The organism is Stutzerimonas nitrititolerans, assembly GCF_003696285.1.
Classification (GTDB): Bacteria; Pseudomonadota; Gammaproteobacteria; order Pseudomonadales; family Pseudomonadaceae; genus Stutzerimonas; species Stutzerimonas nitrititolerans.
Genome location: NZ_RFFL01000012.1, coordinates 111,716 through 166,917, shown reverse-complemented (window position 1 = coordinate 166,917; position 55,202 = coordinate 111,716). Strand labels below are relative to the sequence as shown.

The window sequence follows — 55,202 nt, the reverse complement described above, 5'->3', positions numbered from 1 at the left end:
TCGACGAGGCGAAGAAGCCGATTGCGGCGGTCTGTCATGGTGCGCAGTTGCTGGCAGCCGCGGGTGTGCTGGAGGGGCAGGGGTGCAGTGCTTATCCCGCCTGCGCGCCGGAGGTGAAGCTGGCCGGTGGCGAATACGTGGATATTCCGGTCGATCAGGCGCATACCGAAGGCAATCTGGTGACGGCCCCGGCGTGGCCGGCTCATCCAGCCTGGCTGGCGGGCTTTCTCAAGCTGCTGGGCACCGAGATAAAACTGTAGGATGGCTGTCCTTTGCCGGCCCGGTGCCGGCGAGCCCACCATTGTTAAGGAGCGCGATCGGTTGCGCTCTTGCTCATGAGAGGACCCTTGTGACTGCTACCCCGAAGAACCCGCTGCACGGCATTACCCTCGAAGTCATGCTGGTCGAGCTGCAGGCTCGGTATGGATGGGAAGGGCTTGCCCAGCGAATCGATATCCGTTGCTTCAAGAGCGAGCCGAGCATCAAGTCGAGCCTGACCTTCTTGCGCCGCACGCCCTGGGCGCGGGAAAAGGTGGAAGCGCTATTCGTCAGGTCTCACGGTCGAGGCTGAACTCTGAAGCAGAAACAGAAAGCCCGGCACTTGGCCGGGCTTTCTTCTTTCAGCGCAAGCAGTGTTACTGCACTTCCACCGCGAGGTTCTCGGCAATCTTCTGCTGCCAGATTGCAGGACCGGTGATGTGCACCGACTCGCCGTTGGTGTCGACCGCGACGGTGACCGGCATGTCCTTCACCTCGAACTCGTAGATGGCTTCCATGCCCAGTTCGGCGAAGGCCAATACCTTGGACTTCTTGATCGCCTGGGCGACCAGGTAGGCGGCGCCGCCGACAGCCATCAGGTACACGGCCTTGTTGTCCTTGATCGCGTCGATGGCGATCGGACCGCGCTCGGATTTGCCGATCATGCCCAGCAGGCCCGTGCTTTCCAGGATCTGGCGGGTGAACTTGTCCATGCGCGTTGCGGTGGTCGGACCGGCTGGGCCCACCACTTCGTCACCGACTGGATCGACCGGGCCGACGTAGTAGATGAAGCGGCCCTTGAGGTCCACCGGCAGTTCTTCACCCTTGTTCAGCATGTCGACCATGCGCTTGTGCGCGGCGTCGCGGCCGGTAAGCATCTTGCCGTTGAGGAGGACGGTTTCGCCCGGCTTCCAGCTTTGCACTTCTTCGGGTGTGATGGTGTCGAGGTTGACGCGGCGGGCGCTCGGGCCGGCCTCCCAGACGATCTCCGGGTAGGCGTCCAGTGACGGCGCCTCCAGGCTGGCCGGGCCGGAGCCGTCGAGCACGAAGTGAGCGTGGCGGGTGGCAGCGCAGTTTGGGATCATGCACACCGGCAGGGAAGCGGCGTGGGTCGGGTAATCCATGATCTTCACGTCGAGCACCGTGGTCAGGCCGCCCAGGCCCTGGGCGCCGATGCCCAACTGGTTGACCTTGTCGAACAGCTCCAGGCGCAGTTCCTCGATGCGGTTCTGCGGGCCACGGGCCTTCAGCTCGTGAATGTCGATGGGCTCCATCAGTACTTCCTTGGCCATCACCGCGGCTTTCTCGGCGGTACCGCCGATGCCGATGCCGAGCATGCCTGGCGGGCACCAGCCGGCGCCCATGGTCGGCACGGTCTTCAGGACCCAGTCGACGATGGAATCGGACGGGTTGAGCATGGCCATCTTCGACTTGTTCTCGGAGCCGCCGCCCTTGGCCGCGACATCCACTTCCACCTTGTCGCCGGGGACGATGGAGTAGTGGATGACGGCCGGGGTGTTGTCTTTGGTGTTCTTCCGGGAACCTGCCGGGTCGGCGAGGATCGAAGCACGCAGGACGTTTTCCGGCAGGTTGTAAGCGCGACGCACGCCTTCGTTGATCATGTCGTCCAGGCTCATGGTGGCGCCATCCCAGCGCACGTCCATGCCGACGCGAACGAATACGGTGACGATGCCGGTGTCCTGGCAGATCGGACGGTGGCCGGTGGCACACATGCGGGAGTTGATCAGGATCTGCGCCATGGAATCGCGCGCAGCGGGCGACTCTTCTCGCAGGTAGGCCTCATGCATCGCCTGGATGAAGTCGACGGGGTGATAGTAGGAAATGAACTGCAAAGCGTCTGCAACGCTTTGAATCAGGTCGTCTTGCTTGATCACGGTCATGCAGCGCGTCCTCTTGGCGGGGCGGAGATGGGGCGTGTCTAGAGATACCTACACGCTGGATAAAAAAGGCGCGGCAGTATAACCCGCCAGCCAGGCGGGTACACAGACGGACCAAAGGTGAAGGGATGCATATCGGAAATGCTGCGCTACTCACGCTTCACAGGATCGTCGAGGCATTAATGCTTCGATGGCTGGTCCTGTCCTTGTTCCGCAGGCAAGCCGATGAAGAGCTCGCAGCGAAGCGGCCGGCGTGGGCGATAGCAGGGAGTTATGGGCTTTTATTCACGACGAGCGTAAAGTGCGTCAAATTGCCACATCGGGAAGGATTCCATGCGCGTAGATTGGGATGAAGCCGATCAACGGGCTTTACAGCAACTGGTAACCAAGCGGTTCGCAATGGCCGCAGGAACCTATGGATTGGCACTGTTGCTCACCTGGATCACGGTGGTGGGCGGCTTCTACCAGGCGCCGGTGGATACCGCGTTGCTCTGCGCGGGGCTGATCCTGGTAAGCCAGCTGGTGTTCTTCTGGATTTTCATCAGAGGCCACAACCTGCGCTTCCGTGATCCCAGCCTTACCGAGCCGCAAGTGCTGGTAGGCTTGGTCTGGCTGACCTATTTCCTCTTCAACCTCGGCAGTAACCGTGGCTCGCTACTGGTTCTCTACCTGCTGGTGCTGATGTTCGCGGTGTTCCTGCCGCCGAAGGTATTCGTCCGTTACGCCGCGCTGGCGCTTTTCAGCTTCATTGGGTTGAGCCTGGTGGACCTGCAGCTCGAACGCCTGGTCGAGCCTCAGGCTGCGATCCTGCAGGCCAGCGTCCTGCTGGTCACACTGGTTTGGATGTGCCTTTTCGTCGGTTATGTCAATCGCCTGCGCCAGCGGATGCGCCAGCGGCGCTTCGCATTGCAGGCCCATCAGGAGACGTTGCGAGGCATGATGCGGCAGCTGGAGGATCTGGCGGCCACCGATGAGCTGACCGGTCTCTATAATCGCCGGTATTTCCTCAAGCGGGCCGAAACCGAAGTGAACAGGTTGCGCAAGGGGCACCAGTCCGGGCTGGCCTTGATCGATTTGGATCATTTCAAACGGGTCAACGACCAGCACGGCCATGCAACCGGTGACCGCGTCCTGCAGTCCTTCGCGGCGGTCGCGCGCTCCTGTCTGCGCGACGGCGACATCCTGGCACGCTATGGTGGCGAAGAATTCGTCCTGTTGCTGCCGAGTACCGACGCCGAGCAGTTCAGCGCCTGTTGCGAACGGCTACGTGAAGCCTTCGCCAGTGCCGAACCGGCGAACACCAGCCTGCCGTGCGGTCAGCTGAGCCTCTCGGTGGGAATGACATTGCTCGATGCCGGCGACAATTTGGACGAGTCGCTGCAGCGTGCGGATGAAGCGCTTTATCGGGCCAAGCACGGTGGGCGCAATCGCTGCGAGGCGAGCTGGGTGGATGTGCTGGGCAGCGGCGCAGAACGGTCGGATGGTACTGCGGGCTGAAAAGCCGATGGGAGAAGCGGCTGCATGGGTTCCGCCTGCCTCCCATCGGATCGCATCGGGCATCAGATCAGCGAATCACCCACGCGCAGGATCTTCATGGTGTTGGTGCCGCCGGTTCCGTGATAGCTGTCGCCTTTGGTCAGAATGACCCAGTCGCCGATGCTGACGATGTCGCGCTTGAGCAGCTCGTCCACTGCGGCCTGGCTGACCTTGTCGGCCGGCAATGAGGCCGGGTCGAAGGGAACGGTCTGCACGCCACGGAACATCGCCACCCGAGCCTGGGTTTCCCGATAGGGCGAGAACGCGAAGATCGGTACCGAGGAACGGATGCGCGACATGATCAGCGGTGTATAGCCGCTTTCGGTCAGGCTGATGATCGCCTTGACGCCCGGAAAATGGTTCGCAGTGTACATCGCCGCCAGCGCGGTGCTCTCGTCGCTACGGGCGAAGTGCTGGCCGAGGCGATGGCCGGACTTGATGCTGGTGGGGTGCTTCTCGGCGCCAACGCAGACGCGCGCCATGGCCTTGATCGCCTCGACCGGGTACTCGCCGGCGGCGCTTTCGGCCGAAAGCATCACGGCATCGGTGTAGTCCAGCACGGCGTTGGCTACATCGGAAACCTCGGCCCGCGTCGGCATCGGGCTCTGGATCATCGACTCCATCATCTGGGTCGCGGTGATCACTACCTTGTTGTTGCGGCGAGCGTGCAGAATGATCTTCTTCTGGATGCCGACCAGCTCGGCGTCGCCGATTTCCACGCCGAGATCGCCGCGCGCGACCATTACGCCATCGCTCGCGCGGATCAGGCCGTCGAGTGCCTCGTCATCGGCCACCGCTTCGGCTCGTTCGATTTTCGCGATCAGCCACGCGCTGGAGCCGGCTTCGTCGCGCAGACGGCGGGCCAGCTCCATGTCCGCGGCATCCCGAGGGAAGGAGACGGCCAGGTAATCGAGATTCATCTCGGCGGCCAGCTTGATGTCGGCCTTGTCCTTGGCGGTCAGCGCCGGTGCGGTCAGGCCGCCGCCACGACGGTTGATGCCCTTGTTGTCCGACAGCGGGCCGCCGATCAGTACGGTGCAGTGCAGCTCGTCGGCGGTGGCGTTGTCGACGCGCATCACCACACGGCCATCGTCGAGCAGCAGCTCGTCGCCGACGCTGCAATCCTTGACCAGATCGGGGTAGTCGATGCCCACCACTTCCTGGGTGCCGGCATCGCGCGGGTGAGTTACCGAAAAGCGGAAGCTGTCGCCTTCGGCGAGCTCGATGCGCTTGTTGGTGAACTTGGCAATGCGGATCTTCGGGCCTTGCAGGTCGCCCAGCAAGGCGACGAAGCGACCGTGGCGCGCGGCGATATCCCGCACCAGTTGCGCACGGGTGCGGTGCTCATCCGGGGCGCCATGGGAAAAATTCAGGCGTGCGACATCCAGTCCGGCCAGGATCATCTTTTCCAGCACTTCCGGCGAGCTGCTGGCCGGGCCCAGCGTAGCGACGATTTTTGTACGGCGCGAAGTCATGCAATGCTCCTTTTTCAGATTGCCCGGGAGGCTACTACGCCGCTGGGCTGTAGTCATCGTCACCGGCTCACTACTCTTTCCGCCCTGGGATGATCGACTGAAGCTTTTGGCCTGGCGGTCGATAAGCCGGGATCGGAGGAATTACCATGCGCACACTTTTCATACTATTGGCGGCGGTCGTCAGCGTCGGTTGCAGCAGCCGCTCGGCGCTCGATCGTCATCTCGACGAGGCCTATCAGAACTATCGGGCCGGCGATTGCGAGCAGGTGATGCTCGCGCTGTCACAGGCCGAGCGTCGCAGCCGCCAGCGTGACAATCTGCAGCCGGAGATATCCCTGTTGCGCGGCCAGTGTCTGGAGCGGCAGGGCCTGTTTGTTGACGCCGCACAGACCTACCGGTTCATTCTGATGCGCTATCCGGCCAGCGAATATGCCTATCGTGGGCGCGCGAGGCTGGAGACCTTGCGCCAGTTGGGGCATTATCGGCCCGACGAGGAGGCGGTGGTCACCCACGCCACGAAACGCTGACGCAGGCCAGTCGCAACGACGGGTCGGGATGGAACCCATGCGCATACCCCTATTGCTGTTCATTTTCATGCCCTTGCTGGCATCGGCCGAGATCTACCGTTGGGTCGATGCACAGGGACAGGTGCATTTTGGCGCACGACCGGGGCCGGGAGCCGAACAGGTCGAGGTTCGGCCGCAGGTCATCGAGCGAGACGAAGCCACGCGAGCACGAGAGGCACGCACCGAACGCTTTTTCGAAGCGCGGCGCCAGGAGCAACAAGCGGCCGATCAGTTGGCCAGCGAAGGGCATGCCAGGCGAGAGCAGGAGTGTCGGCGGTTGCGCAACGAGCTGTCGAAGCTGGCACAAGGGGGACGCTACTTTCGCACCGATGCAAAGGGTGAGCGCGTCTACTACAGTGAGGAAGAGGTGAACGCGGCACGACGGCAGTTGGCTGGCCGCATCGAACAGCACTGCAACTGAACGGCCGGATTCATGGCCGTGCTAGGCCGGAACCGAGAACAATGCTCAAACAGCGACGCATTCAGCGACATCAGTTGCCCTATTACCTCAACGTGTTCAACCGTCTCACCGGCCGGCCGTTGGGTTTTATCGGCAATCTTTCCGAGAGTGGCCTGATGCTGATCAGCCCCTATCCGATTATGCTCGATGCGCGTTTCGAGATGCGTCTGAAAATTCCGGGTCAGGACGGCCTGATGCGCTTCATCGACTTCAGCGCGATCTGTCTCTGGTCGCGCGAGGACGTCACCCCCGGAAGCTTCGACTCGGGTTTCTCCCTGCTCAGCCCCTCGAGCGAGATCAAGGACATGATCGTGGCGCTGCGTCACTACTTCAGCTTCCGGCCGGCGATGCCCGCGGCCGGGCATCTTGCCCATTCGGGCTCATCCGCCAGTCGGGCCTCCGGTGAGGATTGCTGCCGGGACCATGAGCCTGGCTAGGGTCTGTTGCCGTTTCGTCGCGAGCCGCGTTGTTGGGAGGAGTGGCGCCAGGCGCTAAAGCGTGCCGGCTTTTTTCCAGGCCAGATAGCGACTGATCAGCTGCGGCCCCAGCTCATGCGGCGGTACATCGAGAACCGCGACGCCGTGGCTGAGCAGGCGCTGGTGCAACTGGCTGCGGGCGCCAAGGTAGTCCCGAGTGCCGAGGTAGGCCAGGGCATCATCGAAGCTGCCGATTTTCCGTTGGCACAGTCGATCGAGAATCCCTTCGCGCAGACTGACCACCAGCACCCGGTGCTGCCGCGACAGGCGTTGCACGGCTTCCAGCAATTCACCGTCGTCGTCGCGCAGGTTGCTCAGCAGCACTAGCAAGGCACGGCGTTTCTGGCGGGCCAGGACGTCGCTGGCCACCGCATGGAAATCGACCGGCTGCAGGGTCGTTTCCAGGTCATAGACATTGTTGAGCAGCCGCGGCAGCTGCTGCTGTCCCTTGGCGGGCGCGACGAAGCATGGCTGGGCAGCCGCGAAGCCGTAGACGCCCAGGGCATCACCCTGGCGCAGCGCCACGTAGGCGAGCAGCAGGCTGGCGTTGAGTGCATGATCGAAATGCGCCAGTTCGCCATCCTGGCTGCGCATGTGTCGTCCACAGTCGAGCATCAGCAGTATTTGTTGGTCGCGTTCGTCCTGATACTCCCGGGTGATCGGCATGCGCTTGCGCGCGGTGGCCTTCCAGTCGATCTGCCGCAGGACGTCGCCTTCGCGGTACTCGCGCAGCTGGTGAAACTCCATGCCGAGCCCACGGCGCGGCTGTTGGCGCACGCCGAGCCGGCTCAGCCAGTTGTCCACTGCCATCAGTGGAGCACCATGCAGGCGGGTGAAGTCCGGGTAGACGCGGGTTTGTGCATGTAGCGGGATAATCCGCCGGCTGCGCCATAACCCCAGCGGGCTGCTCAGGCGGACTTCGCAGTGGTTGAATTCATAACGCCCACGCCGGATCGCTTTGAGGCGATAGCCGACCTCGCCGTGTTCCGCCGGGGACAGCCGCAGGCGTTGTGGCAACTGCTCGAACGTCAGGCCGGCCGGTACCTGGTCGAACACTTCCAGTATCAACGGCTGGTGAAGGTCGTTCTGTACCCGCAGGCGCACATCGCTCCAGCGGCCCAGCGGCAGGTTGCCGGGGAGGGTGCGTTGCAAGCGGGGCGAAGGCGAACGGTGCAAGCGGATGGCGTCGAACAGGGCAAGCAGCGCCAGGCTCAGCAGCAGTCCCCACCAGAGATTGGCCAGCAGCGCCTGCGCCGGTAACGCGAGTGCCGACAGCACGCCGATGACCAGCGCCAGCGCGAAGAGCACAGCCAGGGCCGCCAGCAAATGGCGCGACGGATTCATCGGTGGTTATCCGCTGCCCGGCGAGTCACAGGCGTGGCGCCGGTACTTGGTCGAGCAGCCGTTGCAGCAACTGATCCACCGAGAGCCCCTCGATATCCAGTTCCGGCGACAGCCGTACCCGGTGGCGCAACACTGCCAGCGCACAGCCCTTGATGTCGTCCGGGATGACGAATTCGCCGCCGCGCAACAATGCCCGAGCGCGTCCGCAGCGTACCAGCGCGATCGAGGCGCGCGGGCCGGCACCCAGCGTCAGGCCGGGCCAGTTGCGCGTCTCGCGGGCCAGCCGTACGGCGTAGTCGAGCACCTGATCGTCTACCGGCAGTTCGCTGGCGATCTTCTGCAGTGCCTGCACGTCCTTCGCCTGCAGCAGGACGCGCAGCGCAGTGACGTCGAGGATGTCGGTCCGCACCGATCGCGTGACCTGGCGCACCATGTCCACTTCCTCGTCGGCCAGGGGATAGTCCATGCGCAGCATCAGCATGAAACGATCGAGTTCGGCTTCGGGCAGCGGATAAGTGCCCTCCTGCTCGATGGGGTTCTGGGTGGCCATCACCATGAACGGCTGGGGCACGACCAGCGCGCGCCCCTCGAGGGTGACCTGGCGCTCCTGCATGACTTCCAGCAGCGCGGCCTGGGTCTTGGCCGGCGCGCGGTTGATTTCGTCGGCCAGCAGCAGGTTGGTGAACACCGGGCCCTTGCGCAGCTTGAACTGCTCGCTGGCGATGTCGTACACCGCGTGGCCGGTGATGTCGCTGGGCATCAGGTCCGGGGTGAACTGGATTCGCGAGAACTCCCCGCCGAAGCAGCGTGCCAGGGCGCGTACCAGCAGTGTCTTGCCGAGACCGGGAACGCCCTCGACCAGCACATGCCCCCCGGCGATCAGCGCCGTCAGCAGCCCCTCGACCACCTCATGCTGGCCGATCACGGCCTTGTGCAATTCCTGGCGCAAGGCCTGCGCCAGCTGGCTGGCACGCTGGTTCCGACTGGCCGTCGCAACCGTATCGTTCGTTTGCGGAGTGGTTTCGCTCATAGGGCATTCCTGATGCGTTGCAGGTGGGCGACCTGACGGGTGAAGTCGCTGACGCCGATCTTGGCTGGGGCCGGGCGCAGGACCTGTTCGATAGTTGGCAAGGGAAGTCGGGACAGCGTGGCGAGCACGCGACATTGTTCGGCGACGGCCAGTTCCTCGAAACCGGGGTGCCTCTGGCGAGCACGGCGCTGGATATCCTGTTGCAGCATAGCCAGCGACTGTCGCGGGCCGGCATGGCGATAGAGAAAGCTGGCGCTGGCTCGCAGGTGTTCTTCCAGTTGTCGACGGCTGTGGTCGGGCGGCGGTAACAGCGGCCCCTGGCGTTGGGCGAAATGCCAGGTCGCGAAGAGCAGCATCAGCGCGAGGCTGGCCAGCGCCTCGGGGAAGTGGCGCAACAACTGGGTGAACAGACCGTCGTGCTCGCCGTGGTAGGCCAGCGTCACGGCGCGATCCTGGGTGAGATACCAGAGCAGCCAGGCGTGGTCGTACTCCTTGATCCGATCGTTCTGCCAGATCCAGCTGTCGGTCAGGGCGGTAACCAGACCCTCGCCATGCCGCAGTTGCAGCATGTGCGTGGCTCCGGCGCTGTTGGCCCAGGCATGTGCGCGCTGGCCGGCGTCATAAAGGTGGTAGTCGGTATCGAATGCGAGATAGACCGGTGCGTCCTCGTTCTCCAGGTACAGGCGCGTCAGCTGTGGCTGATCCTTGACGCCGATCGCCCGGGCTGCCTCGTCGGCGGGCAGGTGGTCGGTTGCCAGATGCTGTTGCAGATTCAAGGCATCGAGCAACAGGTCGCCGCTACGGGCGCTGTGCTCGTCCCATAGGCGTTCGGCAACGAATACCAGGTGGCCACCTTCGCTGACCCACTCCAGCACACGTTGCGTCTGTAGCGGAGTCATTGCGCTGCGCTCGCCGAGCAGCAACAGAACCTCATTCGTGGCCGGCATGCTGGCGAAGCTTTCGCTGCGTGTAACCCGGCGGTCCTGATCGAGCAGGAACAGGTGCGCCGCAAGATAAGGGTCCTGTCGAGCTTTGGGGGCGGGGCCATGCTCGATAGTGGTTTCGTAGGGTTGCAACTTGCCCGAGAAATAGACGCCCAGCCCACCCAGCAGCAGTAGTGCCAGGCCGGCGACTGCATACCCGTATCTGCGCGGATTCATGCCGCAGGCTCCACGGCGAAGAGTTCGCGCCACGCCGAGCACAACTCGCTTCGGGTGGTATCCGGCGGTGTTCGATGACCGTAGGCGAGGTTCTGCCAATGGTGGGTCAACGCGGACGCGAACCGGGTGAGAGCAGGTTGCTCCAGGGCGGCAATGAGCTGCAGTGCTTCGCTTTCGGTGTGGGCATTTCTCAGTGGCAATTGCCGCTCATGCAGCAGGCGGCTCAGCAATGCGCGATACAGCAGGCCGAGGGCCTGGCGCGGTTCGGTCGACCAGAGTCGCTCGACTTCACCGGCGACATCCGCAGGCAGGCTGTCGGGCTTCACCGACAGGCCGAAGAGTATTTCGGGTGGGGCCTGGGGTTTGCGTAATGGTCGGCCGAAGCGCCCGGCATAGAGCTGCAGCCACTCGCGATGGCGCCAGAGCACCACGGCAACGCCGGTGAACAGCGCCGCCCAGAGCAACACTTCGATGACCGTCATCAGGGTGTCCAGGCTGTGTTGCAGCCCCTCGGCCTGTAGCAGGCGCTCGAGCATACGTGCGAACCAGCCGGGCTCGTTGTCCGACGCTTCGTCGCCGAAGCGCCAGCGGGTCACCGTTTCCGAGTGCCGGAATGGCGGCTGGTCGAGGATATCGCTGATGCGCTGGCTGGCCGCCTGGCTGGTCAGCGACTGGTTGAGCAGGCGCTGGGCTTCCGGCCTTGCCTCGGTGGTGGCTTGCGTGGGCTCCGCCGCCAAAAGCGCCGCCGGTGGCTGCGCGAACAGCAGGCCGAGGCCGAGCAGCAGCGGCACCAGCATGGGCATCAAGCGGGTCCGAAGCCGGCGAAAGGCGAGTTCGATGTCCCAGCCCTCGAGTATCGTGCGGCGATTCAGGTAAAGGCTGAATCCGCTGGCCACGTAGATGGGTTCCCACACCACCAGCACCAGCGCGTAGAGCAGGTTGGTCAGGTGCTCCAGCCAGAGCGCTTCGCCGCCCAGACCGAGCAGTTCGTGCCAGCTCAGCTCGGTCAGCAATTGCGCGGGGATCACGAAATACAGCAGCGCCAGCAGGCCCAGCGACAAGGCCCCTTCCAGATGCATGCCGACGATGGTCAGCCAGGTCGCCGCGCTGCTGTTGCGGCGCCCCAGCACGATCAGGCGTTCGCGGCGGGCGGCGCCTGAGAGGCCTTCGAGCTGCAGCACCGGCAGATCGAAGCTGCGTGTCGGGCTGAAGCGTCGCCAGGTCACGCTTGCCAGCCACTGCGGCCGCAGCACGCCGGGCAAAGCTCTTAAGCTGCGTCCGAGCGTGGGTGTGTCGCCGAACAGCGTATGCGAGAGGATGAACAGCGGCAGCCGCTCGTACAGGGGTTTGAGCCACCAGAACAGCAGCAATGACAGAGTCGGATATTGCCATGTCAGGATGCTGAGCACGGCGAACAGCGGCAGCGTCAATGCGGCCCAGCTCAGCATCAGCAGGCCGGCATGGCGGCGTGCGAGCAGACAACCCAGGTCCAGTGCTTCCCAGGCGCTGCGTGGCCGAATTTCCATGCTGGCTTCATTCAGGCGCATGGCGATTCCTGCCCGAGCGCCACAGATAAAGGCCGACCAGCAGCCATAGGAACACTCCCACGGCGTATTTCACGGACGCATCGACATAGGTCATCGACGACCAGTAGGCCTCGACGAAGGCGGCGATCAGCAGTAGCAGCGTGGCGCCGGCGACCAGGCGTACCGCCTTTTGCGCGGCCAGCTTGAGCGCCTCGGTACGAGCGTGGCGCCCGGGCGCGATCAGCGTGCTGCCGAGCTTCAGCCCGGCAGCACCGGCGAGGGTGATGGCGGTCAGCTCGAACGCCCCGTGGCCGATGACGAATGACCAGAACGGCTGGTGATAGCCGATGCCGGTGAGATGGCCCGCCACCGCACCGATCGTCAGCCCGTTGAACAACAAGTAGAACAGGCTGCCCAGGCCGAACAGCAGGCCGCCGGCGAAGGTCTGGAAGGCGATGCCGATGTTGTTCATCACGTAATAGCCGAACATCAACCAGTCGTCGCCGGCACCACGCTCGCTGAAGCGCCCCAGGCGTCGGGCCTGCGGATCGTACATCGCTTCCATCTGCTCGACCTGCTCGGGGGCGATGAAGCTGAAGACCTGTTCGGGAACTAGGTAGACCAGCAGGCCACTGCCCAGCAGGCTGCCGTAGAACAGCAGGCTGGCTGCCAGCACGTAGCGCCATTCCTTGCGCACCAGGCGTGCGAAGCCGCCCAGCACGAAGCCCAACAGGCGTCCGGTCAACGGGCTGCGGTGGCGATAGAGCTGCTGATGGCCGCGCTGGGCCAGTTGCTGCAGATGAGCGATCGAATGCTCGCTGTAGCCGCGCGCCCGGGCGACCGCCAGTTGCTGGCAAAGCCGGCGATAGGCGGCGGGAAAGTCGCGATAGGCAGTAGCTGCGGTCTTCCCGCCACGCTCGAGTGCCTCGAGCTGGACGGCGAACGCCTGCCATTCGGCGTCATGGCGGCTCATGAACAGGCGCTGCTTCATGACGGCCCCAGCAAGGTGCGGGCGATGCCGTTGATGCGGCTTTCGGCCTGTGCGGCGGACGTCTGCAGTGGCTCGGCGAGAATCGCTGCCAGTTCCTGCCGACGTTCGGCGGACAGGCTGGCCTGGCGCTCGGCGAATGCGATCAGCGCGCGCTGCTCGGCGGGCACCAGTGCAAACGGGGATATTTGCGGTTCGGCTTCAGGCAGTTCGGGCGTGGCGCTCGGGCGTTCCTGATAGATCACCAGCGAACCGGCGGCGAGGTCGCCAAGCCGCTTGAACGAGGGATGGCTCAGGCAGCAGAGCGCACCGAGAAAGTAGCCGAAGGGCAGCAGGTCGACGAAGCGCAGCAGATTGCGCGTCAGTGAGGCGGCCCAGCCGATCGGCGTGCCATCGTCATGGATCACGCGCAGCCCCAGCCATTGCTTGCCGGGCGTGCGGCCCTGGTTGAGCACTTCGAACAGCACCATGTACCACCACTGCACCAGGAACAGCAGCAACGCACCGATGCCCAGACCGAACTTGCCCAGCATCCCGAGCCCGAGAGCCAGCACCAGCAGAATCGCGCCGCGGATGGCCAGATCCAGCGCGAACGCCAGCGCACGGGGCACCAGGCCGGCAGGCCGGAACAGCAGATCGATGCCTTCCGGTGTTTCGATCCGGTGCAGGTTATCCAGCGGTAGTGATGGGGAAGAGTCAGGAGACAATGAGGACGTGTGCCATGGTTTGATCGAGTCAGCCGGATGCTATGCGCCTGTCGACACGGGATCAATTGCCCCGGCTGTATATGTGGCGACATGAAATCATCGAACGCGGGCGCTGGCCATAAACTGCGTTGCATTTTGCGCATTCGCGCCGCAAGCCACAGCCATGGCGCCGCATGGCTGTCGGGTGGCGGGGTAGACTAGGCGGCAATGATCGAGAAGGAATCTCCCGTGACGTCCAGCATCTTCTGGTATGACTTCGAAACCACTGGCATCTCCCCGCGCTGCGATCGGCCGCTACAGGTCGCCGGCATCCGCACCAACGAGGCGCTGGAAGAGATTGGCGAGCCCCTGAACGTCTACTGCCGTCTCAGTGACGACATCCTGCCGCATCCGGCCGCTTGCCTGGTGACCGGGATCACGCCCGAGACGCTCGCCAGCAAGGGGCTGTGCGAAGCCGAGTTCGTCCATCTGCTGCATCAGCAACTGTCACTGCCGGGCACTTGCGGCGCCGGCTACAACACCTTGCGCTTCGATGACGAGGTAACGCGCTACAGCCTGTACCGCAACTTCCATGATCCCTATGCGCGCGAATGGCAGGGCGGCAACAGCCGCTGGGACCTGATCGATCTGGTGCGCACGGCCTATGCGTTGCGCCCCGAAGGGTTGGTGTGGCCGGAGGAGGATGGTCGCGTCACGCTCAGGCTGGAGCGGCTCAGCGCGGCCAATGGTCTGGAGCATCTGCAGGCGCACGACGCGCTCTCCGATGTGCGCGCCACCATCGGCTTGGCACGGCTGATTCGCGAGCGTCAGCCCAGGCTCTATCGCTATCTGTATGAGCTGCGCCGCAAGCAGGCCGTGCTCGATCAGGTGCAACTGCTCAAACCGATGGTGCATATCTCGGGACGCTTCTCGGCAGCCCGCCACTACCTGTCCGTGGTCTTGCCGCTGGCCTGGCACCCGCGCAATCGCAACGCGCTGATCGTCTGCGATCTGCAGGCCGAATGTTCGCCCTTGTGGGAAGAGAGCGCCGAGACGCTTCGCGAACGGCTGTACACCCGCCGTGATGAACTTGAGGGCCAGCTCCCGGTTCCGCTCAAGTTGGTCCATATCAATCGCTGTCCGGTGTTGGCGCCGATGAACGTCCTGCGCGCGGCGGACATCGCTCGGTTGGGGCTCGATCTGGACAGTTGCGAGACACGCGCACGGCGGTTGCGCGATTGTCAGGACGTCTGGAATGCGAAACTTGGCGATATATATGCCGAAGAGCCCTTTGCCGGCCTGGAGGATCCCGAGCAGCAACTTTATGACGGCTTTCTGGGTGAGCGGGATCGCCGTCTATGCGAGCAGGTCAGGAACCATCCGGCGCCGGACAGTACTTTAAGGACGCTACCGTTCGATGATCCGCGGCTTCCTGAATTACTGTTCCGTTACCGCGCACGCAATTTTCCGCAGAGTCTTTCGGAAACAGAACAGCAACAGTGGCACCTGTTCTGTCAGAAGCGGCTGACGTTACCGGAGTGGGGCGCCCCCAACACCCTCGCGCAATTTGAGCAGGCCATGAGGGAAGTACAGGCGCAGGCGAGTCCGGAACAAGTCGGGCTGCTGCAGCAATGGTCGACCCATGCCTGCCAGTTGCGGGAACGCTATGGCCTGAAAGACTGAGCGAACGGTAGTTGCAGAAACTAAAAAGCCACTTGGCGAAACATGCATTGCATGATCGGCCAAGTGGCTTTTGGAAGCGGCGGGATTAACCGAGTAGCGTTGCCCAGCCTTCAACCTCGTCGGAGCCCCATTTCGCTTTCCACTCTTTCAGCGTCTTGTGATTGCCGCCCTTGGTTTCAATCACTTCGCCGTTATGGGGGTTCTTGTACTGCTTGACGCGGCGTGCGCGCTTGCTGGCAGCTGGAGCCCGGGCGGCGCGCTGCGCCTTGCCGGTACGGGCTTCGGGATCGAGCAGAGCAATGATATCGCGCAGGGATTTCTGATACTCACCCATGAGTTCACGCAGTTTGCCTTCGAACTCCAGTTCCTTTTGCAGCTTGTCGTCTGCCGAGAGCGACTTCAGGCGTTCCTGAAGCTCCTTGATAGCTTCTTCGGTAGCGCGGTATTCGTTGATAAGTGACATATGGCTTCCTTGGTATAGGTTTAGAACGCAAGTGCAGCAATCATAGACAGGCGCAATGGCCAAGTAAATATAGTCCAAAAAATAAGATCGGTGATTGTGCTTCGCTGGAGATAAGCCACCTGGAGTTATGCGTATTTAAAGAATGCTTCGAAACGAGTCCGCCCATGTGCTGCGTTGGGTTCTGTTTAAAGAAGGTAAGGCGGACTGTGCCTGACCGCGGTACGGGGGCGTTAGTTCATTCCCTGGAGGATCGTCCGGCATGACGAGGTGACGCTGTTCAAGAATATTGGTGACGCAACTTGTGTCGAGTCATGTAGTTACCGATTTGTAACTCTCCATGTCCGTCGGGTTTGTAGGGGGATTGTTACAGGCCGAGAGGTATTCCGTATGGATCCACTCGAGCGGTGGAGGGTGCAAACCGATGCTGCTTCGTCTTGCGAGAAGATGGCTGCCGTTTTGTCCACTGCGCTAGAATGCGCGGTCTTTTTTGTTAGTCGGAGTTATCGTTAATGCGCACTTTCAGGCTGGTCATCGCCTGTCCCGACGGCGTCGGCATCGTGGCCAAGGTCAGTAATTTTCTGGCCACCTACAACGGCTGGATTACCGAAGCCAATCATCACTCCGATCATCAGAGTGGCTGGTTCTTCATGCGTCACGAGATTCGAGCCGACTCGCTGCCTTTCGACCTCGAAGGTTTTCGCCAGGCTTTCGCGCCGATCGCCCGGGAATTCTCGATGGAATGGCGCATCACCGACTCCAGCGAGCGCAAGCGCGTAGTGCTGATGGCCAGTCGCGAATCGCATTGCCTGGCCGATCTTCTGCACCGCTGGCACAGCGGCGAACTGGATTGCGAAATTCCCTGTGTGATTTCCAACCATGACGACCTGCGCAGCATGGTGGAATGGCACGGCATTCCCTACTTCCACGTTCCGGTGGACCCGGCCGACAAAGCGGCCGCGTTTGCCGAGGTCACGCGGCTGGTGCGCGACCACCGGGCCGACGTGATAGTGCTGGCGCGCTACATGCAGATTCTGCCATCGGAGCTATGCGAGGAATTCGCCCAGCGGGTGATCAATATCCACCACAGCTTCCTGCCTTCCTTCGTCGGCGCCAAGCCCTACCACCAGGCGTCGCTGCGTGGCGTCAAGCTGATCGGGGCGACCTGTCACTATGTGACCGAAGAGCTGGATGCCGGGCCGATCATCGAGCAGGACGTTGTGCGTGTCAGCCATCGCGACAGCATCGAAGACATGGTTCGACTGGGTAAGGACGTGGAAAAGATGGTGCTTTCGCGAGGCTTGCGCTATCACTTGCAGGACCGCGTTCTGGTGCACAGCAACAAGACGATGGTCTTCAACTGACAAGGCGGGGGGGGCGAAGCTGCATGCGTGATCCATTGGACAAGGCTGTAGCCAAGACCCCGCCAACCATCGGCAGCGGCTGTACCCAGCGCTACGACCCAGACAGCCTGGGCCCCGAGGACGGTACCGAATTTCCCGATGCCGAGTTGCTCTGGCGACGCATGCAACGGCTGGATGAGGAAGGGTCTCGGGCAGACGATTCCTCGAACGAGCCCTGACCACGATTGCGTTCACTGTGAGGGAAAACCGGAATGCCGACGACCGATCGCTTGCTGCTGGGTGCCGAGTTGAATGGCGAGCCGAATACGCAGTCATTGAAACTGGCCAACCGACATGGCCTGGTCGCCGGCGCCACGGGCACCGGAAAGACGGTCACCTTGCAGCGACTGGCCGAGCAGTTCAGCGATGCTGGGGTGGCGGTGTTCGCTGCGGACATGAAGGGCGACCTGTGTGGCCTGGGCGCGCCCGGCGCGCCGCAGGGCAAGATTGCCGAGCGCATCGCCAGCATGTCCTGGCTGAATCACCAACCGCAGGCCTATCCGGTGACCTTGTGGGATATCCAGGGCATCAGCGGGCACCCCTTGCGCACGACGCTCACCGAGATGGGGCCGTTGCTGCTGGGAAATCTGCTCGAGCTGACCGATAGCCAGCAGTCGGCCTTGTATTGCGCCTTCAAGGTGGCCGACCAGCAGGGCCTGTTGTTGCTAGACCTGAAGGATCTCAAGGCGTTGCTCAATCACCTGCAGGCGAACCCCCAATTGCTGGGCGAGGATGCGGCCCTGTTCGCACGCTCATCTTCGCAGGCGTTGCTGAGGCGGTTGGCGACGCTGGAGCAACAGGGCGCAGAGGCACTGTTCGGAGAGCCTGCGTTGCGACTCGAGGATGTGCTGCAACCGACCAGCGATGGGCGAGGGCGTATTCATCTGCTCGACGCCAGCCAACTGGTGCATCAGGCGCCCAAGGTCTATGCGACGTTCCTGCTCTGGCTGCTGGCCGAGTTGTTCGAGCAACTGCCCGAGCGCGGCGATGCGGACAAGCCGTTGCTGGCGCTGTTCTTCGACGAAGCCCATCTGCTTTTCAGCGATACGCCGAAAGCACTGCAGGAGCGGCTAGTGCAGGTCGTACGGTTGATTCGCTCCAAGGGCGTCGGGGTGTACTTCGTCACCCAGTCGCCAGCCGATCTGCCGGACCAGGTGCTGGCCCAACTGGGGCTGCGCATCCAGCATGGACTGCGGGCTTTCACGGTGAAGGAGCAAAAGGCGTTGCGTGCAGTGGCCGAGGGCTTTCGTCCGAACCCCGAGTTCTCCACGCTCGACACCCTTGTCGATCTGGGAATTGGCGAGGCGCTGGTGGGCGGTCTGGAGGCGAAGGGCACCCCGGCCATGGTGCAGCGGGTGGCCATAGCGCCACCGCAGTCGCGGGTCGGTCCGTTGAGCGAGTCGGAACGTCACGCCCTGATCGCCGCATCGCCGTTGCGCGGACGCTATGACCAGGCGATCGATCGCGAATCGGCTTACGAAGTGCTTGCGCAGCGAGCCGAAGAGGCCGTGAAAGAGCCGGCAGTGGAAAAAACCGCACATAAGACGGAGCGAGCCGGCCTGGGCGATGACCTGGGTGAGCTTGCCGGTAGAGCCGTCAAAAGTGCGCTTCGTCAGGCCGCCAGCCAATTGGGACGACAGTTGGCGCGAGGCCTGCTGGGTTCGTTACTGGGCGGTAAACGATGAATTGCGCAATATGTAGAAAGATTGCAATCAATCGAGAGCAGGTAATGAGGTTGGCGATATCTAAGCGTCGAACTCGCTGTTGCTCGTGTTCTGTTCCGATCGTTCTTTTTCGATCTTTTCCAGCTCCTGCTGAAACGCCTGATCAAGAATGCTGGGCTTCTTGCGCCAAGGTTTGCGTTCGGGGTCGGGCTGCGCTGCGTAGGTGATTACCTCGCCACCATATATGTTCTTGAAACGATTGGCCTGTCGTTCCAGTTCGGCACGTAGTTCTTCTTTGGTCACGTATTTACCTGTTATCGCTATCAAATCGGTTGTGTTGCGTTCTGTCGTCGTGCGAGACGACAGGCAGGGCAGCCCATGATGCCAATTGAATCGGCCGAGGCGCCTTATGCAGGATTGTTCTTGATTGACGAGGCCGGACTGCTGTTGCAGAGAACACGCGGTTGCGAGCGAGACTGCGAATAACTTGAATATCCGGTTGCGGTCGTATCGATGGCGTTTCGGATCGAGATATCGCTGCGAGTCCTGCATCTTCTACCCGCATCACGATACTGATCCGATAGAACGAGTGCAAACGAACTTCATCCGAGTGTGGCGTGATCGTTTATTTTGCGGCGGCGATCATAACGGATTGATCGGGGGATAGTGGAAACTTGATAACCGCGCATGGCGCGCGGTTATCAAGTTTCTCTTCAGCGAACTGCCTGGGTTCGGGTGCTGTCGCTTTCGGCCCGGCCATAGACATCGTCCAGGCGCTCGATGTCGTCTTCGCCCAGGTAGCTGCCCGACTGGACCTCGATGATTTCCAGCGGAATCTTGCCCGGGTTGGCCAGACGGTGAACCGAGGTCACCGGGATGTAGGTGGACTGGTTCTCGGTCAGCAGGAAGGTTTTCTCGTTACAGGTCACCTGCGCCGTACCGGAGACGACGATCCAGTGTTCGGCACGGTGATGATGCATCTGTAGCGACAGCGCAGCGCCCGGGTTTACGCAGATGCGCTTGACCTGGAAGCGGCCGCCCATGTCCACCGAGTCGTACCAGCCCCAGGGGCGATAGACGGCGCAATGGTTCTGGGTTTCCGAACGGTTCTGCTGATCCAGCTTGGCGACCAGCTTCTTGACGTCCTGCACCTTGTCCTTGTGCGCGACCATCATGGCGTCCTTGGTTTCCACCACGACGATGTCGTCCAGGCCGAGCACGGTAACCAGCTTGCCATTGCCCTGGACCAGGCAGTTGCGGCTGTCTTCGGCGATCACGTCGCCCTTGATGACGTTGCCGTTGGCGTCCTTCTCGAGAACGTCCCAGATCGACGACCAGGAGCCGACATCGCTCCAGCCGGCGGACATGGGCACTACGCAGGCCAGTGCGGTTTTCTCCATCACGGCGTAGTCGATGGAGTTGTCCGGGCAGCAGGCGAAGGTGGCGGGATCGATGAGCACCTCCTCACCATTCTTCACGCTGCGCTCGAGCGCGGCGGCGCAGGTGTCGTAGATATCCGGGTCGTGCTTCTTGAGCTCGTCCAGAAACACGCTGGCGCGGAACAGGAACATGCCGCTGTTCCAGTAGTAGTCGCCCGACTCGACGTAGCTCTGGGCGCGCTCTTCGTCCGGCTTCTCGACGAACTGGGTCACGCGGTTGATGCCTTCGGGCAGATTGCTGCGATCGTCGAGGTCGCACTTGATGTAGCCGTAGCCGGTTTCCGGGCGGGTCGCGGGGATGCCGAACAGCACCATCTCGCCGTTCTCGGCCGCGTTGGTGGCCAGGGCCAGCGAACGCTGGAAGGCTTTCTGATCCTCGATGACGTGATCGGCCGGCAGTATCAGCAGCAGCTCGTCACGGCCTTCCTCGATCAGCTTCATCGCCGCGATGGCGACTGCTGGGGCGGTGTTGCGGCCGAATGGCTCGAGCATCAGACCCTGCACGGACAGCTTGCGAGCCGCCAACTGCTCCTTGACGATGAAGCGGTGTTCCTTGTTGCACACCAGCAGCGGCGGTTGCATGCCCTCGAAGGCCAGCCGCTCGACGGTCTGCTGGAACAGGGTCTGCTCGCCGGTCAGCGCGAGAAACTGCTTGGGGAACAACTTGCGCGACAACGGCCATAGTCTGGAACCGCTACCGCCTGAAAGGATCACCGGAATCATGTTGTTTCTCCTGAATGATTGAGAGAAGGGCTTCTTCTTGTCCGTCTGGGTGGTCAGGAATGCTGACTCGTCGCGCATCGTGGCCGGATGTGGGTGAGCGCCCGGTCTTGTCGGGGAGTCGCCCCGGTCCCTGTGTGACGTGGCGCTTGGCTGGTCAGCGGGGCGGGCAGGGGAAGTGCTGTGTCACGGCGCCAGATGGCGCAAGGCGAGTTGACCGTCTGCGGCGCTGCCAGGCACTGATTCCTGATGCCGCGTAAATGCTGATTCGAGTCCCACTGCACCTTCATGTGCGACGTCCCTTTCCATCTGGAATTGCCGGTACGCGCTTATGATTGTCGGTGTCTGCGGATAGTTCCCGCGGACGCTGCCGCTGATCGGCAAGCGTGAGGAGGGCGATGGACGGGGTTCTGCCGGTCGCGATGGCTGTTGTCAGCCAGAGGGGGCCGCGAGCCGTGTGGCTCGCGGGAGACGTCGGCTCAGGCGGCCGAGTCGCGGAGGAACACCAGACGGTCTGGCGAGGAGTCATCCGGGCTGTAGCGATAGCCGTCATAGCTGAACGCCTTCAGCTGTTCCGGGTTCTGGATGCGCTCCTTGATCACGTAACGGGCCATCAGGCCGCGCGCCTTCTTGGCATAGAAGCTGATGATCTTGTACTGGCCGTTCTTCCAGTCCTTGAAGTCGACATCGATCACGCGCGCGTTCAACGCCTTGCGTTTGACCGCACCGAAATATTCATTGGAGGCCAGGTTGAGCAATACCTCGTCGCCCTGGGCCTCGAGCGCTTCGTTCAGCCAGCCGCTGATGCGCTCGCCCCAGAAGGCATACAGATCCTTGCCGCGCGGGTTGGCCAGCTTCGTGCCCATTTCCAGTCGGTAGGGCTGCATCAGATCCAGCGGACGAAGCACGCCATAGAGGCCCGATAGCATGCGCAGGTGGCGCTGGGCGAAGTCGAAATCCTGTTCGGAGAAATCCTCGGCAGCGAGGCCGGTATAGACGTCGCCCTTGAATGCAAGCAGCGACTGCTTGGCGTTATCCGGTGTGAAATCGGATGTCCAGCTCCCGTAGCGCGCGGCGTTCAGCGCCGACAGCTTGTCGGACAGATGCATCAGCTCGCCGATCTGCAGCGGGGAAAGCCCACGCAGTTGTTCGATCAGTTGCTCGGCGTGGTCGAGGTGTTGGGGTTGCGTGTAACGCTGGGTTGCCGGCGGCGTGTCGTAGTCGAGCGTCTTGGCCGGTGAAATCACCATCAGCATGGGTAGTCTCCTGTCCGTGTGCGGCGATTCTAGGCGTTATGGCGGCGCTGGCTCCAGCTATGGGCCTGTTCGTTCCGCTTAATCGCCCAGCCGGGGTGTGCCGAGGAGACGATTGGGCAGCAGCAGTCAGGATGTTGGAGAGAAGGACATCGGCGGGGTTTGGTGCGACGAAAGCGCACAGGGGAGCTGCCGACTCTAGCCCTGCGGAGACGGGTTCGCCAAGGCCTATTCGTCGAGACGCAAATAAAGTCGCGATCTCGTCGAAAAGACTTTTTTCTGTCATCTCTTTTGCGCTATTACCTCATACAGACCGCCGAAACCTGCGACACAGGTGGCGGCCCCTGGGTGGCCCCAAGCCCCTGCTGCCCACGCCTGCTGCCCGTTTCCGGTGGTCCCAAGTGGCGGTGCGCTCAGACGCTCCGTCGTCCGGCTCTACGGAAAAGGTGATCGCGTATGGATGACTACGGCAGACCCCGCGCTACTCAGCCCACCCTCTATGTTCTGGACACCAACGTCCTGCTCCATGACCCCAACGCTCTGCTGAACTTCGAAGAACACCAGGTCGCCATTCCCATGACCGTGCTGGAGGAGCTGGACAAGCTCAAGAGCGGCAAGCACAGCGTGGCTGCCGAATGCCGCCAGGTCATCCGGCTGATCGACAAGGTGCTGGGTAATGCCACGCCCGAAGAGGTGGAGCTCGGCGTCCCTATCCAGCGCAACGGTGGTGAGGCCTGTGGCAGCCTGTCGATCCTGATGAGCAGAAGCGCCAATACGAAACTGCCGGAAGACCTCAACGACAACAAGATCATCAACCAGGTGGTCGAGCTGCAGCAGCGCAGTGCTGGCGTGCCGGTGGTGCTGGTGACCAACGACATCAACATGCGCCTGAAGGCACGTGCCTGCGGCGTGGCGTCCGAGGATTACCAGACCGACAAGCTGGTCGATGACGTCGGTCAGCTGTCACGCGGTTATCACAGCCTCAGCGGTTCATTCTGGGACCGCGTCAGCAAGGTGGAGACCCAGCAGGGCCACGGCAGGACATGGCACCGGGTGCAATTGATCGACAACCTGCCGGCGGTTCATCTGAACGAGTTCATCCTCGACGAGCAGGGCTTCGTCGGCTGGATCAAGGGCATCAAGGCCGATGAGCTGCTGTTGCTGGACATGCACCAGGAGCCCTTGCTGCACCAGGAAGCCTGGGGCCTGCGCCCGCGTGACATCCACCAGGCGCTGGCGCTGTTCGCGCTGCTCGATCCGGATATCCACCTGGTCAACCTGTCCGGCGCCGCCGGTTCCGGCAAGACCATCCTGGCGCTGGCCGCGGCCATCGAGCAGACGGTGGTCAGCAAGCGCTACCGGCGCATCATCGCCACCCGCAGCGTGCAGGGGCTGGACGAGGACATCGGCTTTCTGCCCGGCACCGAGGCGGAGAAGATGGAGCCCTGGCTGGGGGCCATCACCGACAACCTCGAAGCACTGCACATGGATGACGAGAACACCCACGGCAGCGTGGACTACATCCTGCAGAAGGTGCCGCTGCAGTTCAAATCGCTCAACTACATTCGCGGGCGCAGTTTCCAGCAGAGCCTGATCCTGATCGACGAATGCCAGAACCTCACCCCGCACCAGATGAAGACCATCATCACCCGTGCCGGTGCCGGCTCCAAGGTGGTCTGCCTGGGGAACCTGGCGCAGATCGATACGCCCTACCTGTCGGCCACCAGTTCCGGGCTGACCTACCTCACCGAGCGCTTCAAGGATTTCCCTCATGGCGTCCATGTCACCCTGCAGGGCGTGCCGCGCTCGGTGCTGGCCGAGTACGCGGAGGCGCATATGTAGCCAAGGCGAGAAGCCGTGACAGCGCTCGTGGCAGGACGGGGTGGCCCTTCATCTCGTCCAGCCGCAGCGCTCGATCGGTTAGACTGGCCGCTGTCCGGATAACAAGAAGGTTTGCAATGCTCACCCATCTCGATTCCCAGGGCCGCGCCAACATGGTCGACGTCACCGCCAAGGCGGTGACTGCGCGTGAGGCAGTGGCCGAAGCGCTGGTACGAATGCTCCCCGAGACTCTGCAGATGATCCAGCAGGGCGGCCATCCCAAAGGCGACGTTTTCGCCGTGGCGCGTATCGCCGGCATCCAGGCGGCGAAGAAGACCCATGAGTTGATCCCGCTCTGTCATCCGCTGCTGCTCACCAGCATCAAGGTCGAGCTGGAGCCGGAGGGAGAGGATCGCGTGCGTATCCAGGCGCGCTGCAAACTGGCGGGGCAGACCGGTGTGGAGATGGAAGCCCTGACCGCTGTCAGCGTCGCCGCGCTGACCCTCTACGACATGTGCAAGGCGGTGGATAAAGGCATGGTCATCGAAGGCGTGCGGCTGCTGGAGAAACTGGGTGGCAAGAGTGGCCATTGGCAGGTGCCGGCATGATCGATCTGCACTATTTCGCGCGTTATCGTGAAACCCTCGGGTTGGATGCCGAACAGCTGGAATGGGATGCGAGCCTGCGCACCGTCAATGACCTGCGGCGCACGCTGCTGGCCAGGGGTAATGCATGGGAGGTGCTGGCCGAGCAGAACCTCATGTGTGCGCGGAACCAGGAACTCTGCGGCCTGGACGAGCCGATTGCCGACGGTGACGAAGTCGCCTTTTTTCCCACCGTGACTGGAGGTTGAGCATGAGCGTTCGCGTCCAGCAGGCGCCATTCGATCCCGGCGCCGAACTCAATGCGCTGCATGCGGCCAACCTGGGCATCGGTGCGGTGGCCGGGTTCGTCGGCTACGTGCGCGACTTCAACGATGGTCGGGACGTGGCCGGGATGTTTCTGGAGCACGCGCCGGGCATGACCGAAAAGGCGCTCGGGAAAATTGCCGACGAAGCCGTACAGCGCTGGCCGCTGCTCAAGCTGGAGATCCTGCACCGGGTCGGCCCGCTGGAACCGGGCGAACCCATCGTCTTCGTCGGCGCCGCCAGTGCCCATCGCGAGGCCGCGTTCGATGCCTGCCGCTTCGTCATGGACTACCTGAAGACGCGGGCGCCGTTCTGGAAGAAGGAGACGACACCCGACGGACCACGTTGGGTCGAGGGGCGTGAAAGTGATCAGTCCGCGGCCGACAGCTGGCGCAGCTAGCGGACCCACTGCTCAGTTGAAGGTGATGTAGAGCTTGTAGAACAGCGTGGAAAGTACCGAAAGGATGCCGATGGCGAGAGCGCCCACGCCCCATTGCCTGTCGCGGAAGCTGAAGCCCACGCACATCAGTGCAAAGCTGATGAGAAGAATGACCAGCATCGAATCGATATCGTACATGGAGCGCCTCGCGGTTTCGTTGACAGCCTTACCTTAGCGCTTTCTTGTCGACGAGGCTTTGATTCAGGACAGCCTGCGGGACACGAAGAGAAAAGGCGAAGCCTTGGCTTCGCCTTTTCTCTTGTACATCAGTGCTTGCGCGGAACCGGTGTGAGCAGCTCGGCGGGAGGCGTTTCGCAGCTGATCTTGCGTCCCAGAAGGGCCTCGATGGCGGGCAGGGCGAAGGCATCGTCCTCGCCGGCGAAGCTGATGGAGGTGCCGCTGGCGCCGGCGCGGCCGGTGCGGCCGATGCGGTGTACGTAGTCGTCCGGCACTTCGGGCAGGGTGAAGTTGATCACGTGGCTGATGCCGTCGACGTGGATGCCGCGGCCGGCCACATCGGTCGCGACCATGACGCGGATCTTGCCTTCGCGGAAGCCTTCCAGCGCGCGGATTCGCTTGTGCTGCGGCACGTCACCGGACATCTGCACGGCGCTGATGCCGTCACGTGTCAGGCGTTCCTCGATGCGGCGCACTTCATCCTTGCGGTTGGCGAACACCATGACCCGCGTCCAGTCGTTCTGCTCGATCAGGTTGTACAGCAGCTTGTACTTGTCGCTGCCGGCGACGGCATAGACGTGCTGCTCGACGGTTTCGCTGGCGACGTTCTGCGCCTCGATCTCGACGATGGCCGGGTCGGTGGTCCATTGCCTGGCCAGGTTCATCACGTCATCGGTGAAGGTGGCGGAGAACAGCAGGGTCTGGCGTTCGCTCTTGGGCGGTGTCTGGCGAATGATCTGGCGGACCTGGGGAATGAAGCCCATGTCGAGCATGCGGTCGGCTTCGTCGAGGACCATCACTTCGACCATGTCCAGGTGCACGTCGCCGCGCTGGTTGAAGTCCAGCAACCGTCCCGGGGTGGCGACCAGGATGTCGCAATAGCGGCTTTCCAACTGCTTGAGCTGTTTGTCGAAGTCCATGCCGCCGACGAAGCTCATCACGTTCAGGCCGGTGTATTTGGCCAGCCCCAGTGCATCCTTGGCGATCTGCACCACCAACTCGCGGGTCGGCGCGATGATCAGCGCGCGCGGCTCGCCCATGTAGCGTTCCTTGGGCGGTGGCGTTTCCAGCAGCTGGGTGATGGTCGAGATCAGGAAGGCCGCTGTCTTGCCCGTGCCGGTCTGCGCGCGGCCAATGGCGTCGCGTCCCTTGAGGGTGAAGCCCAGCACCTGCGCCTGGATCGGCGTGCAGTAGGGGAAGCCCAGGTCCTGGATGGCGTGCATCAGTTCCGGGGCGAGCTTGAAGTCATGAAAGCGGGTCTTGCCTTCGGCCGGTTCGACCACGAAGTCTTCCAGCTTCCAGGCGGGAGCGGGTGGGGCCGAAGGCTTGCTGGCGCGCCGTGGCTTGCTGGCCGCCGACGACTTGGCCCGAGAGGCCGACTCGAAGCGGTCGGGCTGTTTTTCTTCGCCCATGTTCGAGGGCGTTTCGATGGCCTGCATGCCCGGCTGTTCGGCCGGATCCTTGCCAAAGATTTTCTTGAGTGCTTTGAGCACGGTCTTCTCGTCGTTGATCAGAAAATTCGGCGGCCAGTGTAATGCAAGATGCATGCAGGGCGAAGCTTTGCCGCCTACGCCCCGCGGCGCCACGCCAGCGGCGCCGGAACGCGGCTATCCGCATCGGCGACCCGCCGTGAAAATCGCTCGACCTTGGGGCCTGGGCGACGTGGCCGAGAGGGTCAGGCGAGGCGTGCGGCCAGCCAGTCGCCGATGTCGTGAATCTCCTGAGGCAGCACTTCGTGAGCCATCGGGTAGTCGCGCCATGTCGTATCGACACCTTCGGCTGTCAGGCACTCGTAGGCATCGCGGCCCATGGCCGGCAGCACCACGTTGTCGTTGCGGCCATGCAGGCACAGCACCGGGTAGCGCTTGCTGGCGGGCATCAGCGGCAGCGGCCGGCTGAAGGTCGGTGCATAGGTCGACAGCGCGATCACGCCACCCAGCGGGCCTTGCCAGCGCAGGAACGCGGTATGCAGCACCACGGCGCCGCCCTGGGAGAAGCCGGCCAGGAAGATGCGCGCCGGGTCGATGCCGCCGTCGCGTTGCGTCTCGATCAGGCTGATGACCTGTTGGGCCGAGGCTTCCAGCTGGTCACGGTTGATCGCCCGGGCGGGGCTCATCGCGAGAATGTCGTACCAGCTCGGCATGCTCCAGCCGCCGTTGATGGTGACCGGCTGCGTCGGTGCTTGCGGCAGCACGAAGCGGGTGCTCGACAGGCGCTGTTGCAGGGCTTCGGCGACCGGTTGGAAATCGTAGCGGTCCGCGCCCAGCCCGTGCAGCCAGATAACGCAGGAATCGGCCACCTGTGCCGGTTCGATGATCAGGGGTTCGTTCATGGTCCAGTTCCAGTTGGGGGCGGCTTGCCTCAGGTTGGGGCGTTCTAAGCTGAATGGGCATTGAAAACATGCCCGGTGGGCCGGGAGGTTACCCGTTCCTTGCGGCTCGATGAAGCCGGGCCCTGCGTGGCATGCCGTTTGCTGTTCCACCCTGGAACCCGTCGTGCGGGGCCGTTTGCATTTTCTGCAACACGGCGCATGGCGGGCAGTTGCCGATCATCAATGGGCGACTAGACTCAGGTCAGGTTCTTCTGTCAGTTCGATCGGCGCGTGTCGATTGGCATCCAGCGATCCCGGGTAGAAGACCCGACCCCCGCAGAATAAAAGCAAACTGGAGGTTTCGATGATAAGGGTTAAATCCACTCTGGCCGTGCTCGGTGCCGCGACACTTTTGGGCACCAGCGGCTTGGCGCAGGCAGGGGCGACCCTGGATGCCGTGAAGAGCAAGGGCTTCGTGCAGTGCGGCGTCAGCGACGGCTTGCCGGGCTTTTCGTATACCGATGCCAAGGGCCAGTACAAGGGAATCGATGTGGATGTCTGCCGCGCCGTCGCGGCTGCGGTCTTCGGTGATGCCGACAAGGTCAAGTTCAGTCCGCTGACCGCCAAGGAGCGCTTCACCGCGCTGCAATCCGGCGAAATCGATGTGCTGTCACGCAACACCACCTGGACCAGTTCGCGTGACGCGGCCATGGGGCTGAATTTCACCGGCGTGACCTACTACGATGGTCAGGGCTTTCTGGTGAACAAGGAGCTGGGCGTCAGCAGCGCCAAGGAGCTCGATGGCGCCACCGTCTGTATCCAGGCCGGCACCACCACCGAACTGAACCTGTCCGACTACTTCCGCGCCAACGGTCTCAACTACACTCCCATCACCTACGACACCTCGGACGAGAGCGCCAAATCGCTGGAGTCCGGCCGTTGCGACGTGCTCACTTCCGACCAGTCCCAGCTCTATGCCCAGCGAATCAAGCTGGCCGACCCGGACAGCTACGTGGTGCTGCCGGAAGTGATCTCCAAGGAGCCACTTGGCCCGGCCGTACGTCAGGGTGACGAGGAGTGGTTCGACATCGTGCGCTGGACGCTGTTCGCCATGGTCAATGCCGAGGAGCTCGGATTGACCGCCGCGAATGTCGAGGAAACCGCGAAGAACACCAAAAACCCGGATGTCGCGCGCCTGCTCGGCGCGGAAGGCGAATACGGCAAGGACCTGAAGCTGCCGAAGGACTGGGCGGTGCAGATCGTCAAGCAGGTCGGCAACTATGGGGAGGTCTTCGAACGCAACATCGGCTCGGGAAGTGATCTGAAAATCGAACGTGGCCTGAACGCGCTCTGGACCAATGGCGGTCTGCAGTACGCACCACCGGTGCGCTGATCGTGCGAGGCCAGCCGTCACGCTGGCCTTGTTTCAAGGATGAGCGTTGCCGGTGCGTCTGCGCCGGCAAATGCCGTGTGAGGTTTTTTGATGCGAACCAACGCCAAAGCAGGGGTCGTGCGCGGCTCTCTGCTAACGGATCCGCAGGCGCGTGCCTGGGCGTTCCAGATTGTCGCCGTTATCGCTGTCGTGGCGTTCGGCTGGTTTTTGTTCCACAACACCCAGACCAACCTCGCCCATCGTGGCATCACTTCGGGGTTCGGGTTTCTCGACAACGCAGCCGGCTTCGGCATACCGCAGCACCTGATCGACTACAGCGAAAGCGACACGTACGGCCGGGTCTTCTGGGTCGGCCTGCTCAATACGCTGCTGGTCAGCGTGATCGGCATCATCCTGGCGACCATCATCGGCTTCATCCTGGGGGTGGGACGGCTGTCGCCGAACTGGCTGATTCGCCAGATCGCTACCGTCTATATCGAGGTCTTCCGCAATATCCCGCCGTTGCTGCAGATCTTCTTCGTCTACTTCGCCGTGCTCAGCCCGTTGCCGGGACCGCGAAACAGCCTGAGCCTGTGGGACATCATCTTCATCAACAATCGCGGCGTGCAGATGCCGGCGCCCAGTGCGGGTGAAGGCTTCTGGCCGTTCTGGATGGCGCTGGGGCTGGCGCTGATCGCCATCGTCCTGCTCAACCGTTGGGCGCGTGCCCGTCGTCATGCCACCGGGCAGACCTTTCCCGTGTTCTGGATCAGCCTCGGGTTGTTCATCGGGATTCCCTGGCTGAGTTCACTGCTGTTCGGTGGGCCGTTCCTCTGGGAAATTCCCGAGCTGCGGCGCTTCAATATCCGTGGCGGCTGGGTGGTGATTCCTGAGCTGGTGTCGATCGTGCTGGCACTGTCTATCTACACCGCGGCCTTCATTGGTGAAACCGTACGTGCCGGCATCCAGTCGGTGAGCCATGGCCAGACCGAAGCGGCGGCCTCGCTGGGGCTGCGCCCCGGTCGGGTGCTGCGGTTGGTGATTGTGCCTCAGGCGTTGCGCGTGATCATTCCGCCTTTGACCAGCCAGTACCTCAACCTGGCGAAGAACTCCTCGCTGGCGGCGGCCATCGGCTACCCGGACATGGTGTCGCTGTTCGCCGGCACGGTGCTCAATCAGACCGGCCAGGCGATCGAAACCATGGCCATCACCATGAGCGTCTACCTGGCCATCAGCATCAGCATTTCGCTGCTGATGAACTGGTACAACAAGCGCATCGCGCTGATCGAACGGTAAGGAATGGCGCATGACGACTCATACTTTCAAGCCCGACCTGCCGGCACCTTCGCGCAACATCGGTGTGGTCGGCTGGTTGCGCGCCAATCTGTTTTCCAGCTGGCTCAATACCTTGCTGACGCTGGTCGGCCTGTATCTGATCTGGCTGGTCGTGCCGCCGATCATTGACTGGGCCATCGTCAAGGCCGACTGGACCGGTGAGACGCGCGCCGACTGTAGCCGCGAGGGCGCCTGCTGGGTGTTCATCCAGACGCGTTTCAGCCAGTTCATGTACGGTTTCTATCCAACGGAGCTACGCTGGCGGGTGGATGCCGCCGCCTGGCTGGCGATCCTCGGTGCGGCGCCGCTCTTCCTCCGTCAGATGCCGCACAAGGTGCGTTACGGCATCGCCTACCTGCTGCTTTATCCATTGCTGGCCTACTGGCTGCTGCACGGTGGTTTCCTCGGCCTGGAAACGGTCTCGACGTCGCGCTGGGGCGGGCTGATGCTGACCATTGTCATCGCTGCCGTAGGGATTGCCGGCGCCTTGCCGATGGGCATCCTGCTGGCGCTGGGACGCCGTTCGGACATGCCGGCGATTCGCGTGCTGTGCGTCACCTTCATCGAGTTCTGGCGCGGCGTGCCGCTGATCACTGTGCTGTTCATGTCCTCGGTGATGCTACCGCTGTTCCTGCCCGAAGGCATGAACCTCGACAAGCTGATGCGGGCCATGGTGATGGTGATCTTCTTCGAGGCCGCCTACATCGCCGAGGTGGTGCGTGGTGGCCTGCAGGCGATACCCAAGGGGCAGTACGAAGCGGCCGCCTCGATGGGCCTGGGCTACTGGCGCAGCATGATCCTGGTGATCCTGCCGCAGGCGCTGAAGATGGTCATTCCGGGCATCGTCAATACCTTCATCGCGCTGTTCAAGGACACCAGCCTGGTGATCATCATCGGCCTGTTCGACTTCCTCAATAGCATCAAGCGCGCCACGAGCGACCCGGCCTGGCTGGGCATGTCGACAGAGGGCTACGTTTTCGCCGCGCTGGTCTATTGGCTGTTCTGTTTCGGCATGTCGCGTTATTCCATGCATCTGGAACGCAAGCTCGACACCAATCACCGGAGTTAGGAGAGACATCATGAGCGATACATCACTGCAATCCGCGCAACCCGAGCGCTCCGGCGAACCGGTCATCCAGATGCAGGGCGTGAACAAATGGTTCGGCCAGTTCCACGTGCTCAAGGACATCGACCTGAGCGTCACCCAGGGCGAGCGCATCGTGCTCTGCGGGCCGTCAGGCTCGGGCAAGTCGACCACCATCCGTTGCCTCAATCGGCTCGAGGAACATCAGCAGGGCCGCATCGTGATCAATGGCGTGGAGCTGACCAACGATCTCAAGCAGATCGAGGCCATTCGTAGCGAGGTGGGCATGGTCTTCCAGCATTTCAACCTGTTCCCGCACCTGACCGTGCTGCAGAACTGCATGCTGGCGCCCATGTGGGTGCGCAAGCTGCCGCGCCACCAGGCCGAGGAGATCGCCATGCACTATCTGGAGCGCGTGCGCATTCCGGAGCAGGCCGGCAAGTTTCCGGGGCAATTGTCCGGTGGCCAGCAGCAGCGCGTGGCCATCGCCCGGGCGCTGTGCATGAAACCGAAGATCATGCTGTTCGACGAGCCTACCTCGGCGCTTGATCCCGAGATGGTCAAGGAGGTGCTCGACACCATGATCGGCCTCGCCGAAAGCGGCATGACCATGCTCTGCGTGACCCATGAAATGGGTTTCGCCCGGACCGTGGCCGACCGGGTGATCTTCATGGACAGGGGCGAGATTGTCGAACAGGCCGATCCCGAAACCTTCTTCACCCGGCCGAGCAACGAGCGCACCAAGTTGTTCCTCAGTCAGATCCTGCATTGAGAGCGGTGCGTAGGGTGGATGTCGCGTTCTACATCCACCGTGACTTCGCTCGGTGGGGCGCCACCCGGTAGAACGCCACCCGGTGTATCGCCACCCGGTGGATCGGTGAGGCGTGATCTACCTACGGCCGGTTTTACGCTTGCGCAGTCTTAGCCTCGGAGGCCGTCATGGGCTAGAATACGCGGCCCGACTGCTCCCCCCTCCGAGGCTGTTCCGACGATGTTGATCCTGCGCGGCGCTCCCGCTCTTTCCGCCTTCCGTCACGGCAAGCTCCTGGCACAACTGATCGCGAAGGTCCCCGCTGTAAGCGGGCTGTATGCCGAGTTTGCTCATTTCGCTGAAGTATCCGGCACGTTTGGTGCGGACGAGGAGCAAGTGCTCTCCCGGCTGCTCAAGTACGGCCCGAGCGTACCCGTGCAGGAGCCGGCGGGCCGGCTGTTCCTGGTGGTGCCGCGTTTCGGCACCATCTCGCCCTGGTCGAGCAAGGCCAGCGATATCGCCCATAACTGCGGTCTGGACAAGATCCAGCGCCTGGAGCGCGGCATCGCCTTCTACGTGCAGGGCGAACTGTCCGAAGGCGATGCGCAACTGATCGCCGCCGCGCTGCATGACCGCATGACCCAACTGGTGCTCGAACGCTTCGAAGATGCCGCCAACCTGTTCAGCCACGCCCAGCCCAAGCCGCTCACCGCGGTGGACGTGCTGGGCGGCGGCCGCGCCGCGCTGGAGCAGGCCAACATCGAGCTGGGCCTGGCGCTGGCCGATGACGAGATCGACTATCTGGTGACCAGCTTCACCGACCTGGGGCGCAACCCCCACGACATTGAACTGATGATGTTCGCCCAGGCCAACTCCGAGCATTGCCGGCACAAGATCTTCAACGCCAGCTGGGACATAGACGGCGAAAGCCAGGACAAGTCCCTGTTCGGCATGATCAAGAACACCTACCAGATGCATTCCGAGGGGGTGCTGTCGGCCTACAAGGACAACGCCTCGGTGATCGTCGGCCACGAGGCCGGGCGCTTCTACCCCAATCCCGAGACCGGCGAGTACGCGGCGACCCGCCAGCCGGTACACATCCTGATGAAGGTGGAAACCCACAACCACCCGACCGCCATTGCGCCGTTCCCCGGCGCGGCCACCGGTTCGGGCGGCGAGATCCGCGACGAAGGCGCCACCGGTCGTGGCTCCAAGCCCAAGGCGGGGCTGACCGGCTTCACCGTCTCCAACCTGAACATCCCCGACTTCGAGCAGCCCTGGGAAAAGCCCTACGGCAAGCCCGAGCGCATCGTCACGCCGCTGGACATCATGATCGAAGGCCCGCTGGGTGGCGCGGCGTTCAACAATGAATTCGGCCGTCCGGCACTGGCCGGCTATTTCCGGACTTTCGAACAGCGCGTCGAAACTCCGCGCGGCGAGGAAGTGCGGGGCTACCACAAGCCGATCATGCTCGCCGGTGGCATGGGCAACATCCGCGAAGATCACGTGCAGAAAGGCGAGATCAGCGTCGGTGCCAAGCTGATCGTACTCGGCGGCCCGGCCATGCTGATCGGCCTCGGCGGCGGCGCGGCATCCTCCATGGCCACCGGCGCCAGCTCGGCGGACCTGGATTTCGCCTCGGTGCAGCGCGACAACCCGGAAATGGAGCGTCGTTGCCAGGAAGTGATCGACCGTTGCTGGCAGTTGGGCGAACAGAACCCGATCAAGTTCATCCACGACGTCGGTGCCGGCGGCCTGTCCAACGCCTTCCCCGAGCTGGTAAACGACGCTGGTCGCGGCGGTCGTTTCGAGCTGCGCAATGTTCCCAACGACGAACCCGGCATGGCGCCGCACGAGATCTGGTGCAACGAGTCCCAGGAGCGCTACGTGCTCTCGGTGGACGCGGGCGATTTCGAGCGTTTCAAGGCCATCTGCGAACGCGAGCGCTGCCCCTTCGCCGTGGTCGGCGAGGCTACCGAGGAACTGCATCTGACCGTGGCCGACAGCCATTTCGGCAACAAGCCGGTGGACATGCCGCTCAATGTGCTGCTCGGCAAGACGCCGCGCATGCACCGTAGCGCCAGTCGCGAAGCCGAGCTGGGCGATGATTTCAGCGCGGCCTCGGTCTATCTGGATGAGGCCGTCGCCCGTGTGCTGCGCCATCCGGCAGTGGCCAGCAAGAGCTTCCTGATCACCATCGGCGACCGCAGCATCACCGGCATGGTGGCGCGCGACCAGATGGTCGGCCCCTGGCAGGTGCCGGTGGCCGACTGTGCCGTGACCACCACCAGTTACGATGTCAACACCGGCGAAGCCATGGCTATGGGCGAGCGCACCCCGCTGGCGCTGCTGGATGCACCGGCATCGGGACGGATGGCCATCGGTGAGACGCTGACCAACCTCGCTGCCGCGCGCATCGAGAAGCTGTCCGACATCAAGTTGTCCGCCAACTGGATGGCCGCCGCTGGCCACCCCGGTGAAGATGCGCGGCTGTACGACACGGTCAGAGCCGTCGGCATGGAGCTCTGCCCGCAGCTGGGCCTGACCATTCCGGTGGGCAAGGACTCGATGTCGATGAAGACCCGCTGGGACGAAGAGGGCGCCGAGAAGAGCGTCACTTCGCCCATGTCGCTGGTCGTCTCCGGCTTCGCGCCGGTGATCGACGTGCGCCAGACCCTGACCCCGCAGCTGCGTCTGGACAAGGGCGCCACTGACCTGATCCTGATCGATCTGGGCCGTGGCCAGAACCGCATGGGCGGCTCGATCCTGGCCCAGGTGTACGGCAAGCTCGGCCGCCAGGCGCCGGATGTCGACGATGCCGAGGACCTGCAGGCCTTCTTCGCGGTGATCCAGGGACTGAACGCCGATGGCCTGCTGCAGGCCTACCACGACCGCTCCGATGGCGGCCTGCTGACCACCGTGCTGGAAATGGCTTTCGCCGGTCACTGTGGGCTGAGCCTGAACCTGGACGGCCTGCTGGACGATGCGGACGAAATCCCCGCCGTGCTGTTCAACGAAGAGCTGGGCGCGGTAATCCAGGTGCGTCAGGACGACACCGAGATCGTCCTGGCACAGTTCAGCGCCGCCGGCCTCGGCGACTGCGTGGCGGTGATCGGTCAGCCGATCAACAACGGCTACGTCTCCATCAGCCTCGGCGGCAACGAAGTCTTCAGCGGCGATCGTCGGTTGCTGCAACAGCAGTGGGCCGAGACCAGCTACCGCATCCAGCGTCTGCGCGACAACGTCGAGTGTGCCGACCAGGAATTCGATGCCCTGCTGGAGGAGGACAACCCCGGCCTCAGCGTGAAGCTCAGCTTCGACGTCAACCAGGATATCGCCGCGCCCTACATCAAGAGTGGCGTGCGTCCGCAGGTAGCGGTGCTGCGCGAGCAGGGCGTCAACGGTCAGGTGGAAATGGCGGCGGCGTTCGACCGCGCCGGCTTCACCGCCGTGGACGTGCACATGAGCGACATCCTCTCCGGGCGCATCAGCCTGGAAGACTTCAAGGGGCTGGTGGCCTGCGGCGGTTTCTCCTACGGCGACGTGCTCGGTGCCGGTGAGGGCTGGGCCAAGTCGATCCTGTTCAATGCCCGTGCGCGGGATGGCTTCCAGGCATTCTTCGAGCGCAGCGACAGCTTCGCCCTCGGCGTGTGCAACGGTTGCCAGATGATGAGCAACCTGCACGAGCTGATCCCGGGCAGCGAGTCCTGGCCGCACTTCGTGCGCAACCGCTCGGAGCAGTTCGAGGCGCGTGTGGCGATGGTCCAGGTGCAGGAGTCGCCCTCGATCTTCCTGCAGGGCATGACCGGTTCGCGCCTGCCGATCGCCATCGCCCATGGGGAAGGCCATGCCGAGTTCGAGAACGAGGCCGCGCTGCTCGAGGCGGATCTGTCCGGTACCGTGGCGTTGCGCTACATCGACAACCACGGCAAGGTCACCGAGCGTTATCCGGCCAACCCCAACGGCTCGCCACGCGGCATTACCGGCCTGACCACCAGGGACGGACGCGTGACCATCATGATGCCGCACCCGGAGCGGGTCTTCCGCGCGGTGACCAACTCCTGGCGCCCCGATGAATGGCAGGAGGATGGCGGCTGGATGCGCATGTTCCGCAATGCCAGGGTCTGGGTCGACTGAGGCGGACTGGCGCCATGAGAAAGCCCGGTTGCATGCGAATGCACCGGGCTTTTCCTGTTGTGAACGGGTCAACGCTGTCTGGCTGAACCTGGCCTGCAACAGCGCGTCTGAACATTGACTGACGGCAGCGTTCGGCGTTCTGGCTTACCAAAAACTGGTTCTACCGCGGGGCCTGTGTTCTGCCTGTGGTTCTCTGTGTGGAGATGGTGATGTATAAACTGTGTTTCTACGTTCCGGAGAGCCATCTGGACGAAGTCAAGAAAGCGGTTTTCGCGGCAGGTGGCGGGCGCATCGGCGCCTACGATCAATGCTGCTGGCAGGTGCTCGGGCGCGGGCAGTATCGGCCGCTGGAAGGCAGCCAACCCTATCTGGGCGAGCAGGGACAGGTGCAGCCGGTATCGGAGTGGAAGGTCGAGATGGTGGTCGCGGACGAATTGATCCACGACAGCGTCAAGGCGCTCAAGCGGGCGCACCCGTACGAAACGCCGGCATACGATGTATGGCGCCTGTCGGATATGGTTTTTTGATGAATGCGGCCGTGGCCTTGATCGGCTAAGGCCTAATTTCTATCAGCGTGCCGTCTTTCACCAGGTTCCAGATTTCCCGCATGTCGTCGTTCTTCAAGGCGATGCAGCCTTCGGTCCAGTCCAGCGTGTGGAAGAACCACTCCGGATACTCCTCGTCCAGAGGCGTGCCGTGGAGCATGATCATGCTGCCGGGAGGGACGCGCTCGGCGCTGGCGCGGGCCATGTCCTTGGCGTTCGGGTAGGAGATGTGCATCGCCAGGTTGAACCTGTCGGAGGTCTTGCGCCAGTCGATCCAGTAGAAACCTTCGGGCGTGCGTTGATCGCCTTCGCGCTGCTTGGGGCCCGTCTGCTTGCCAAGCGAGACGCGGTAGCTCCGGACGGCCTCGCCGCGGCTGATCAGGTGCAGTTGCCGTTCGGATTTGACGACCAGCACCTTGTCGATCAGCGCTCCCTCGAGGGATGGGGCGGCGCTGGCATGGGACATGCTCGCGAACATCAGGCAGAAAACGGCAAACAGCCAGCGCATTGGGACATCCTGGATCATGACTGCATCAGACCTTTCTGCATTGGCAGCCTGAAGGCGCCATATATGAAGCGTGCCGGGAAGGTCTGCCGCACCCGGTCATGGAGCCGCATTCTAGGGGAGGTGTCATCGCCCGAAAAGCGGGGGCTGACCGACCGTATCCGAGAATGATCATGGCAGGTGCTCCGCATGGTGATTTTCGTCCGCTGCGCCTTGGGCGGGTCTGCGCTTTCGTGCCATGATGCCGGTCAAAGACGCAAAGAGAAAATTCATGCTCGACAGGATTCTCCAACGGGTGCGCGATTACTCGCCGCACCTCCTGGAGCCCGAGGGTCCGTTGCCCGAGGCTGCGGTGCTGATGCCGATAACGCGCGGCGAGTCGCCCGAACTGGTGCTGACACTGCGCGCCAGCGGGCTTTCCACACACGGCGGCGAAGTGGCCTTTCCCGGCGGCCGGCGTGACCCCGAAGACGACGATCTGATGCAGACGGCCCTGCGCGAGGCCGAGGAGGAAGTCGGCCTCGCACCTGGAATAGTGGAAGTCGTCGGGCCGCTCAGCAGCCTGATCTCGCTGCATGGCATCCATGTCACGCCCTACGTCGGCATCGTGCCCGACTACGTCGAATACCGCGCCAACGACGCCGAGATCGCCTCGGTGTTTTCGGTGCCGCTGGAGTTCTTCTGCCAGGACCCGCGCGAAGTGACCCATCGCATCGACTACCAGGGCGGCGCCTGGTACATCCCCTCTTACCGTTATGGCGAATACCAGATCTGGGGGCTGACGGCGATCATGATCGTCGAGCTGGTCAACCTGGTGTACGACGCTGGTATCGAGATGCGCCGGGCGCCCGCTTCCTATATCGATCTAACCCGCTGAGCAAGTCGCGTCATGCGATGAGGAAGGCCGCCGTTGCGGCCTGTCAAACCAGGAGGTCATCACCGTGAAATATCGTCTGGGGCAATCCCGCGTCGAAAATCACCCAGAGAGCTGGGCTGCACCGAACGCCACGCTGGTCGGCAAGGTCCGTCTGGACGCCGGGGCGAGTGTCTGGTTCGGTGCCGTGCTGCGTGGCGACAACGAGCTGATTCATGTCGGCGAGAACAGCAACGTCCAGGATGGCAGCGTGCTGCATACCGACATGGGGCATCCGCTGACGCTGGGAACCGGCGTCACCGTTGGCCACAACGTCATGCTGCATGGTTGCAGTGTCGGCGACTACAGCCTGATCGGCATCAATTCGGTGGTGCTCAACGGCGCCAGGATCGGCAAGTACTGCATCATCGGCGCCAACACCCTGATTGCCGAAGGCAAGGAGATTCCCGATGGCTCGCTGGTGGTCGGCTCGCCCGGCAAGGTGGTGCGGGAACTGACCGAGGAGCAGAAGAAGATGCTCGAGGCCAGCGCCGCGCATTACGTGCAGAACGCGCAGCGCTATGCGCGCGAGCTGGCGGAGCAGGACGATTGATGCCTGAGCCGGTCGAGAAACCGATTGCCTCGCCCTGCGTGAGCATCTGCGCGCTGGACGAGGACGATATTTGCATTGGCTGCCAGCGTAACGTCGATGAAATCATTCGCTGGAGCCGGCTGAACAACAACGAGCGGCGCGAGGTATTGCAGCGCTGCCATGAGCGCGCTCGCGAGCGTGGTCAGTTGCTGTAACCAACATCTGCTAACGAGGGATTCCATGCCAAGAATTGGCACTCCGCTGTCTGCCAGCGCCGTTCGCGTCCTGCTTTGTGGTTCGGGTGAGCTGGGCAAGGAATTATTGATCGAACTGCAGCGCCTGGGCGTCGAGGTGATCGCGGTGGATCGCTACGCCAACGCGCCGGCCATGCAGGTCGCGCACCGTCACCATGTGGTCGACATGCTCGATGGCGCGGCGTTGCGCGCGATCATCGAGCAGGAAAAACCGCATTACATCGTCCCCGAGATCGAAGCCATCGCCACTTCGACGCTGGTCGAGCTCGAGGCCGAGGGCTATACGGTGATTCCCTCCGCCCGTGCCGCGCAGCTGACGATGAACCGCGAGGGAATCCGGCGCCTGGCGGCGGCGGAGCTTGGTTTGCCGACCTCGCCGTATCGCTTCGCCGATTCGCTGGAAGACTGCCACGGCGCGGTGCGGGCAATCGGCTTTCCGTGCCTGATCAAGCCGGTCATGAGTTCATCCGGCAAAGGTCAGTCGGTGCTGCGCAGCGAGGCGGATATCGCGGCGGCCTGGGAGTATGCCCAGGTCGGTGGGCGGGCCGGAAAGGGGCGGGTGATCGTCGAAGGCTTCGTCGACTTCGATTACGAAATCACCCTGCTGACGGTGCGTCATGTCGGCGGGACCACGTTCTGTCAGCCAGTCGGTCATCGCCAGGAACGGGGCGATTATCAGGAATCCTGGCAGCCGCAGCCGATGAGTGCGGCGGCCATGGCCGAGGCCGAACGCATTGCGCTGGCGGTCACCGAGGCGCTGGGCGGGCGAGGCATCTTCGGCGTGGAGTTGTTCGTCAAGGGCGACCAGGTCTGGTTCTGCGAAATCTCGCCGAGGCCCCACGATACTGGCCTGGTCACGCTGATTTCCCAGGATCTGTCCGAGTTCGCCCTGCATGCGCGGGCGATCCTGGGGCTGCCGATTCCCGCCATCCGGCAGCTCGGCCCATCGGCATCGGCGGTGCTGCTGGTGTCGGGAGAGTCGCGTGAAGTGAGTTTCGGCAATCTGGGCGCGGCACTTGCCGAACCGGACACCGCGCTGAGGTTGTTCGGCAAGCCGGAAGTCAGTGGTCAGCGGCGCATGGGGGTGGCGCTGGCACGCGACGCGTCGATCGAGGCGGCCAGGGCCAAGGCGCTACGCGCGGCTGCCGCGGTCGAGGTGTCCTTGTAGCGCGGCTTACCGCTCGTCCGCGGGCGTGGCCTGGCTGCCTTCGGCTACCCAGGCCCGCACGCTTTTGACCCGGTTGTCGGCGGCCTGGAGGATTTCCAGTCGATACAGGCCGATCTGCAGGCAGATGCCGCTGTCGGGGATCTGTTCTAGGGCCTCGGTGATCAGGCCGTTGAGCGTCTTTGGCCCATCGCAGGGCAGCTGCCAGCCGAGGGCTCGGTTGATCTCCCGCAGATAGGCGGCGCCGTCGATGACCAGGGTGCCGTCGTCCTGGGGATGGATATCGGGGCTGCGCAAGGCGTCCTGGTTGCTGAACTCGCCGACGATTTCTTCGAGGATGTCTTCCAGGGTGACGATGCCGAGCACGTCGCCATATTCGTCGACGACGATGCCGATGCGTCTCTTCTGTTTCTGGAAGTTCAGCAGCTGGGTCGAAAGCGGAGTGTTCTCGGGGACGAAGTAGGGCTCGTTACAGGCTTGGAGCAGGCTTTCCTTGGTCAACTGGTCGTGGCTGAGCAGCCGGGCGATCTGTCGCATGTGGACGATGCCTTCGATCTGATTGATGTCCTTGTGGAATACCGGCAGCCGAGTATGCGGTGTGGTGCGCAGCTGGCCGACGATGACTTCCAGGTCGTCCTCGAGGTCGATGCCGGCGACTTCGTTGCGCGGGATCATGATGTCATCGACGGTCACCCGTTCAAGGTCGAGAATGCCGAGCAGCATGCTCTGGCGATTCATCGGCAGGTCGCTGCCCGACTCGCGCACCACGCTGCGCAGCTCTTCGGTGGACAGGCTGTCGGTGCCTTTCTTCGACGGATCCACGCCGATCAGCCTGAGCATGCCGTTGCTGATCCAGCCGAGCATCGCCACCAGCGGGTACAGCACCTTCTGTAGCAGCGAGAGCGGCAGGCTGACAGGGTAGGCGATTGCCTCGGGGCGCAATGCGGCGAGTGTCTTGGGTGTGATTTCACCGAAAATCAGCAGGAGGATCGTCAGGCCGATGGTGGCAATGGCGATGCCGGCTTCGCCCCACAACTGCATCGCGAGGACCGTCGCGATCGATGAAGCGAGAATGTTGACGAAGTTGTTGCCCACCAGAATGGTGCCGAGCAGACGATCCGGCCGTGACAGCAGGTCGATGGCCCGTTTGGCTCCCCGATGCCCTTCCTTGGCCTGGTGGCGAAGGCGGTAGCGGTTGAGGCTGAGCATTCCGGTTTCCGAGCTGGAAAAGAATGCCGAGCAGAGAAGCAGAAAGACCAGCAGTCCGACCAGAAAGCCGGGATGTAGATTTTCCACGAGTTGGCCTGTTTGCCTTTCGTTCTAGATATGCAGGATGAATTCGCGAACCAGCTTGCTGCCGAAATACGCCAGCATCAGCAGGCAGAATCCGGCGAGGGTCCAGCGAATGGCCTTGTAGCCGCGCCAGCCGAGCTGGTGGCGACCCCATAGCAACAGGCCGAAAACGATCCAGGCGAAGACCGAAAGCAGCGTCTTGTGCACCAGATGCTGCGCGAACAGATCGTCGAGGAACAGCCAGCCGGAAACCAGCGAAGCGGACAGCAGCAGCCAGCCCGCCAGCAGGAAGCCGAACAGCAGGCTTTCCATGGTCTGCAGCGGAGGGAAGTTCTTGATCAGGCCCGAGGGATGCTTGTTCCGCAGATGGTGGTCCTGCAGGAGCAGCAGCAGCGACTGGAACACGGCGATGGTGAGCATGCCGTACGCCAGGATCGACAGCAGGATATGCGCCAGTATGCCCGGTTCCTCGGCTATCGCAGGTGGCGTGCCGGAGGGCGCGAACTGGGCGAGAACGACGGTCAGGAAACCCAGCGGGAACAGCATCAGCAGCAGGTTCTCCACCGGCATCCGCTTGAGCGCCAGCAGGATCAGCAGAATGACCGCGGCGGCGATGAGGCTCGATGCGGTGAAGAAATCGAGATGCAGGCCGTTTGGAGAGAGGAGCTGGGTGAACAGGCTCAGCCCATGGGCAAGCAGTGCCAGTACACCGATGGCGAACAGCAGGCGCCGGTCCGGCCGTGCGCGCTGGACCAGGCGCAGGCCTTGATATCCGGTGGCGCCTGCATAGAGGCAGGCGGCAGCGAGGCTGGGTAGCAGAGGAAACATGGTGTCTGTTAACAGGCCCGAAAGATGCTGAGTGTGGCACAAACCCCCGGCCCGCAAAAGCGGATGGATGTGAGAAGCTGTCGCGTTCTGGCGACTGTGCCACCTTCTTCCTTGTCGGCGAACGATTCCGATTGCGGCCTGGTTCGCTGGCACCGCATCGGGGCCGGTGTTGGCCTGCGGGCAAAGCCGGTATGCTCGACCAATGAAAAGCGATGCCTGCAGGGTACCGATAGCGGGGCTGCAGCTTCTATAATCCGCTCCTTAACCGCATTTCGCGTGGAAACGGCTCATGTTTGAAAACCTAACCGATCGCCTCTCGCAAACGCTTCGCCATGTCACCGGCAAGGCTAAGCTGACCGAGGACAATATCAAGGACACCCTGCGCGAAGTGCGGATGGCGTTGCTCGAAGCAGACGTCGCGCTGCCGGTGGTCAAGGAGTTCGTCGCCAAGGTCAAGGATCGGGCCGTTGGAACGGAAGTATCGAAAAGCCTGACCCCGGGCCAGGCGTTCGTGAAGATCGTCCGCGCCGAACTCGAAGAGCTGATGGGCGCCGCCAACGAAGACCTCGCGCTGAGCGTGGCGCCGCCGGCCGTGGTGTTGATGGCGGGCCTGCAGGGCGCGGGCAAGACCACTACGGTGGGCAAGCTGGCGCGCTTCCTCAAGGAGCGCAAGAAGAAGACCGTGCTGGTGGTGTCCGCCGACGTCTACCGTCCCGCGGCAATCAAGCAGCTGGAAACCCTGGCTGCTGAAGTCGGGGTGACCTTCTTCCCGTCCGATACCAGCCAAAAGCCGGTGGAGATCGCTCAGGCCGCGATCCGTGAAGCCAAGCTGAAATTCATCGACGTGGTGCTGGTGGATACCGCCGGTCGTCTGGCCATCGACGCCGAGATGATGGCCGAGATCCAGGCCGTGCATGCGGCCATCAATCCGGCCGAGACGCTGTTCGTGGTTGACGCCATGACCGGCCAGGATGCCGCCAACACCGCCCGCGCCTTTGGTGAGGCGCTGCCGCTGACCGGCGTGGTGCTGACCAAGGTCGATGGCGATGCCCGTGGCGGTGCTGCGCTGTCGGTGCGCCATGTCACCGGCAAGCCGATCAAGTTCCTCGGCATGGGCGAGAAGAGCGACGCGCTCGAACCCTTCCATCCGGATCGTATCGCTTCGCGCATCCTCGGCATGGGCGACGTGCTCAGTCTGATCGAGCAGGCCGAGCAGACCCTCGACCGTGAGAAGGCCGAAAAGCTCACCAAGAAGCTGAAGAAGGGCAAGGGATTCGACCTCGAAGACTTCCGCGACCAGCTGCAGCAGATGAAGAACATGGGCGGCCTCGGCGGCCTGATGGACAAGCTGCCCTCCATCGGCGGCATGAACCTGTCCCAGATGGGTAACGCCCAGGGCGCTGCGGAGAAGCAGTTCAAGCAGATGGAAGCCATCATCAACTCGATGACGCCAGGTGAGCGGCGCAACCCCGACATCATCAGCGGCTCGCGCAAGCGCCGCATCGCCATGGGTTCGGGCACTCAGGTGCAGGATATCGGGCGGCTGATCAAGCAGCACAAGCAGATGCAGAAGATGATGAAGAAGGTCACCGGCAAGGGCGGCATGGCCAAGATGATGCGCGGCATGGGCGGCATGTTCCCCGGCGGCGGGATGCCGAAATTCTGAACGACGGCTGCAAGCCCCGGGCTGCAGGCCATGAGTAAATGATCCGGCGCGTTCGGGTTTTGCATTTACTTGTAGCTTGCGGCTTGAAGCTTGCTGCTTTTACTCGTAAAATGCGCGGCCTTTCGGGCCCAGGCCCATTTTAAGTGTGTGCCTTAAGTTAGCACCGACTACAGGAACGATGTTCACATGGTAACTATTCGTCTCGCCCGTGGCGGCTCCAAGAAGCGCCCTTTCTACCACCTGACCGTGACCAACAGCCGCAATGCGCGCGACGGTCGCTTCGTTGAGCGTATCGGTTTCTTCAACCCGATCGCTTCGGGTGCGGAAGTGAAGCTGTCCGTGAACCAGGAGCGTGCCGCTTACTGGCTGAGCCAGGGCGCACAGCCGTCTGAGCGCGTTGCTCAGCTGCTGAAGGAAGCTGCCAAGGCCGCTGCCTGAATCGCATGAACGCAACGTCTGCCCCGGCCGAAGATCTGCTCGTAATCGGCAAGATCGTTTCGGTGCATGGCGTGCGTGGTGACGTGAAGGTCTATTCCTTTACCGATCCGATCGACAATCTGCTGGACTATCGTCGCTGGACGCTCAGGCGAGGGGACGAGGTCAAGCAGGTCGAGCTGGTCAAGGGGCGCCTCCAGGGCAAGATCCTGGTGGCTACGCTGAGAGGACTGACCGATCGGGAAGTGGCGCGAACCTACGCCGACTTCGAGATCTGCATTCCCCGCAGTGAGCTTCCGCCGCTGACCGGCGATGAGTTCTACTGGTATCAGCTTCAGGGCCTGAGGGTCATCAACCAGCTCGGGCAAGTGCTCGGACGGGTCGACCATCTACTCGAAACCGGTGCCAACGATGTCCTGGTGGTCAAGCCGTGCGACGGCAGCCTGGACGATCGCGAGCGACTGCTGCCCTATACCGACCCTTGCGTGCTGAAGGTCGACCTGGAAGCAGGAGAGATGCATGTCGAATGGGACGCGGATTTCTGAGCGACATGTCCAGCTTTCGTGTTGAAGTGATCAGTCTGTTCCCGGACATGTTCGCTGCCATCAGTGACTACGGCATTACCAGTCGCGCGGTGAAGCAGGGGTTGCTCCAGTTGCGATGCTGGAACCCGCGTGCCTACACCGAGGATCGTCACCAGACGGTGGATGATCGCCCCTTCGGTGGCGGCCCCGGCATGGTGATGAAGATCAAGCCGCTGGAGCTTGCGCTGGCCGATGCCAGGCAGGCCGCCGGCGGGAAGGCGAAGGTGATCTACCTGTCGCCGCAAGGACGTCAGCTGAAACAGGCCGATGTCCGCGAACTGGCGAAGGAGGAGGGACTTATCCTCATCGCCGGGCGTTACGAAGGCATCGACGAGCGCTTCATCGAAGCGCATGTCGACGAAGAATGGTCGATTGGCGATTACGTGTTGTCCGGCGGCGAGCTGCCGGCCATGGTGCTGATCGATGCGGTGACCCGCTTGCTCCCCGGAGCGCTGGGTCATGCTGATTCTGCCGAGGAGGATTCGTTTACCGACGGCCTGCTCGACTGTCCGCACTACACGAGACCGGAAGTGTATGCGGATAAACGTGTTCCCGAGGTGCTGCTCAGCGGCAATCATGAACACATCCGGCGCTGGCGTTTGCAGCAGTCCCTCGGGAGGACCTGGGAACGCCGCGCTGATCTTCTGGATAGCCGCTCGCTTTCTGGAGAAGAACAAAAGCTGCTGAAGGAATACATCCATCAGCGGGACGATAGTTAACGTATCGATGGCAGGCCAAAAGGGCTTGTCTCAGGAGCACAGCATGACCAACAAGATTATCCAGATGCTCGAAGCCGAGCAGATGACCAAGGAACTGCCTCCGTTCGCCCCCGGCGACACCGTTGTCGTTCAGGTCAAGGTGAAAGAAGGCGAGCGTGAGCGTCTGCAGGCCTTCGAAGGCGTGGTGATCGGTAAGCGTAACCGCGGCCTGAACAGCGCTTTCACCGTGCGCAAGATCTCCAACGGTGTGGGTGTGGAGCGTACCTTCCAGACCTTCAGCCCGATGGTCGACAGCCTCAGCGTCAAGCGCCGTGGCGATGTCCGCAAGGCCAAGCTGTACTACCTCCGCGCGCTGTCCGGCAAGGCGGCCCGTATCAAGGAAAAGCTGTCCTGAGGACCGCTTTCCTTGCAAGAAAGAGCAGCCTTCGGGCTGCTTTTTCGTTACTGCGGTAATCATTCGAGACTCGTTGAACAACCCGATAACCGTTCCCTGCCTGCGTGCCTGGTAGCGTGACAACAACGACAAGATTCGCAGCACGGCGGCCACATGACTTGCGAGAAGTGGCATGACCCCGAGAGAAATCGAAATTCAGCGTCGTACCGATCTGTCGGTCACCCACGTGACCAAGGCGGTATTCCCTCCGACCACCAACCATCACAACACCCTGTTCGGCGGCACCGCCCTGGCCTGGCTGGACGAGGTTTCGTTCATCACCGCCACGCGCTTCTGCCGATTGCCGCTGGTCACCGTGTCTTCCGACCGGATCGACTTCAATCACCCGATTCCCGCTGGCTCCATCGTCGAGCTGATCGGCCGTGTGGTGAAAGTAGGCAATACCAGCCTGAAGGTGGAGGTCGAGGTGTTCGTCGAAAGCATGAGCCACGATGGTCGCGAGCTGGCCATCAAGGGCACCTTCAGCTTCGTCGCTGTGGGTGAGGACAACCGGCCGGTGCCGGTACTGCCCGATCACGCCTGATCCTGCTGGTCGTTTCCTGGCGCCCTGTGAAACACTGTGGCGCCGGATTTTTCGGATGCCGCCATGCCCGCCCTTGATGCCCCTGTAATTGACCGCTTCCTGGATGCCCTGTGGCTGCAGAAGGGGCTGTCGGACAACACCCGGGATGCCTATCGCAGCGACCTGGCGCTGTTCAACGGCTGGCTGGCCGAACGCGACCTGAAGCTGGAGGACGCCGGCCGCGCGATCATTCTCGATCACCTCGCCTGGCGCCAGGCCGGTGGCTACAAGGCGCGCTCCACCGCGCGCTTCCTTTCCGGTCTGCGCAGCTTCTATCGGTTTCTGCTGAGTGAAGGGTTGATCGATGTCGATCCGAGCCTGCAGGTCGATCTTCCCCGGCTGGGGCGTCCCCTGCCCAAGGCATTGTCCGAGGCCGACGTGGAGGCCTTGCTGGCGGCTCCGGATATCGGTGATCCTCTGGGGCTGCGCGATCGGGCGATGCTGGAAGTGCTCTATGCCTGCGGGTTGCGGGTGACCGAACTGATCTCTCTGAGTCTCGACCAGATCAATCTGCGTCAGGGCGTGCTGCGAACGCTCGGCAAGGGTAACAAGGAACGTCTGGTGCCTCTGGGCGAGGAGGCCTTGCACTGGCTCGAGCGCTACCTGCGTCAGGCCCGGGGCCTGTTGCTGGGCGACAAGCCGAGCGATGTCGTATTTCCCAGCCAGCGCGGCACGCAGATGACCCGCCAGACGTTCTGGCACCGCATCAAATTGCATGCTTCGGTGGCCGGTATCGGTGCGGCGATATCGCCGCATACGCTGCGCCATGCGTTCGCCACCCATCTGCTCAACCACGGCGCCGATCTGCGCACCGTGCAGATGCTGCTGGGCCACAGCGACCTCTCGACCACCCAGATCTATACCCACGTTGCCCGTGCACGGCTGCAGGAGCTGCATGCGCGCCACCATCCGCGTGGCTGAAGATCGGTGCCGTGCGAACGTTGGCCGAATGAATTCGGCCCTACCGAGGCCTAGCTCGTAGGGCGGGCTGGTTTGGCCAGCCGCCGTCGAGATGCGCCACAGGCCACAACCCGAGGTTGCCAAGACCGTCCCGGCAGTTGAGAGGCTGGTGGCTATGATAATCTTCGCGCCCACCTCTTTGATCGATGTCGCCAGGAGTTTCCATGCGCGTGAGTCGTCTGTTCGCTGCCGTGGCCTTGGGCCTGGCTTCTTCCCTGTCCGTCGCCGCCGATCCCGACAAGGCTATCCGAGATGCGCTGAATGCCATTCAGCCTGGCATGCCGATCGAGGCCGTTGCCGAAAGCCCCATGCCGGGGGTCTATCAGGTGCAGCTCAAGGGCGGGCGCCAGCTGTATGCCAGTGCCGATGGCCAGTTCGTCATTCAGGGCTACCTGTTCCAGTTCAAGGATGGCGAGGCGCTGAACCTCACCGAGCAGGCGCAGAGCCAGTCGGTCGCGGCCACCATCAATGCGGTTGCGCTCAAGGACATGGTGGTCTTCGCGCCGGAGAAGCCCAAGACCCACATCACGGTGTTCACCGACACCGATTGTGGCTATTGCCAGAAGCTGCACAGCGAAGTACCGGAACTGAACCGCCTGGGCGTGGAAGTTCGCTACATGGCGTTTCCGCGCCAAGGAATGGGCAGCCATGGCGCCAACACCCTGACCAGCGTCTGGTGCGCCAAGAACCCGCAGGAGGCGATGAACAAGGCCAAGGCGCGCGAGGAGGTTCCTGCCGCCACCTGTGACAATCCGGTCGCCGAGCAGTATCAGCTGGGTCAGCTCATCGGCGTACAGGGCACGCCTGCCATCGTCCTCGCCGACGGCCAGATCATTCCCGGCTACCAGCCGGCCCCGCAGCTGGCGGAACTCGCGCTCCAGGCCAAGTGATCGTTCGGGCGGCATCTTCTCGGTGTCGCCCATCAGCCCGGGCTGAACTGTCTCGCTCCCAGCGTTCAAAGTCTGCAAGACAGACGGAGGGCGCAATCATGAAGCTGGAAGGTTCCTGTCACTGCAAGGCCGTACGGTTCTCGTTGGAGTCGGCTGCGCCTTACCCATTCATGCGTTGCTATTGCTCCATCTGCCGCAAGACGGCAGGTGGCGGTGGCTATGCGATCAACCTCGGCGGCGACCATCGGACGCTGACGATAGAAGGGCGGGAACACCTGAGCGTCTATCGGGCGCGCATGGTCGATCCGCAGTCCGGTGCGGTGCGCATCAGCGACGGGGAGCGAAATTTCTGCAAGCACTGCGGCAGCGCGCTCTGGTTGTGGGATCCCAACTGGCCGGAATTGGTGCACCCCCATGCATCGGCCATCGACACCGATCTTCCGACGCCTCCGGAGCACACTCACCTGATGCTCGACTCGAAGGCGAGCTGGGTCGAACCGCAGGTCTTCGCCGATGACAAATGCTTCGCCGAGTACCCGGACGAGTCTCTGGCCCAGTGGCATGAGCGCCTCGGCCTGGGCGGGGCGGAAAGCTGAGCGCGTAGGGCCGAACTCGTTCGGCCTCTGCGCGTTGTCGCCTGACCGAATTAATTCGGCCCTACGGTTATCGATCCGAAACCCTTGTCCGCCGCCAGCTAATTTGACTAAACCCCCGCCGATTCGTAATGTGCGACTCTTTTGTTCGGCTGGTGCGTCCGGCCGTTCGCTGGGAATGGGGAGTGCAGCTTGAAACCGGTGAAAGTTGGCATCTGTGGGCTGGGAACCGTCGGTGGCGGAACCTTCAATGTGCTCAAGCGCAATGCCGAGGAGATTGCCCGCCGTGCCGGGCGTGGAATCGAGGTTGCGCAGATCGCAACCCGGCAGCTCAACCCCAAGTGCGACACCGGCTCCATTTCCATTACCGACGATGTTTTCGCCGTTGCCAGCAACCCCGAGATCGATATCGTCGTCGAGCTGATCGGCGGCTATACCCTGGCGCTCGAACTGGTGCTCAAGGCCATCGAGAACGGCAAGCACGTGGTCACCGCCAACAAGGCGCTGATCGCGGTGCATGGCAACGAGATCTTCGCCCGCGCCCGCGAGCGGGGCGTCATCGTCGCCTTCGAGGCTTCGGTGGCGGGCGGCATCCCCGTGATCAAGGCGATCCGCGAAGGGCTGGCGGCCAACCGTATCAACTGGCTGGCCGGCATCATCAATGGCACCGGCAATTTCATTCTCACCGAGATGCGCGAGAAGGGCCGCGCCTTCGAGGACGTGCTCAAGGAAGCCCAGGCGCTGGGCTATGCGGAGGCCGATCCGACGTTCGACGTCGAAGGCATCGACGCCGCGCACAAGCTGACCATCCTCGCCTCCATCGCCTTCGGCATTCCGCTGCAGTTCGACAAGGCCTACACCGAAGGCATTTCGCGCCTGACCACGGCGGATGTGAACTATGCCGAGGCCCTGGGCTACCGGATCAAGCATCTGGGTGTGGCCCGCCGCACCGAAGCGGGCATCGAGCTGCGCGTGCATCCGACGCTGATCCCCGCCGACCGCCTGCTCGCCAACGTCAACGGCGTGATGAATGCGGTGATGGTCAACGGTGATGCGGTAGGCTCGACGCTTTATTACGGTGCCGGCGCTGGCATGGAGCCGACCGCCTCGGCGGTGGTGGCCGACCTGGTGGACGTCGCCCGCGCGCTGACTACCGACCCGAACAATCGCGTACCGCATCTGGCTTTCCAGCCCGACTCGCTCTCGGCTCACCCGATCCTGCCGGTCAGCGCCTGCGAGACCGCCTATTACCTGCGCATCCAGGCCAAGGATCATCCGGGTGTGCTGGCACAGGTGGCGACCATTCTTTCCGAGCGTGGTATCAACATCGAGTCGATCATGCAGAAGGAAGCGGAAGTCCAGGATGGGCTGGTGCCGGTTATCCTGGTCACCCATCGGGTGGTCGAGCAGTGCATCGACGACGCCATCGCCGCCCTCGAGGCGCTCGATGACGTGGTTGGCAGCGTGGTACGGATCCGAGTAGAACAACTGAACTAATCAGGAACTGGAAGCTGCGGTGAATCGCTCGGCTTCAGCTCAAACCGAAGGTTTTTATATGCGCTACATCAGTACCCGTGGCCAGGCTCCGGCCCTGAATTTCGAAGATGTGCTGCTGGCCGGACTGGCCAGCGACGGCGGCCTGTATGTGCCGGAAAACCTGCCGCGCTTCACCGTCGAGGAAATCGCCTCCTGGGCCGGCCTGCCGTATCACGAACTGGCCTTCAAGGTGATGCGTCCCTTCGTGGCCGGCAGCATTCCGGACGCCGACTTCAAGCAGATTCTCGAAGAGACCTATTCTTCATCAGAGCAGGGCGTATTTGCCCACAGCGCGGTTGCGCCGCTGCGGCAACTGGATGGCAACGAATGGGTAATGGAGCTGTTCCACGGCCCGACCCTGGCGTTCAAGGATTTCGCCCTGCAGCTGCTCGGTCGCCTGCTCGACTACGTACTGGCCAAGCGTGGCGAGCGCGTGGTGATCATCGGCGCCACCTCCGGTGACACGGGCTCGGCGGCGATCGAAGGCTGCCGCCGCTGCGAGAACGTCGACATCTTCATCCTGCATCCGCACAACCGCGTCTCGGAAGTGCAGCGCCGGCAGATGACCACCATCCTCGGCGGCAACATCCACAACATCGCCATCGAAGGCAACTTCGACGACTGCCAGGAGATGGTCAAGGACAGCTTCGCCGACCAGGGCTTCCTCAAGGGCACCCGCCTGGTGGCGGTGAACTCGATCAACTGGGCGCGGATCATGGCCCAAATCGTCTATTACTTCCACGCTGCGCTGCAGCTGGGCGGGCCGGCCCGCTCGGTGGCCTTCTCGGTGCCGACCGGCAACTTCGGCGATATTTTCGCCGGCTACCTGGCGCGCAACATGGGGCTGCCGATCAACCAGCTGATCGTCGCCACCAATCGTAACGACATCCTGCACCGCTTCATGTCCGGCAACCGCTACGACAAGGACACGCTGCATCCGTCGCTGTCGCCGTCCATGGACATCATGGTCTCGTCCAACTTCGAGCGTCTGCTGTTCGACCTGCACGGCCGCAACGGCGCCGCCGTGGCCGAACTGATGAACGCCTTCAAGACCAGCGGCAAGCTGGCGGTCGAGGAAGAACGCTGGACCGAGGCGCGCAAGCTGTTCGATTCCCTGGCGGTGGACGACGAGCAGACCTGCAAGACCATCGCCGAGGTGTTCGCGGCCACCGGCGAAGTGCTCGACCCGCATACTGCCATCGGTGTCCATGCCGCACGCGAATGCCGCCGCAGCCTGGCAACGCCGATGGTGATCCTGGGCACCGCGCATCCGGTGAAATTCCCCGAGGCGGTGGAAAAGGCCGGGGTTGGCAAGGCGCTGGAGTTGCCGGCGCATCTTGCCGATCTGTTCGAGCGTCCCGAGCGCTGCAGCGTGCTGGCGAACGACCTCAAGGCCGTGCAGAACTTCGTCAGTGAACACGGCAATCGCGGCAAGCCGTTGTAAGGGGATATCGATACGAAAAGGCCAGTCGCGAGACTGGCCTTTTCGTTTGTGCGCAAGCGGAGGGAGCCGCTACTCGTCGAACTCTTCCCAGCCGCCCATTTCCTTCCAGCGGTTGACGATGCCGCAGAACAGCTCGGCGGTCTTCTCGGTGTCGTAGCGGGCCGAGTGGGCTTCGCGACCGTCGAATTCGATGCCGGCGGCCTGGCAGGCCTTGGCCAGCACGGTCTGGCCGTAGGCGAGGCCGGCGAGGGTGGCGGTATCGAAGCTGGAGAAGGGATGGAAGGGGTTGCGCTTGATGTCGCAACGGGCGATCGCCGCGTTGAGGAAACCCAGGTCGAAGCTGCTGTTGTGGCCCACCAGGATGGCGCGCTTGCAGCCGGCCGATTTCACCGCCTTGCGCACGCTGCGCAGGATCTCGCCCATCGCATGGGATTCGGCGACGGCCATGCGCAGGGGATGATCAAGCTTGATTCCGGTGAACTCGAGCGCAGCGGCTTCGATATTGGCACCGGGGAAGGGCTCGACCCGGAAGAACATCGTTTCCTGCGGATAGAGCAGGCCCTGTTCGTCCATGCCGATGGTCACCGCGGCGATTTCCAGCAGGGCATCGGTGGCGCAATTGAAGCCACCGCATTCGACGTCGACCACCACCGGCAGGAAACCGCGAAAGCGCCGAGCCATGGGCGAGCGTGGTTTACCCGAGAGGTTGTTCTCCAATTCGTCGTCGAACTGCTCCTCGCTCATGCGCTTGCCTCCAGACGCCATTGCAGGGTTTCGCCGGCGCGCAGGGGCACGACATTGTGCTCGCCGAAGGGCAGATGGCCCGGTACGCTCCAGGGCTCGCGCACCAGGGTGATCTGCTCGGTGTTGCGCGGCAAGCCGTAGAAGTCGGCGCCGAAGTGGCTGGCGAAGGCTTCCAGGCGATCCAGCGCGTTGCGCTGCTCGAAGGCCTCGGCATAGAGCTCGATCGCCGCGTAGGCGGTGTAGCAGCCGGCACAGCCACAGGCGTTTTCCTTGGCGTGCTGGGCGTGGGGGGCCGAGTCCGTGCCGAGGAAGAATTTCGGGCTGCCGCTGGTGGCGGCGTCCAGCAGGGCTTCCTGGTGGACGTTGCGCTTGAGGATCGGCAGGCAGAAGAAGTGCGGACGAATCCCGCCCACCAGCATGTGGTTGCGGTTGTAGAGCAGGTGATGAGCGGTGATGGTCGCCCCCACGTTGCTGCCCGCGGCCTCGACGAACTGCACCGCATCGCGTGTGGTGATGTGTTCGAAGACCACCTTCAGCGTTGGGAAGCGCTCGGTCACCCGGCCCAGCTGCTCGTCGATGAAATGCTTCTCGCGATCGAAGATGTCGATTTCCGAACGTGTCACTTCGCCGTGCACCAGCAGCGGCAGGCCGACTTCGGCCATGGCGTCCAGCACATGGAAGATGTTGTCGATCTTCGTCACGCCGGAGGCCGAGTTGGTGGTGGCCCCGGCGGGGTAGAGCTTGGCGGCGTGCACGAAGCCACTGGCCTTGGCGGCGCGGACGTCCTCGACGCTGGTGCCATCGGTGAGGTAGAGCACCATCAAAGGCTCGAAGCGGCTGCCGCTCGGCCGGGCATCGATGATCCGCTGGCGGTAGTCGTGCGCCTCGGCGGCATTGCGTACCGGCGGCACCAGGTTCGGCATGATGATCGCGCGCGCGAACTGGCGTGCGGCGTCCGCCACGGTATGCGCGAGTGCCGCACCGTCACGCAGATGGATATGCCAGTCGTCGGGACGCAGCAGGGTAATTCGGTCGGACATGGGGTTTTCCAGGCGGCTCAAAACGTGCGCGAATGCTACCGGAAAATCCATCAGCCCGCTTCCGGCCTGAAAACTATAGGCACGATTGTGCTAGGGCTGTGGGCAATCGCTGTCGGGATTCGCCGCCCATTGCCGTGCCGTGCGCGCCACCCTGTCGGCCAATACACCGATAGCGCGCTGGTGGGCCAGGACAAGGCTGTCCACCTCGCTGCCCGCTTGCTCATTGATCACGCTGGCACAGGTTAATGTGCGTTTTTGCTGGCCGTGCCCGCTAATTTCCAAACTCCACATGGCGTCCAGCACGGCATGCCGACCGGGCAGCGAATCGAAGCGACGAACGTCGGTGCGCAGGCTCAGCAGGGGCTTGTCGGCGCGGCCCGGCAGGCCGGCCAGATCACGCACGCCGAGGCGCTGTTCCAGTTCGATCGCCAGGGCGTCGTGAAACTCATCGGCCGGTGGCGAGGCCCAGAGCGCGGTTTCCAGAATCGCCAGGCGGCCATCGCTTTCGCGCACCACCAGGCTGGGCTGGTCGACCTGCACCGGGATGCGTACCGGCAGCACCTGCAGCTGGAAGTCGACCGCTTGAACGGCTGAGCTCGTTTGCGGCTGCGTGGCGATGAGCGTGTGATAGCGGGTGGGCACCGAGCTGCAGGCGCTCAGGATGAGCGCACCGCCAAGCATCAGCAGAGAGGGGCGCAGGGTCATGGCTGGAGCTCCGTGTTCAGTTCGCGGGAAGTGGCCTGGCCCTTGTAGCTGGTGGGCTCATCGCTGCTGTTGCGGCCGCGGATCAGGGATTCCGGATGGCGGCTGAGGTAATCGGAAAGCACCCGCACGGAGCGCACCGCACGCTGGACTTCCTCCAGCGTATCGCCCAACTGCTGACGCTGGGGTGAGCCGTCGGCCAGCGCCTGGTTGGCGTTCTGCAGGGTCTGTTCCGATCGCTCCAGGGTGCGCTGCAGCTGCGGCAGGACATCGCCGTTGACCTGCTTCAAGGTCTGGCGCAGCTCGTCGAGGCTGCCGTTCAGGTTATCGGCCAGGGATTCGATGGGCAGCTTGCTGAGCTTGTCGACCATGGCCTGCAGCTGCTCCTGCAGCTTGTCGAAGCTGCCGGCGATGGTCGGGATGACCATGGGCCGGGCCTGCTGGTCGAAGGCGACTTGCGGCGCGCGCGGGTCGAAAT

General features: G+C 62.9%; 57 protein-coding genes (2 of these 57 running past the window's edge). 35 read left to right on the top strand and 22 right to left on the bottom strand.

The features are described 5' to 3' along the window. A protein-coding gene (locus EA795_RS15860) for a DJ-1/PfpI family protein (protein ID WP_115027482.1) crosses the window boundary here: on the top strand, window positions 1-260 show its 3' portion. 322 nt of this gene lie to the left of the window's left edge; 260 of the gene's 582 nt are visible here — the last part of the coding sequence; its start codon lies off the left edge, out of view; the stop codon is at window positions 258-260. 89 nt (window positions 261-349) lie between these two features. Next, window positions 350-571 carry a VF530 family protein gene (locus EA795_RS15855; RefSeq protein WP_115027483.1) on the top strand — a complete coding sequence of 74 codons (222 nt, stop codon included), beginning with the start codon at window positions 350-352 and terminating at the stop codon, window positions 569-571. Window positions 572-635: 64 nt separating this feature from the next. On the opposite strand, the gene EA795_RS15850 is transcribed toward EA795_RS15855, so the two are convergent. Next, a complete protein-coding gene (locus EA795_RS15850) occupies window positions 636-2,159 on the bottom strand; it encodes a fumarate hydratase (RefSeq protein ID WP_065984051.1) in 1,524 nt (507 codons plus the stop codon). A gap of 330 nt (window positions 2,160-2,489) precedes the next feature. Between EA795_RS15850 and EA795_RS15845 the strand changes: the two genes are divergently transcribed. Beyond that, window positions 2,490-3,653: a GGDEF domain-containing protein gene (locus EA795_RS15845; protein WP_058074599.1), complete on the top strand. Its 1,164-nt coding sequence runs from the start codon at window positions 2,490-2,492 to the stop codon at window positions 3,651-3,653. 62 nt (window positions 3,654-3,715) lie between these two features. On the opposite strand, the gene pyk is transcribed toward EA795_RS15845, so the two are convergent. After that, complete coding sequence (gene pyk, locus EA795_RS15840; RefSeq protein WP_122078315.1) at window positions 3,716-5,167, bottom strand: pyruvate kinase; 1,452 nt, start codon at window positions 5,165-5,167, stop codon at window positions 3,716-3,718. A 146-nt stretch (window positions 5,168-5,313) separates the two neighbouring features. Between pyk and EA795_RS15835 the strand changes: the two genes are divergently transcribed. The 3 genes from EA795_RS15835 to EA795_RS15825 are packed head-to-tail and all read left to right on the top strand — an operon-like array spanning window position 5,314 to window position 6,630. Beyond that, window positions 5,314-5,694 carry a tetratricopeptide repeat protein gene (locus EA795_RS15835; RefSeq protein WP_014851765.1) on the top strand — a complete coding sequence of 127 codons (381 nt, stop codon included), beginning with the start codon at window positions 5,314-5,316 and terminating at the stop codon, window positions 5,692-5,694. 37 nt (window positions 5,695-5,731) lie between these two features. Beyond that, window positions 5,732-6,154: a DUF4124 domain-containing protein gene (locus tag EA795_RS15830; protein ID WP_122078328.1), complete on the top strand. Its 423-nt coding sequence runs from the start codon at window positions 5,732-5,734 to the stop codon at window positions 6,152-6,154. 41 nt (window positions 6,155-6,195) lie between these two features. Continuing rightward, entirely contained in the window at window positions 6,196-6,630 is a 435-nt protein-coding gene (locus EA795_RS15825; protein WP_122078313.1) for a PilZ domain-containing protein, read from the top strand. Window positions 6,631-6,684: 54 nt separating this feature from the next. On the opposite strand, the gene EA795_RS15820 is transcribed toward EA795_RS15825, so the two are convergent. Genes EA795_RS15820 through EA795_RS15795 form a run of 6 tightly spaced genes read right to left on the bottom strand, consistent with a single transcriptional unit; the run spans window position 6,685 to window position 13,424 of the window. Beyond that, window positions 6,685-8,013 (bottom strand): DUF58 domain-containing protein, encoded by a 1,329-nt coding sequence (locus EA795_RS15820; protein WP_122078311.1) that lies wholly within the window; start codon window positions 8,011-8,013, stop codon window positions 6,685-6,687. 25 nt (window positions 8,014-8,038) lie between these two features. Beyond that, a complete protein-coding gene (locus EA795_RS15815; RefSeq protein ID WP_058074604.1) occupies window positions 8,039-9,043 on the bottom strand; it encodes an AAA family ATPase in 1,005 nt (334 codons plus the stop codon). Further along, window positions 9,040-10,203 carry a DUF4350 domain-containing protein gene (locus EA795_RS15810; protein ID WP_122078309.1) on the bottom strand — a complete coding sequence of 388 codons (1,164 nt, stop codon included), beginning with the start codon at window positions 10,201-10,203 and terminating at the stop codon, window positions 9,040-9,042. Before EA795_RS15810 ends, EA795_RS15815 begins: the two co-directional genes overlap by 4 nt. Next, a complete protein-coding gene (locus EA795_RS15805) occupies window positions 10,200-11,750 on the bottom strand; it encodes a DUF4129 domain-containing protein (protein WP_122078307.1) in 1,551 nt (516 codons plus the stop codon). Before EA795_RS15805 ends, EA795_RS15810 begins: the two co-directional genes overlap by 4 nt. Beyond that, a complete protein-coding gene (locus EA795_RS15800; protein ID WP_122078326.1) occupies window positions 11,737-12,720 on the bottom strand; it encodes a stage II sporulation protein M in 984 nt (327 codons plus the stop codon). The genes EA795_RS15805 and EA795_RS15800 overlap by 14 nt, the downstream gene beginning before the upstream one ends. Continuing rightward, the gene (locus EA795_RS15795) at window positions 12,717-13,424 is read right to left on the bottom strand and encodes an RDD family protein (protein WP_122078306.1); all 708 of its coding nucleotides are present in this window, start codon (window positions 13,422-13,424) and stop codon (window positions 12,717-12,719) included. Before EA795_RS15795 ends, EA795_RS15800 begins: the two co-directional genes overlap by 4 nt. 228 nt (window positions 13,425-13,652) lie before the next feature. Between EA795_RS15795 and sbcB the strand changes: the two genes are divergently transcribed. Beyond that, entirely contained in the window at window positions 13,653-15,086 is a 1,434-nt protein-coding gene (gene sbcB / locus EA795_RS15790; protein ID WP_122078304.1) for an exodeoxyribonuclease I, read from the top strand. Window positions 15,087-15,171: 85 nt separating this feature from the next. On the opposite strand, the gene mvaT is transcribed toward sbcB, so the two are convergent. Further along, on the bottom strand, window positions 15,172-15,549 hold the full coding sequence (gene mvaT / locus EA795_RS15785) for a histone-like nucleoid-structuring protein MvaT (RefSeq protein WP_014851775.1): 378 nt from the start codon (window positions 15,547-15,549) through the stop codon (window positions 15,172-15,174). Between the two features lie 509 nt (window positions 15,550-16,058). Between mvaT and purU the strand changes: the two genes are divergently transcribed. From purU to EA795_RS15770, 3 genes are read left to right on the top strand one after another with little or no spacing between them, the layout of a single operon-like run. Next, on the top strand, window positions 16,059-16,910 hold the full coding sequence (gene purU, locus EA795_RS15780; protein WP_058074610.1) for a formyltetrahydrofolate deformylase: 852 nt from the start codon (window positions 16,059-16,061) through the stop codon (window positions 16,908-16,910). A 23-nt stretch (window positions 16,911-16,933) separates the two neighbouring features. Further along, window positions 16,934-17,128 carry a hypothetical protein gene (locus tag EA795_RS15775; RefSeq protein WP_014851777.1) on the top strand — a complete coding sequence of 65 codons (195 nt, stop codon included), beginning with the start codon at window positions 16,934-16,936 and terminating at the stop codon, window positions 17,126-17,128. A 33-nt stretch (window positions 17,129-17,161) separates the two neighbouring features. Continuing rightward, on the top strand, window positions 17,162-18,634 hold the full coding sequence (locus EA795_RS15770; RefSeq protein WP_122078303.1) for a helicase HerA-like domain-containing protein: 1,473 nt from the start codon (window positions 17,162-17,164) through the stop codon (window positions 18,632-18,634). Between the two features lie 60 nt (window positions 18,635-18,694). Here EA795_RS15770 and EA795_RS15765 read toward each other — a convergent pair whose 3' ends face one another. The 3 genes from EA795_RS15765 to yaaA form a co-directional block, all read right to left on the bottom strand. Beyond that, entirely contained in the window at window positions 18,695-18,916 is a 222-nt protein-coding gene (locus tag EA795_RS15765; RefSeq protein ID WP_014851780.1) for a hypothetical protein, read from the bottom strand. 410 nt (window positions 18,917-19,326) lie between these two features. Next, a complete protein-coding gene (locus EA795_RS15760; protein WP_014851781.1) occupies window positions 19,327-20,775 on the bottom strand; it encodes a mannose-1-phosphate guanylyltransferase/mannose-6-phosphate isomerase in 1,449 nt (482 codons plus the stop codon). A gap of 476 nt (window positions 20,776-21,251) precedes the next feature. Continuing rightward, window positions 21,252-22,028, bottom strand: a complete 777-nt coding sequence (gene yaaA, locus EA795_RS15755; RefSeq protein WP_122078301.1) for a peroxide stress protein YaaA — start codon at window positions 22,026-22,028, stop codon at window positions 21,252-21,254. Between the two features lie 453 nt (window positions 22,029-22,481). On the opposite strand from yaaA, the gene EA795_RS15750 reads away from it, so the two are divergent. The 4 genes from EA795_RS15750 (at window position 22,482) to moaE (ending at window position 25,154) form a co-directional block, all read left to right on the top strand. After that, window positions 22,482-23,867 (top strand): PhoH family protein, encoded by a 1,386-nt coding sequence (locus tag EA795_RS15750; RefSeq protein ID WP_014851783.1) that lies wholly within the window; start codon window positions 22,482-22,484, stop codon window positions 23,865-23,867. Between the two features lie 116 nt (window positions 23,868-23,983). Next, window positions 23,984-24,454, top strand: coding sequence for a cyclic pyranopterin monophosphate synthase MoaC (gene moaC / locus EA795_RS15745; protein WP_058074615.1), 471 nt, complete (start codon window positions 23,984-23,986; stop codon window positions 24,452-24,454). Continuing rightward, window positions 24,451-24,699, top strand: a complete 249-nt coding sequence (locus EA795_RS15740; RefSeq protein WP_122078324.1) for a MoaD/ThiS family protein — start codon at window positions 24,451-24,453, stop codon at window positions 24,697-24,699. The genes moaC and EA795_RS15740 overlap by 4 nt, the downstream gene beginning before the upstream one ends. 2 nt (window positions 24,700-24,701) lie before the next feature. Beyond that, on the top strand, window positions 24,702-25,154 hold the full coding sequence (moaE, locus tag EA795_RS15735) for a molybdopterin synthase catalytic subunit MoaE (protein WP_122078299.1): 453 nt from the start codon (window positions 24,702-24,704) through the stop codon (window positions 25,152-25,154). Window positions 25,155-25,166: 12 nt separating this feature from the next. Here the strand turns inward: moaE and EA795_RS21065 are convergent, their stop codons facing one another. From EA795_RS21065 to EA795_RS15725, 3 genes are all read right to left on the bottom strand, one after another. After that, window positions 25,167-25,331 carry a hypothetical protein gene (locus EA795_RS21065; protein WP_014851787.1) on the bottom strand — a complete coding sequence of 55 codons (165 nt, stop codon included), beginning with the start codon at window positions 25,329-25,331 and terminating at the stop codon, window positions 25,167-25,169. 128 nt (window positions 25,332-25,459) lie between these two features. Then, window positions 25,460-26,863 (bottom strand): ATP-dependent RNA helicase RhlB, encoded by a 1,404-nt coding sequence (gene rhlB, locus EA795_RS15730; RefSeq protein WP_205891496.1) that lies wholly within the window; start codon window positions 26,861-26,863, stop codon window positions 25,460-25,462. A 182-nt stretch (window positions 26,864-27,045) separates the two neighbouring features. Beyond that, window positions 27,046-27,702, bottom strand: a complete 657-nt coding sequence (locus tag EA795_RS15725; protein WP_058077119.1) for an alpha/beta hydrolase — start codon at window positions 27,700-27,702, stop codon at window positions 27,046-27,048. A 343-nt stretch (window positions 27,703-28,045) separates the two neighbouring features. Between EA795_RS15725 and EA795_RS15720 the strand changes: the two genes are divergently transcribed. From EA795_RS15720 to EA795_RS15695, 6 genes are all read left to right on the top strand, one after another. Further along, complete coding sequence (locus tag EA795_RS15720) at window positions 28,046-29,074, top strand: amino acid ABC transporter substrate-binding protein (RefSeq protein WP_122078296.1); 1,029 nt, start codon at window positions 28,046-28,048, stop codon at window positions 29,072-29,074. 90 nt (window positions 29,075-29,164) lie between these two features. Then, complete coding sequence (locus tag EA795_RS15715) at window positions 29,165-30,349, top strand: amino acid ABC transporter permease (RefSeq protein ID WP_014851791.1); 1,185 nt, start codon at window positions 29,165-29,167, stop codon at window positions 30,347-30,349. A 10-nt stretch (window positions 30,350-30,359) separates the two neighbouring features. Beyond that, complete coding sequence (locus EA795_RS15710) at window positions 30,360-31,457, top strand: amino acid ABC transporter permease (RefSeq protein WP_122078295.1); 1,098 nt, start codon at window positions 30,360-30,362, stop codon at window positions 31,455-31,457. Between the two features lie 10 nt (window positions 31,458-31,467). Beyond that, on the top strand, window positions 31,468-32,244 hold the full coding sequence (locus EA795_RS15705) for an amino acid ABC transporter ATP-binding protein (protein WP_122078293.1): 777 nt from the start codon (window positions 31,468-31,470) through the stop codon (window positions 32,242-32,244). Window positions 32,245-32,463: 219 nt separating this feature from the next. Further along, the gene (gene purL, locus EA795_RS15700) at window positions 32,464-36,360 is read left to right on the top strand and encodes a phosphoribosylformylglycinamidine synthase (protein WP_122078292.1); all 3,897 of its coding nucleotides are present in this window, start codon (window positions 32,464-32,466) and stop codon (window positions 36,358-36,360) included. Window positions 36,361-36,569: 209 nt separating this feature from the next. After that, the gene (locus EA795_RS15695) at window positions 36,570-36,887 is read left to right on the top strand and encodes a YqfO family protein (RefSeq protein ID WP_014851795.1); all 318 of its coding nucleotides are present in this window, start codon (window positions 36,570-36,572) and stop codon (window positions 36,885-36,887) included. Window positions 36,888-36,912: 25 nt separating this feature from the next. Here the strand turns inward: EA795_RS15695 and EA795_RS15690 are convergent, their stop codons facing one another. After that, on the bottom strand, window positions 36,913-37,413 hold the full coding sequence (locus EA795_RS15690) for a L,D-transpeptidase family protein (protein ID WP_058077113.1): 501 nt from the start codon (window positions 37,411-37,413) through the stop codon (window positions 36,913-36,915). 268 nt (window positions 37,414-37,681) lie between these two features. On the opposite strand from EA795_RS15690, the gene EA795_RS15685 reads away from it, so the two are divergent. The 4 genes from EA795_RS15685 (at window position 37,682) to purT (ending at window position 40,277) form a co-directional block, all read left to right on the top strand. Beyond that, the gene (locus EA795_RS15685; RefSeq protein WP_014851797.1) at window positions 37,682-38,287 is read left to right on the top strand and encodes a CoA pyrophosphatase; all 606 of its coding nucleotides are present in this window, start codon (window positions 37,682-37,684) and stop codon (window positions 38,285-38,287) included. 64 nt (window positions 38,288-38,351) lie between these two features. Continuing rightward, window positions 38,352-38,876, top strand: coding sequence for a gamma carbonic anhydrase family protein (locus tag EA795_RS15680; protein WP_014851798.1), 525 nt, complete (start codon window positions 38,352-38,354; stop codon window positions 38,874-38,876). Next, entirely contained in the window at window positions 38,876-39,070 is a 195-nt protein-coding gene (locus EA795_RS15675) for a DUF1289 domain-containing protein (protein ID WP_014851799.1), read from the top strand. Before EA795_RS15680 ends, EA795_RS15675 begins: the two co-directional genes overlap by 1 nt. Window positions 39,071-39,095: 25 nt before the next feature. After that, window positions 39,096-40,277, top strand: coding sequence for a formate-dependent phosphoribosylglycinamide formyltransferase (gene purT, locus EA795_RS15670; RefSeq protein WP_122078290.1), 1,182 nt, complete (start codon window positions 39,096-39,098; stop codon window positions 40,275-40,277). Between the two features lie 6 nt (window positions 40,278-40,283). Here purT and EA795_RS15665 read toward each other — a convergent pair whose 3' ends face one another. Together EA795_RS15665 and EA795_RS15660 are read right to left on the bottom strand one after the other, a co-directional pair. Next, a complete protein-coding gene (locus tag EA795_RS15665) occupies window positions 40,284-41,570 on the bottom strand; it encodes an HlyC/CorC family transporter (protein WP_122078289.1) in 1,287 nt (428 codons plus the stop codon). 24 nt (window positions 41,571-41,594) lie between these two features. Continuing rightward, window positions 41,595-42,395: a cytochrome C assembly family protein gene (locus EA795_RS15660; RefSeq protein WP_014851802.1), complete on the bottom strand. Its 801-nt coding sequence runs from the start codon at window positions 42,393-42,395 to the stop codon at window positions 41,595-41,597. A 289-nt stretch (window positions 42,396-42,684) separates the two neighbouring features. Here EA795_RS15660 and ffh point away from each other — a divergent pair, with 289 nt between their 5' ends. The 11 genes from ffh to thrC all read left to right on the top strand — a co-directional run bounded on the left by ffh (window position 42,685) and on the right by thrC (window position 52,238). Next, window positions 42,685-44,061, top strand: coding sequence for a signal recognition particle protein (ffh, locus tag EA795_RS15655; protein ID WP_122078287.1), 1,377 nt, complete (start codon window positions 42,685-42,687; stop codon window positions 44,059-44,061). 186 nt (window positions 44,062-44,247) lie between these two features. Continuing rightward, on the top strand, window positions 44,248-44,499 hold the full coding sequence (rpsP, locus tag EA795_RS15650) for a 30S ribosomal protein S16 (RefSeq protein ID WP_009867795.1): 252 nt from the start codon (window positions 44,248-44,250) through the stop codon (window positions 44,497-44,499). A 5-nt stretch (window positions 44,500-44,504) separates the two neighbouring features. Then, on the top strand, window positions 44,505-45,041 hold the full coding sequence (rimM, locus tag EA795_RS15645) for a ribosome maturation factor RimM (RefSeq protein WP_014851804.1): 537 nt from the start codon (window positions 44,505-44,507) through the stop codon (window positions 45,039-45,041). A gap of 5 nt (window positions 45,042-45,046) precedes the next feature. Next, the gene (trmD, locus tag EA795_RS15640) at window positions 45,047-45,799 is read left to right on the top strand and encodes a tRNA (guanosine(37)-N1)-methyltransferase TrmD (RefSeq protein ID WP_014851805.1); all 753 of its coding nucleotides are present in this window, start codon (window positions 45,047-45,049) and stop codon (window positions 45,797-45,799) included. Between the two features lie 43 nt (window positions 45,800-45,842). Further along, the gene (gene rplS / locus EA795_RS15635; RefSeq protein WP_014851806.1) at window positions 45,843-46,193 is read left to right on the top strand and encodes a 50S ribosomal protein L19; all 351 of its coding nucleotides are present in this window, start codon (window positions 45,843-45,845) and stop codon (window positions 46,191-46,193) included. 172 nt (window positions 46,194-46,365) lie between these two features. Continuing rightward, window positions 46,366-46,776 (top strand): acyl-CoA thioesterase, encoded by a 411-nt coding sequence (locus tag EA795_RS15630; RefSeq protein ID WP_058074628.1) that lies wholly within the window; start codon window positions 46,366-46,368, stop codon window positions 46,774-46,776. Window positions 46,777-46,839: 63 nt separating this feature from the next. Next, on the top strand, window positions 46,840-47,736 hold the full coding sequence (gene xerD / locus EA795_RS15625; protein ID WP_122078286.1) for a site-specific tyrosine recombinase XerD: 897 nt from the start codon (window positions 46,840-46,842) through the stop codon (window positions 47,734-47,736). A gap of 203 nt (window positions 47,737-47,939) precedes the next feature. Then, a complete protein-coding gene (locus EA795_RS15620) occupies window positions 47,940-48,665 on the top strand; it encodes a thioredoxin fold domain-containing protein (RefSeq protein WP_058077107.1) in 726 nt (241 codons plus the stop codon). 98 nt (window positions 48,666-48,763) lie between these two features. Further along, complete coding sequence (locus EA795_RS15615; protein WP_058077106.1) at window positions 48,764-49,261, top strand: GFA family protein; 498 nt, start codon at window positions 48,764-48,766, stop codon at window positions 49,259-49,261. Between the two features lie 189 nt (window positions 49,262-49,450). Continuing rightward, window positions 49,451-50,755 (top strand): homoserine dehydrogenase, encoded by a 1,305-nt coding sequence (locus tag EA795_RS15610; protein WP_122078284.1) that lies wholly within the window; start codon window positions 49,451-49,453, stop codon window positions 50,753-50,755. Between the two features lie 58 nt (window positions 50,756-50,813). Then, window positions 50,814-52,238, top strand: coding sequence for a threonine synthase (gene thrC / locus EA795_RS15605; protein WP_122078282.1), 1,425 nt, complete (start codon window positions 50,814-50,816; stop codon window positions 52,236-52,238). Between the two features lie 69 nt (window positions 52,239-52,307). Here the strand turns inward: thrC and rnt are convergent, their stop codons facing one another. From rnt to EA795_RS15585, 4 genes are all read right to left on the bottom strand, one after another. Continuing rightward, a complete protein-coding gene (rnt, locus tag EA795_RS15600) occupies window positions 52,308-52,982 on the bottom strand; it encodes a ribonuclease T (protein ID WP_014851813.1) in 675 nt (224 codons plus the stop codon). Continuing rightward, window positions 52,979-54,022, bottom strand: coding sequence for a dihydroorotase (gene pyrC / locus EA795_RS15595; RefSeq protein WP_058077103.1), 1,044 nt, complete (start codon window positions 54,020-54,022; stop codon window positions 52,979-52,981). The genes rnt and pyrC overlap by 4 nt, the downstream gene beginning before the upstream one ends. A 90-nt stretch (window positions 54,023-54,112) precedes the next feature. Further along, the gene (locus tag EA795_RS15590) at window positions 54,113-54,727 is read right to left on the bottom strand and encodes a PqiC family protein (protein ID WP_058074634.1); all 615 of its coding nucleotides are present in this window, start codon (window positions 54,725-54,727) and stop codon (window positions 54,113-54,115) included. Next, window positions 54,724-55,202 carry the final stretch of a PqiB family protein gene (locus EA795_RS15585; protein WP_122078281.1) on the bottom strand. 1,198 nt of this gene lie beyond the right edge of the window, so the window shows 479 of its 1,677 coding nt (coding positions 1,199-1,677); its start codon lies beyond the right edge, outside the window — the gene reads right to left on this strand; the stop codon is at window positions 54,724-54,726. Before EA795_RS15585 ends, EA795_RS15590 begins: the two co-directional genes overlap by 4 nt.

What these genes read in the sequence shown, in the direction of transcription:
- purU (WP_058074610.1), top strand. Translation starts at nt 16,059, where the DNA reads ATGCGCACTTTCAGGCTGGTCATCGCCTGTCCCGACGGCGTCGGCATC.
- thrC (WP_122078282.1), top strand. Translation starts at nt 50,814, where the DNA reads ATGCGCTACATCAGTACCCGTGGCCAGGCTCCGGCCCTGAATTTCGAA.
- yaaA (WP_122078301.1), bottom strand. Translation starts at nt 22,028, where the DNA reads ATGCTGATGGTGATTTCACCGGCCAAGACGCTCGACTACGACACGCCG.
- EA795_RS21065 (WP_014851787.1), bottom strand. Translation starts at nt 25,331, where the DNA reads ATGTACGATATCGATTCGATGCTGGTCATTCTTCTCATCAGCTTTGCA.
- EA795_RS15675 (WP_014851799.1), top strand. Translation starts at nt 38,876, where the DNA reads ATGCCTGAGCCGGTCGAGAAACCGATTGCCTCGCCCTGCGTGAGCATC.
- ffh (WP_122078287.1), top strand. Translation starts at nt 42,685, where the DNA reads ATGTTTGAAAACCTAACCGATCGCCTCTCGCAAACGCTTCGCCATGTC.
- EA795_RS15750 (WP_014851783.1), top strand. Translation starts at nt 22,482, where the DNA reads ATGGATGACTACGGCAGACCCCGCGCTACTCAGCCCACCCTCTATGTT.
- rnt (WP_014851813.1), bottom strand. Translation starts at nt 52,982, where the DNA reads ATGAGCGAGGAGCAGTTCGACGACGAATTGGAGAACAACCTCTCGGGT.
- EA795_RS15715 (WP_014851791.1), top strand. Translation starts at nt 29,165, where the DNA reads ATGCGAACCAACGCCAAAGCAGGGGTCGTGCGCGGCTCTCTGCTAACG.
- EA795_RS15690 (WP_058077113.1), bottom strand. Translation starts at nt 37,413, where the DNA reads ATGCGCTGGCTGTTTGCCGTTTTCTGCCTGATGTTCGCGAGCATGTCC.
- EA795_RS15620 (WP_058077107.1), top strand. Translation starts at nt 47,940, where the DNA reads ATGCGCGTGAGTCGTCTGTTCGCTGCCGTGGCCTTGGGCCTGGCTTCT.
- xerD (WP_122078286.1), top strand. Translation starts at nt 46,840, where the DNA reads ATGCCCGCCCTTGATGCCCCTGTAATTGACCGCTTCCTGGATGCCCTG.
- rimM (WP_014851804.1), top strand. Translation starts at nt 44,505, where the DNA reads ATGAACGCAACGTCTGCCCCGGCCGAAGATCTGCTCGTAATCGGCAAG.
- purL (WP_122078292.1), top strand. Translation starts at nt 32,464, where the DNA reads ATGTTGATCCTGCGCGGCGCTCCCGCTCTTTCCGCCTTCCGTCACGGC.
- mvaT (WP_014851775.1), bottom strand. Translation starts at nt 15,549, where the DNA reads ATGTCACTTATCAACGAATACCGCGCTACCGAAGAAGCTATCAAGGAG.
- EA795_RS15850 (WP_065984051.1), bottom strand. Translation starts at nt 2,159, where the DNA reads ATGACCGTGATCAAGCAAGACGACCTGATTCAAAGCGTTGCAGACGCT.
- EA795_RS15760 (WP_014851781.1), bottom strand. Translation starts at nt 20,775, where the DNA reads ATGATTCCGGTGATCCTTTCAGGCGGTAGCGGTTCCAGACTATGGCCG.
- EA795_RS15825 (WP_122078313.1), top strand. Translation starts at nt 6,196, where the DNA reads ATGCTCAAACAGCGACGCATTCAGCGACATCAGTTGCCCTATTACCTC.
- EA795_RS15805 (WP_122078307.1), bottom strand. Translation starts at nt 11,750, where the DNA reads ATGCGCCTGAATGAAGCCAGCATGGAAATTCGGCCACGCAGCGCCTGG.
- EA795_RS15830 (WP_122078328.1), top strand. Translation starts at nt 5,732, where the DNA reads ATGCGCATACCCCTATTGCTGTTCATTTTCATGCCCTTGCTGGCATCG.
- trmD (WP_014851805.1), top strand. Translation starts at nt 45,047, where the DNA reads ATGTCCAGCTTTCGTGTTGAAGTGATCAGTCTGTTCCCGGACATGTTC.
- EA795_RS15820 (WP_122078311.1), bottom strand. Translation starts at nt 8,013, where the DNA reads ATGAATCCGTCGCGCCATTTGCTGGCGGCCCTGGCTGTGCTCTTCGCG.
- EA795_RS15815 (WP_058074604.1), bottom strand. Translation starts at nt 9,043, where the DNA reads ATGAGCGAAACCACTCCGCAAACGAACGATACGGTTGCGACGGCCAGT.
- EA795_RS15660 (WP_014851802.1), bottom strand. Translation starts at nt 42,395, where the DNA reads ATGTTTCCTCTGCTACCCAGCCTCGCTGCCGCCTGCCTCTATGCAGGC.
- moaC (WP_058074615.1), top strand. Translation starts at nt 23,984, where the DNA reads ATGCTCACCCATCTCGATTCCCAGGGCCGCGCCAACATGGTCGACGTC.
- purT (WP_122078290.1), top strand. Translation starts at nt 39,096, where the DNA reads ATGCCAAGAATTGGCACTCCGCTGTCTGCCAGCGCCGTTCGCGTCCTG.
- EA795_RS15615 (WP_058077106.1), top strand. Translation starts at nt 48,764, where the DNA reads ATGAAGCTGGAAGGTTCCTGTCACTGCAAGGCCGTACGGTTCTCGTTG.
- pyrC (WP_058077103.1), bottom strand. Translation starts at nt 54,022, where the DNA reads ATGTCCGACCGAATTACCCTGCTGCGTCCCGACGACTGGCATATCCAT.
- EA795_RS15695 (WP_014851795.1), top strand. Translation starts at nt 36,570, where the DNA reads ATGTATAAACTGTGTTTCTACGTTCCGGAGAGCCATCTGGACGAAGTC.
- EA795_RS15775 (WP_014851777.1), top strand. Translation starts at nt 16,934, where the DNA reads ATGCGTGATCCATTGGACAAGGCTGTAGCCAAGACCCCGCCAACCATC.
- EA795_RS15725 (WP_058077119.1), bottom strand. Translation starts at nt 27,702, where the DNA reads ATGAACGAACCCCTGATCATCGAACCGGCACAGGTGGCCGATTCCTGC.
- EA795_RS15810 (WP_122078309.1), bottom strand. Translation starts at nt 10,203, where the DNA reads ATGAATCCGCGCAGATACGGGTATGCAGTCGCCGGCCTGGCACTACTG.
- EA795_RS15800 (WP_122078326.1), bottom strand. Translation starts at nt 12,720, where the DNA reads ATGAAGCAGCGCCTGTTCATGAGCCGCCATGACGCCGAATGGCAGGCG.
- EA795_RS15835 (WP_014851765.1), top strand. Translation starts at nt 5,314, where the DNA reads ATGCGCACACTTTTCATACTATTGGCGGCGGTCGTCAGCGTCGGTTGC.
- EA795_RS15720 (WP_122078296.1), top strand. Translation starts at nt 28,046, where the DNA reads ATGATAAGGGTTAAATCCACTCTGGCCGTGCTCGGTGCCGCGACACTT.
- moaE (WP_122078299.1), top strand. Translation starts at nt 24,702, where the DNA reads ATGAGCGTTCGCGTCCAGCAGGCGCCATTCGATCCCGGCGCCGAACTC.
- EA795_RS15630 (WP_058074628.1), top strand. Translation starts at nt 46,366, where the DNA reads ATGACCCCGAGAGAAATCGAAATTCAGCGTCGTACCGATCTGTCGGTC.
- EA795_RS15740 (WP_122078324.1), top strand. Translation starts at nt 24,451, where the DNA reads ATGATCGATCTGCACTATTTCGCGCGTTATCGTGAAACCCTCGGGTTG.
- EA795_RS15770 (WP_122078303.1), top strand. Translation starts at nt 17,162, where the DNA reads ATGCCGACGACCGATCGCTTGCTGCTGGGTGCCGAGTTGAATGGCGAG.
- EA795_RS15705 (WP_122078293.1), top strand. Translation starts at nt 31,468, where the DNA reads ATGAGCGATACATCACTGCAATCCGCGCAACCCGAGCGCTCCGGCGAA.
- rplS (WP_014851806.1), top strand. Translation starts at nt 45,843, where the DNA reads ATGACCAACAAGATTATCCAGATGCTCGAAGCCGAGCAGATGACCAAG.
- pyk (WP_122078315.1), bottom strand. Translation starts at nt 5,167, where the DNA reads ATGACTTCGCGCCGTACAAAAATCGTCGCTACGCTGGGCCCGGCCAGC.
- rpsP (WP_009867795.1), top strand. Translation starts at nt 44,248, where the DNA reads ATGGTAACTATTCGTCTCGCCCGTGGCGGCTCCAAGAAGCGCCCTTTC.
- EA795_RS15685 (WP_014851797.1), top strand. Translation starts at nt 37,682, where the DNA reads ATGCTCGACAGGATTCTCCAACGGGTGCGCGATTACTCGCCGCACCTC.
- EA795_RS15710 (WP_122078295.1), top strand. Translation starts at nt 30,360, where the DNA reads ATGACGACTCATACTTTCAAGCCCGACCTGCCGGCACCTTCGCGCAAC.
- EA795_RS15590 (WP_058074634.1), bottom strand. Translation starts at nt 54,727, where the DNA reads ATGACCCTGCGCCCCTCTCTGCTGATGCTTGGCGGTGCGCTCATCCTG.
- EA795_RS15845 (WP_058074599.1), top strand. Translation starts at nt 2,490, where the DNA reads ATGCGCGTAGATTGGGATGAAGCCGATCAACGGGCTTTACAGCAACTG.